This is a genomic window from Methylobacterium sp. 285MFTsu5.1, assembly GCF_000383455.1.
In the GTDB taxonomy this organism is placed as follows: Bacteria; Pseudomonadota; Alphaproteobacteria; order Rhizobiales; family Beijerinckiaceae; genus Methylobacterium.
Window position 1 is genome coordinate 167,772 of record NZ_KB911277.1, and the last position, 57,671, is coordinate 225,442.

Here is a 57,671-nt window from a genome sequence, read left to right on the forward strand (position 1 = left end):
CGGCAGCAGGGCGTCGAGGGAGGCGCGGATGTCGCCCACCGTCGACAGGCAGGTGGCGTAGGTGCGCCCGAGGTCGCGCACGTCCGCCGAGAGCTGGAACACCTGCACCCCCGGCGGCACCGCCGAGACCTCCGAGTAGAGCACAGTGATCAGCGACTTGCCGCCGAGCGCGAACACCGCGTCGTAGCGCCCGAGGATGTCGGCGATGGCGTCGGCCCGGGTCGGCAGGTTCCCGGCCCAGAGCGGGTGCGCGGTGGGGAAGGGGATGTGGGCCGGCCAGGACGAGCCGTAGACCGGCGCCGCCAGCAGGTCGGCGAGCGCCACCATCTGCGCCGAGGCGTCCGAGGCGTCGATCTCGTCGCCCGCGATCAGCGCGAGGCGGCCCGGCGCGATGGCGGCGAGCTTCTCCGCGAGGCGGTCGAGGGAGCCCGCCACGGCCCGCTGGTCGATGGTCGAGGTCTCGCCGGCCGGCACCGCCGACAGCGCCTCCATCACGTCCATGGGCAGGGACAGGAAGACCGGCCCGGAGGGGGCGGCCCCCGCGTCGTGGAAGGCCCGGCGCAGCAGGATCGGGATCTGGTCCGGGCTCGTCACCTCGCGGGCCCACTTCATCACCGGGTCGGCGATGGCGACGAGGTCGCCCATCAGCAGCGGGTCGGTCAGGGCGTGGCGGAGATCCTGCTGCCCGGCGGTGACCACCAGCGGCGTGCCGGAGACCTGGGAATTCACCAGCCCGCCCATGGCGTGGCCGAGGCCGCCCGCCGTGTGCAGGTTGAGGAAGGCGGGCCGGCGGGCGCCCTGCGCGTAGCCGTCCGCCATCGCCACGGCGGTCGCCTCCTGCAGGGCGAGGATGTAGGCGATGTCCGGCGCCTCGGTGAGCGCGTCGATGAGCGGCAACTCGGTGGTGCCGGGATTGCCGAAGATGTAGCGCACACCCTCCGAGCGCAGCACCTCCACCAGGAGGTCGGCGCCCCGGCGGCGGCCGGCGGTCTCCACGGTCTCGATCGGCATGCCCTGTCCTCTCCGACGGAATCAGCCGGAGGCTACCCCATGGGCGGACCGGGGCAATGCCGGCGCCGCCCCACGCCGCCCCGCGCCGGGCGGCGACCGATCGGCAACCGATCGGCAGGCATTTCGGCGTAGCCTCCGACCGGGACGCGCCCGCGCCCCCGGGCGCAGGCCTGCCGATCCACGCCACCGACCAGGACGAACATCATGCGGATCGCGGCGTCCCTCGCGCTCCTCGCCACCCTGGTGGCTCCCCCGACAGCCCTCCTGGGCCTCGCCGCGGACGCGCGGGCGCAGGGGCTCGAGCGCGGGGCCCAGGAGGGCGCCTCGCGCGGCGAGGAGATGGCGGGTCCCCTCGGGGCGATCGTCGGCGGCGCGATCGGTGCGGCCGTGGGCACCGCCAACGGCATCCTCGGCGTCGACCGGCGGGAGCGGTTCCGCATCTACGCCCGCGGCGAGCGCCGCCCCTCCATCGCGCTCGCGGGACCCGTGCGAGTCGGTACGGTGCTCCCGGAGGACGGCATCGTGTACTACGATGTCCCGCGGGAGTTCGCCCTGCCGGATTACAGCTACACGATCGTCAACGACCACCCGGTCCTCGTCGACCCGCGGTCGCGCCGGATCGTGGAGGTGATCGACTGACGGCCCGGGCGGCCGGCCGGGGATCCGGCGCGAGGGAGAGGGCGAGCCGATGCCGAGAAGGGTGGGGATCCGGGCGGTGCTCCCATCGGCGCTCCCGGTGACGGGCCTGGTGACGGGATGAGCGCGCGCGACGCCGCGGATGCCGGACGGCGGCACTGGTTCTACGACAGCCGGATCCTGGTCTGCACCTTCTGCCTGCTCGCGGTCATGGTCATCTTCTGGCAGGTGAGCCGGTTCGAGGGTTTCCAGCCGATCTTCACCTGCGCGCGCAATCAGGACGTCGATCGCGACCTGCTCTCCGTCGGGATGCGCGCCTGCATGGGCGACGCGCCCTCGCAGGCCGCCCAGGCGCGCTGCATGCACGTCGTCTACCTGCTGGCCTGCACGGACGAGCGGTGGCGCTGACGTCGCCGCGCGCGGGCCCGTCCGCGGCGGGGCGGGTTCCGCTCAGGCGCGCAGCTCCGCCACGAAGGCCCGGATGAACGGCGGCAACCCGTCGAGGTCGCGCAGGCACAGGGTCAGGTCGCGCCGCGCCCAGGCGTCGGCGAGGGGCACCACCGCGAGGGCGAGGCCCTGCGCGGCGCGGGCGGCGGCGCTCTCGGGCAGGATCGCCAGCCCGACCCGCGCCTCGACGAGACGGCAGACGGCGTCGAAGTCCCGGAGCTGGACCCGCAGGCGCATCGGACGCCCCTCGCGCACCGCCTGGGCGACGAGGAAGCGGCTGATGGCGCTGCGCCGGTCGAGGCCGACGAGGTCGTGGCCGAGCACCTCGGCGAACGGGATCGTCCCGCGCGCGGCCAGGGGATGGTCCCGGGCCGCCACCAGCACGAACCGGTCCTCCCGGAACGGGAAGGTCTGCAGCGAGCCGGTATCCACCGTGCCGGACAGGATGCCGAGATCGGCCGCCCCCTCGGCCACCAGCCCGACGATCTCCTCGGAGGTGCGCTCGTCGATCTCGACGCCGATCCCGGGGTGATCGGCCAGGAAGGCCGAGAGCGCCTCCGGCAGGAATTCGGTGAGCGCGTTGGTGTTGGCCAGCACCCGGATCTGCCCGAAGGCGCTCCCCGAGAAGGCCGCCATCTCCTCGCGCAGGCGCTCCACCCCGGCCAGGACCTCCCGGGCATGGACGAGGAGCGCGCGCCCGGCCGGGGTCGGGCTGACGCCCTGCCGGCCCCGGGTCAGCAGGGCGGCGCCGAGGGAGTCCTCCATCAGCCGGATCCGCGTCGAGGCGGCCGCCAGGGCGAGGTTCGCCCGCGCGGCCCCGTGGGTGATCGAGCCGGCCTCGACCACGTGCCGGAACAGGCCGAGATCGACGAGATCGAACCGCATCATCGCGAAGGCGCCTCCCGCCGCGCCGTCCGGCCGGCGCGTCCCGGGCCGCCCGGGACCCGTCCTGATCCGCGTCTCCGTCGGGGGGCTTGGCGACCGCGTCAACCCCGCCATCCCGGGGCCGCGCCGGGGCCGCGCCGGGGCCGCCGCGGCGATCCCGGTTACAGACACGCCGATCCTTCAGTCGCCCCGGAGCGGGCGAAGCCAACTCTCCGCGGGTCGATCGCCGCGGCCCCACCGGTCTCCGACAAACGAAGACCCGAATTCGCACCCGCCAAGGCTCCGAGTAAAGTAAATATCCTCAATATAGCCGAGAACGACGATTTACCGCCCGTTAATGCCGCATCCTTCAATGCTGCTCGACAGTCTTGCGAGGCGTCGCGGCGATGGTTCCTGTGTCGACATACCCGGTCCGGCGGCCGCCCCGGGATCGCCTGCGCCGGCCCGGGAGCCGCTGATGGACGCGCTCCTCGTCGACGACAGCGCCACCATGCGGATGCGGCTGCGCCTGCTGCTGGAGGCCAAGCCCGACGTGTCCGTCACCGATCACGGCGACCCGGTCGCCGCCATGGTCGAGGCGCGGACGCGGGCCTTCGACCTCGTCCTGGTCGACTGCCACATGCCCGACATCGACGGGATCGCCTTCATCCGGCAGATGCGGACCATCCCGCACTACGCCCAGGTGCCCATCGTGATGGTCACCAGCGACATCTCGGACGCGGTGCGGCTCGCCGCCCTGGAGGCCGGGGCGACCGATTTCCTCGACAAGTCCATGCAGGGCGTCGAGCTCACCGTCCGCCTGCGCAACCTGATCCGGCTCGCCCGGGCGGTGCGGCGGCTGGCCGAGCAGGCCGCTTGGCTCGACGGCGAGGTGGAGGCCGCCCTGCGCCACATGCGCGAGCGCGAGGAGGAGATCATCTTCCGGCTCGCCCTGGCGGTCGAGTACCGCGACAACGACACCGGCGATCACACGTGGCGGGTGGCCCGCTACAGCCAGATCGTGGCCGAGGGGCTCGGGCTGGCGCCGGAGATCTGCCGCAACCTCTACCTCGCGGCGCCGCTGCACGATGTCGGCAAGGTCGGCATCCCGGACGGCGTCCTGCTGAAGCCCGGCCGGCTCGACCGGGACGAGTTCGACCTCGTCAAGACGCACCCCGCGATCGGCCGGCGCATCCTGGGCGGGAGCGCCTCCGAGCTGATCCGGCTGGCCGCGGAGATCGCCGAGTTCCACCACGAGAAGTGGGACGGCGGCGGCTACCCGCACGGGCTCGCCGGCGCCGCCATTCCCCTCTCGGCCCGGATCGTCGCGGTGGCGGACGTGTTCGACGCCCTGACCACGGCGCGGCCCTACAAGGACGCGATGCCCTTCGAGGCGGCCCTGGACTGCATCCGCGCCGAGAGCGGCCGCCATTTCGACCCCGACTGCGTGGCGGCGTTCTGCGCGCGCTTCCCGGACATCCGCGTCGCCGGCGGGCGGACCCGGGCGGGCATGCGGCCGAGCGCCGGGCCGGTCACGGAACCCTGGGCCCGGGTCCCGACCCTCCTGCGCGAGGTCGCCCCCGCCGCGCCCGACCCGACGGGGTGGCGCGCCGACACCCTCGACAGGATCTTGGAGCCGTCATCGGCCCTGTCGGCGAACCCGGAGACGTTTGCGCCGTTGATCCCCGACCCGCACGGATCACGGACGGAGCCGGACCATGACCCCGACCTGGAAGACGCTGCCGGAGATCGCCCTGGCGCACGGGATCTCCCTGGAGGATGCCCAGCGCCTCGTGGACGGGGCGAACTGCCCGAAGGTCTTCCGCGCGGACGGCACCGTCTACCTCATCTGAGCCCGTCCCATCCGGGCGCGTCCCATGCGGGTGCATCCCATGCGGGCGCGCCCCGCGAGGCCGTCCCGGGCGGATGACGCGCGGCCCGGCGGGCCCTAACCTGCCGGCATGCGCATCGTCCACACGCCCGATTCGAGCCGGCACGATCCCGAGCGCTACATGCGCCGCGGCGCGCCGATCCCGCATCCCGAGCAGGCGGCCCGCTACGCGATCCTGCGGGACGCGGCCGTCCGGGGCGGACACGACCTCGCCGAGCCGGCCGATCACGGCCTCGACCCGATCCGGGCGGTGCACGATCCCGACTACGTGGCGTTCCTGGCCGAGGCCTGGGCGCGCCGGGACGCGATCCCCGGCATCGGCGACGAGATCCTGACCGGGGCCTTCGCCCGGCCGCAGATGCACCGGAAGCCCGCCGGCCTCCTCGGGCGCCTGGGCCTCTACACCGCCGACACCTCGACGCCGATCCGCGCCGGCACCTGGGCGGCGGTCTACGGATCGGCGCAGTGCGCGGTCGCGGCCGCCGACGCTGCGCTGGCGGCGGGGCACGCCTACGCCCTGTGCCGCCCGCCCGGCCACCACGCCTACGCGGATTCCGCCGGCGGCTTCTGCTTCCTCAACAACAGCGCCATCGCGGCCGAGCGGATGCGCGCCGCGACCGGCGGCCCGGTGGCGATCCTCGACATCGACGTCCATCACGGCAACGGCACGCAGGGGATCTTCTACGCCCGCGCCGACGTGCTGACCGTCTCGGTCCACGCCGACCCGTCCGACTACTTCCCGTTCTTCGCCGGCTACGCCGACGAGACCGGCGCCGGGGCGGGGGCGGGGTTCAACCGCAACCTGCCGCTGCCGCCGGGCTCGGGGGACGCGCCCTGGCTCGAGGCCGTCGAGGCGGGCCTCGCGGCGATCGCCGTGCACCGGCCCCGGGCGCTCGTGGTGGCGCTCGGCCTCGACGCCGCCGCGGACGACCCGATCGGCGCCCTCGCGGTCTCCCGGGGGGGCTTCGTCGGGGCGGCGGAGCGGATCGCCCGGGCCGGGCTGCCCACGGCGCTGGTCCAGGAGGGCGGCTACCTCTGCGCGGCCCTGCCGGACAACCTCGCGGCCTTCCTCGCCGGCTTCGACGCCGCGCGCTGAGCCGCGCGGCGCGGGCGCGATGTGAAGGCGTGATGCGATCGTGATCGCCGGGGCGCCGGACCGCCCCCCCGATATGGTCGACCCGATGCCACAACCGACCTATCAGGGCGGGGCGGGCGCCGCCGACGCGTCCCGGGCGGGAGGAGCGGGCGATGGACGCGGGCGACGTGGGCATGCGCGAGGCGGCCGGCGCCCCGTGGCACGCGGGTCTCACCCGGCGCCACTGGCGGATCCTGTGGGGCAGCTACCTCGGCTGGATCTTCGACGGCTACGAGGCGGTGGCCCTGGTCTACGCCCTGCGCCCGGCGCTGGCCTCGATCCTCACCCCCGAGCAGGCCCAGGCGCCGGCCTTCTACGTGGGCCTCGCCATCGGCATCACGCTGCTCGGCTGGGGGATCGGCGGCCTGATCGGCGGGATCGCGGCCGACTACATCGGCCGCAAGCGCATGATGATGGTGTCGATCCTGGGCTACGCGCTGTTCACGGGGCTCACCGCCTTCGCGGAGAGCTTCACGCAGCTCGCCGTCCTGCGCTTCATCACCGGGCTCGCCATCGGCTCGGAATGGTCCACCGGCATCGCCCTCGTGGCCGAGACCTGGCCGAACCGGGCCCGCCCGAAGGGCTGCGGCTTCCTGCAATCGGGCTTCGGCGGCGGCGCGGTGCTCGCCGCCATCGTGTGGGCCGTGCTCGCCGCCACCGAGCCCCTGGGCGCGGAATCCTGGCGGATCCTGTTCGCGCTGGGCGCGCTGCCGGCCTTCGTGTGCCTGTACCTGCGCCGGGCGCTGGAGGAATCCGAGCAGTGGATGCGGGCGCTCAAGGCGCAGCGCTGGGCGGCCACCGCCGAGGATGCGGAGGACGCGGACCGGGCCCCGCGGCGCGCGCGGCGCCCGTTCTCCCTGACGGAGATCTTCCGCGAGCCCGAGAGCCGGCGGCGGGTCCTCCTCGCCACGCTCCTGTCCTTCGCCACCACGGTGGGCTGGTGGGCGGTCTCGTCCTGGCTGCCGGCCTACACGGAGGGGCTCGCCAAGGCCGCGGGCGCGCCGGCCAATGTCTGGGGCCCGCGCATGGGCATCGTCTACAATATCGGGGCGATCACCGCCTATGTGATCTCGGGCTTCGTGGCCGACGCGATCGGGCGCCGCGCCTTCCTGCTCGTGACCTATGCCGGCTGCATCGCCACGTCGCTCGCCTGCTATCTCTGGACCGGCGGGCTCGCGCCATTCATGGCGCTCGCCTTCCTGAACGGGTTCTTCACCCTGGGCTTCGCCTTCTCGTGGATGGCGATCTACCTCGCGGAGCTGTTCACCCCGGCGGTCCGGGCGACGGCGTCGAGCGCGGTCTTCAACGGCGCGCGGCTGATCGCCTGGATCTTCCCGATCCTGGCCGGGCAGATCGTGACCGCCTTCGGGGGCGTCGCCGCGGCGGCGCTGACCCTGTCGAGCGTCTACGTGATCGGCCTCGTGGTGCCGTGGTTCATGCCGGAGACGCGGGGCCGGCCGCTGCCGGAATAGGTCGGTCCGGCCCCCGCTCGGTCGGAGCGGGGGGCCGGTCCTAGTCCTGGTCCTAGTCCTCGTCGTCCTCGTCCTGGTGCCGGCCCTTGAGCTTGGCGAAGACCGAATCGGCGTCGAGCCGCTCCTCGCGGCCGCCGTGATCGTCCTCGTGGTCCCGCTCGTCGGCGTCGCGGGCCGTGGAGACTTCGGTCGGCAGCAGCGAGGCGCCGGACTCGGCCGCCACCGCGGCCGGGCGGTCGGCCGCCGCGCGCTGGACCTCGAAATCGAGGTTGATCTGGGTGGTCAGGCCGAGGGTGACCGGGTCCATCGGCTGGAGCGAGCCCGAGTTCCAGTGGGTACGCTCGCGGATCTGCTGGATCGTCGACTTGGTGGTGCCCACGAGCCGGATGATCTGCGAATCCTTCAGCTCGGGGTGGTTGCGCAGCAGCCACAGGATGGCGTTCGGCCGGTCCTGGCGGCGGGAGAGGGGGGTGTAGCGCGGGCCCTTGGTGGTGCGCTTCACCTCCGGCAGCTTCACCTTCGAGACGGCGGGCTTGAGCTTGTAGTGCGGCGCCTTCTGGGCCTTCTCGATCTCGTCGCGAGTGAGCTGGCCGGTGGAGACCGGGTCGAGCCCCTTGATGCCGGCCGCAACCTCGCCGTCGGCGATGCCCTTCACCTCCAGCGGGTGCAGCTTGCAGAAATCGGCGATCTGCTCGAAGGCGAGCGAGGTGTTCTCGACCAGCCAGACGGCGGTCGCCTTCGGCATCAGCGGACCCTGGGACATGCTTCTCGTGCTCCGGCCTGGCGGGACGGGGGCCGGGCATCGGGCCGCGGGCTCCGGATGACCGATCCGGATGTCCCGTCTCACGCTGTCGAATGGGGATGACGCACTATAGGCCCGGGCGGGGAGGGGCGCAATCGCGGGCTCGAGGCGCCGACGCGGATTCTCCGGGTCCCGGGAATAATGGCTAAGCTCGTGCCGTGAGCCTGACCGACCCACCCGCGAAGGCCGCGCACGGCCGGTCGCGGCCGGGAGTGCAGAGGATGGTCATCTCTCTGGCATGGTCCAGAAAAGCGAATGGCGAGTGGAGATTGACGCTCCGCCTCGCCATTCCTCTCTGGCCTCGGCAACACCTGAAACGGTGAATGCCAGGGACCGGCGGTAGCCGCCGTCGGTCCCACTCCCGAGGATAACGCAGCCCTTGCGGCGCAACAACGTTCCGGTCCGCCCCTCAGCGCGGGCGCACCCCGTCGAGGAACAGCCGCACCGCCGCCTGCCGCCGCCGCTCCTGCGCCTCCGGGTCGGTGGCGATGCCGTAGAGGGTCGCCTGGGACGACCGGCCGAGGACGAGGCTGAGGAACAGGTCGGCCGCGATCTCCGGATCCGCCACGGCGATCCGCCCGCGCCGCGCGAAGGCGTCGAGCAGCTGCGCCACCGCGCGCACGCCGCGCAGCCAGCCCTCCTCGTGGGCGAGGCGGGCGAGCTCGGGAAACTGCAGCGCCTGGGCCACGAGGTTGCGCTTGAGCATCGCCGCGCCCGGCGACTGCCCGTGGGCCAGCAGGGTGCGGCTGAGATCCTCCAGGGCGGTCTCGACGTCGTCGCTCCCGCCCTGCGCGGCCTGGGCCTCGGCTGCGGCGGAGAGCGGCGCCAGCCACGCGGCGATCCGCTCGCGCAGGACCGCCTCGAACAGGGCCCGCTTGTCGCGGTAGCGCGCGTAGACCGTCGGCTTGCTCATCCCGGCGGCCTCGGCCACCGCGTCGATGGAGGTGGCGTCGAAGCCGCGCTCCAGGAACAGGGTCGTGGCGACGGCGATCAGGTGCGCCTCGCGCCGGGCCGCCTCCGCGCGGGTCGGCCGGCCGCCGCGCCGCGGTCCCGCCTCCACCCGCTCGATCTCCGTGACCGTCACCCCGCGATCCTCCTTGCTCACCACCGCCGTTCGTCCTATTAAAACGATACCGTACCGTATTGATTCTGGCCAGACCCGATGGACGCACGTCGCAGCGACAGCTTCAAGAGCGCCGACCCGGTCGCGGGTGCGCCGGTCACCGCCCCGACCACCGCGGCTGTCACGCCCCCGGTCTCCGCGCCGGTCCCGGCCACCGTCTCCGCACCGGCGCCGCGCCGCCGCCGCGCGCGGATCGTGCTGCCCCTCCTCGGCCTGCTCGCGCTGGGCGGGGTCGGGACCTACGGCTGGCACTGGTGGAGTGTCGGGCGCTTCCTCGAGGTGACCGACGACGCCTATCTCCAGTCCGACAAGGTCACGGTGGCGCCGCGCATCGCCGGCACCGTCGCGGCGGTGCTGGTCGGCGACAACCAGCCGGTGAAGGCCGGGGACGTCATCGCCCGCCTGGACGACCGGTCCTACCGGGTCCAGCTCAGGCAGGCCGAGGCCGAGGTCGAGAAGGACCGGGCGCAGATCCTGGGCGTCGCCTCGGCGATCGTCCAGCAGCGGGCGCAGGTCGCCTCGTCGCGGGCCGACCTCGCCAACGCTGAGGCCGCCCTCACCTTCGCGCAGCAGGAATACACCCGCTACCAGAACCTGCTGCAGACCGGGTCCGGCACGGTGCAGCGCCAGCAGCAGGCGGAGTCCGACCTGCGCCAGCGCCACGCCGCCCGCGACAAGGCCGCCGCCTCCCTGGACGCCGCGCAGAAGCAGATCGACAGCCTGCAGGCGCTCGAGGCCAGCACCCGCGCGAGCCTGGAGGGCGCGCAGGCCAAGGTCGAGGGGGTGAGGCTCGACCTGAGCTACACCACCATCGTGGCGCCGATCGACGGCGTGGCCGGCGACCGGGCGCTGCGGATCGGGCAGGTCGTCTCGGCCGGCACCGGGCTCCTGACCCTCGTGCCGATGGGCCGCGACATCTACCTCGTGGCGAACTTCAAGGAGACCCAGACCGGCCGCATGGTCGAGGGCCAGCGCGTCACCTTCACGGTCGACGCCTTCGGCGACCACGCGTTCCGGGGCCGGATCGAGAGCTTCTCCCCGGGCACCGGCTCGCAATTCGCGCTGCTGCCGCCGGAGAACGCCACCGGCAACTTCACCAAGGTGGTGCAGCGCGTGCCGGTGCGCGTCGCCCTCGACCCGTCGGATCCGCTCATCGCCCGCCTGCGCCCGGGCCTGTCGGTGGAGGCCACGGTCCACACCCAGGATCCGGTCGAGCCGGTGCGGCCCGCCCGGCCGAGGCCCGCTCCGGCCCTCGTCAGCGAGGCCCTGCCCCGATGAGTCCGGCCCCGACGAGCCCCGTGCCGGCCGTGGCCGTGCCCGAGGCGAAGGCGAGCGCCCGGGACTGGCTCGCCGTGTTCGGCGCGATCCTCGGCGCCTTCACGGCGATCCTCGACATCCAGATCACCAACGCGTCGCTCGCCGACATCCAGGGGGCGCTCGGCGCCTCCACCGAGGAGGGCAGCTGGATCTCCACCGCCTACCTGATGGCCGAGATCATCGTGATCCCGCTCACCGGCTGGCTGTCCTCGGTGATCGGCCTGCGCCGCTACCTCGCGGTGAACACCATGCTGTTCACCGCCTTCTCGCTGGCCTGCGCGCTGTCGACGACCTTGGGCCAGATGATCCTGTTCCGGGCCGGCCAGGGTTTTACCGGCGGCGTGCTGATCCCCACCGCCATCGTGATCGTGCGCACCCGGCTCTCGAAGGCGCAGCAGCCCATCGGCATCGCGCTGTTCGGGCTGACCGCGACCTTCGCGCCCGCGATCGGCCCGACGGTCGGCGGCTGGCTCACCGACAACCTGTCGTGGCACTACATCTTCTACCTGAACCTGATCTTCGGACCCGTGGCGGCGGCGATCCAGCTCGGCGCCTTCGACAGCGTGCCGGCGCGCTGGGGCGAGCTGCTCAAGGGCGACTGGATCGGCATCGGCCTGATGGCGATCGGCCTGCCGGCCCTGACCTACGTGCTGGAGGAGGGCCAGCGCAAGGACTGGTTCGGCTCGCAGGTCATCGTGAACATGTCGCTGCTGGCGGCGGCCGGCATCGCCGGCTTCATCGTCCGCGAGCTCACGACCGAGCGCCCGTTCATCAACCTGCGGGTCCTGGCCAACCGCTCGGTCGGCGGCGCCTGCGTGCTGATGACCGTGCTGGGCGCGGTCTCGTTCGGGTCGATCTACATCATCCCGGTCTACTGCGCGCAGATCCAGGGCTACAACGCCCAGCAGATCGGCTACGTGGTGATGTGGTCGGGCCTGCCGCAGCTCGTCCTCTTCCCGATGATGCCGCTGCTGATGCGGACCTTCGACGCCCGGGTGCTGGTGGTCACCGGCACGCTGTTCTTCATCGCGAGCTGCTGGATCAACGTCGGCCTGACCCACGATGTCGGCGCCGACCAGCTGATCCTGCCGCAGCTGATGCGGGCCGTCGGCCAGCCGCTCTTCACCATCCCGCTGTCACAGCTCTCCACCGTCGGCCTCGCCCCGCGCGACACCGCGGACGCCTCCGCCCTGTCGAACATGATGCGCAACCTCGGCGGCTCGATCGGCATCGCCATGCTGTCGACGATGATCGACCGGCGGGAGCACTTCCACTTCTCGATGCTGGCCGAGGCGATTACCGTCAACGCCACCCGCACCCAGGACCGGCTCGCGGCGCTCGCCGCCGGGATGCACACCCGCATCGCCGACCCGCTGGCCGCCAAGGGCGTCGCGCTGGGCCAGCTCGCCGCCCAGGTCCGCCGCGAGGCCTACGTGATGGCCTACGCGGACGGGTTCTGGCTGGTGGGCGTGAGCCTCGTGGCGAGCCTCGCCGTGGTGGCCATCCTCAAGAAGCCGCAGCACGCCGCTGGGCCCGTGGAGGCGCACTGAGCGGCCGGGGTCCTACCGCCCCGGCAGGTTGTGGACGATCGGGAAGAACGTGTCCTTCCAGTCCTTGGGCTCGGTCTTGATGGTCTTCATCGCGTAGAAGTGCCGGGCCTGGAGCATGATGCCGTAGGGCGTGGTGGAGAAGTTCGTCCCGGGCTCCTTCATGATCTCGACCAGGGTCTCGGGGGGCGTCTTCTCGTTGGTGGCCGCGACGTAGTCCTTGGCGGCCTTCAGCGGATCCCGGGCGATCTCGGCATTGGCCTCGTCGATGGCGGCCACGATGGCGGCGGCGAGCTTCGGGTTGCGGTTGTACCAGCCGGTCCGGGCGTAGAAGATCGCGTTGCTCACCGGCTCGCCGACCATCTCGTAGGAGTTGAGCACCTTGTGGATCGCCGGGTCCTGCAGCTCGCGCTGCTGGAACGGCGGCAGCGAGAAGTGGCTGTTGACCTCGTTGTGCGGGCTCGCCAGCGCCGCCACGGCGTCGGGATGGCCGAGCTGGACGGTGAGCGGGTCGAGCTTGGTGGCGTTCTCGGGCCCGAACGCCTTCTTGGCGGCGATCTGCAGCAGCACAGCCTGGGACGAGACCTTCACGGAGGGCAGGGCGATCTTGTCCTTGGACGAGAAGTCCTTGAGTTCCTTCACGTCCGGATTGCGGGTGAGCAGCATCATCGGCGTGGTGCCGACCCCGCACAGGCCCTTCACGTCGCCCTTGGTGCGGTCGTTGAGCAGCAGCATGTTGGTCGAGCCGCTGTCGACGATGTCGATGTTGCCCGAGAGCAGCGCGTCGTTGCCGGCGGCGCCGCTCGTCAGGTTGACCCACTCCACCGTGACGTCCCCGAGGCCCGCGGCCTTGGCGTGCTTCTCGATCAGCTTGTGCTGCTCGGCCAGCACCGCGGGCAGGTAGACGAAGCCCGGCTGCCGGCTGATCCGGACCTTGGCATCGTCGGCCCGGGCGGGGGTGGCGAGCGCCAGCCCGGCCAGCAGGAGGACCGATCCCGCCCGCAGGAGCCGACGCCGGCCCGGCAGCAGCGAGCCCGTCCGAGACGTACGCACCATGACGCTTCTCCCTGTGGCCCGGCGCGATCCTGAGCGGCGCCGGGCTTTCGTTGGACGGGGAGTGGACAGGCTCGGGCCGGCGCGCGCAAGGCCGTCTTCACGCTCCGCTAACGCAGAAGCTGCAAAATATCGCAGGTTGAAATCATCTTCTTGCAATCATCATCGCGGGGGCGTGGGTGAAGATCGGGCTCGGAGCGAAGCTCCACACCATCACAGCCACCGCGCTGGTCGGCATCGTCGCGGTCTCGGGCATCGGGCTCGTCAGCCTGAAATCCCAGGTCGAGCAGGACCGGATGGCCAAGACGCGGAACCTCACGGACGTCGCCTACGGGGTCGCGGCCTATTTCGAGGGCGAGGAGCGGGCCGGGCGCCTGTCCCGGGCGGACGCGCAAGGCGCCGCGATCCGGGCCCTCAAGGCCCTGCGCTACGACGACAAGGAGTACTTCTGGGTCAACGACATGCAGCCCCGCATGGTCGCCCACCCGATCAAGCCCGAACTGGAGGGCAAGGATCTCGCCGCCGTGCAGGATCCCACCGGCAAGCGCCTGTTCGTCGACTTCGTCGAGACGGTGAAGCGGCAGGGGCAGGGCTTCGTCGACTATTACTGGCCGAAGCCCGGCGCCGACGCCCCCGTGCCGAAGCTCTCCTACGTGCGCGGCTTCGCCCCCTGGGGCTGGGTGATCGGCACCGGCATCTACGCCGACGACACCGCGGCGATCCTGCGGGACGCGGCCTGGAAGGCGGCGGCCGGCATGCTCGTGGTGGTGGCGCTGATCGGCCTGCTCGCGGCGCTGATCGGCCGGCGGCTGACGCGGCCGCTGCGCGCGCTGAACGGCGCCATGCACCGCCTCGCGGCCGGCGAGACCGCCGTGCCGGTGCCGGCACGGGAGCGCCGGGACGAGATCGGCGCCATGGCGGGCGCCGTGCAGGTGTTCAAGGACGCGCTGATCGCCAAGGCCGAGACCGACGCCCGCGCCGCCGCCAGCGCCGACGGGGATGCCCGGCGGGCCGCCGCCCTCGACCGGCTGACCCGGTCCTTCGAGACCCGGGCCGGGACCCTGAGCCGCGGCCTCGCGACGGCGGCCGCCGACCTCGAGGCGACGGCGCGGACGCTGACCGTCACGGCCGCCCACACCACCGAGCGCACCGGCGCGGTGGCTGCGCAGGCGGCCGGCACCTCCGCCGACGTCCAGACCGCCGCGGCGGCCACCGAGGAGATGTCGGCCTCGGTCCAGGAGATCGCCGGGCAGGTGAACCGCGCCTCGGAGATCGCCGGGCAGGCCGCGATCAGCACCCGCCAGGGCGAGGCGACCGTGCGGGCGCTCGCCGCCGGCACCGAGAAGATCGGCGACGTGGTCGGCCTGATCGCCTCGATCGCCGGCCAGACCAACCTGCTGGCGCTCAACGCCACGATCGAGGCGGCCCGCGCGGGCGCGGCCGGGCGCGGCTTCGCGGTCGTCGCCTCCGAGGTGAAGGCGCTGGCCGAGCAGACCGCCAAGGCGACCGAGGAGATCTCCGGCCAGATCGGCCGGATCCAGGGCGAGACCCGGGACGCGGTCGCGGCGATCGGCGCGGTCGGCCGGACCATCGAGGAGATGCGCGGCATCGCGGTCGGGGTCGCGGCCGCCATGGAGGAGCAGAACGCCGCCATCCAGGAGATCGTCCGCGGCGTGGCGAGCGCCGCCACCGGGGCGCAGGGCGTGTCCGAGAACGTCGTCGACCTGCGCCGCGGCGCCGACGAGACCGGCAGCGCCTCCGAGCAGGTGCTGGCGGCCGCACGCGACCTCACCCGCGGCTCGGACGAGCTCGACCACGCCGTGAAGGCCTTCCTGGCGGAGGTCCAGGCTGCCTGAGGGCGCGGCCTGAGGGTGGCCTGAGGGGCGGGGCCCCCGCGGGCGGGCAGGGCGGCGCTCAGCCCGCGGAGAAGCCCCGGACCGCGGCCCGCACCAGCGCGTCGATCATCGGCCGCACGTCGCTGACCCCGAGGGGACCCAGGCTGCCGAGATCGGCGAGATAGGTCATGCCGTGGACGCTGGACCACAGCGCCCGCGCCATCACGGGGATCGCCGCCTCGCCGAGGCGGCCACCGTCGCGCAGCACCCCCTCCAGGATCCCGAACAGGGCCGCGATGTCGGCCTGCACCGAGTCCGGCGCCGCCACCGTGCGCCGCTCGAAGATCGCCGCCCAGGCGGCGTGGTGCTCGGCCGCGAAGGCGAGATACGCGTCGGCCAGGCACAGGAGCCGCGCCTCCGTCTCCCGCGACGGACAGGCCGCCAGCGCCCCCGCGAGGGTGTCCCGGAGCCGGCGCATGGTGACGGCGTTCGCCTCCAGGCGCAGCACTTCCAGGCTGTCGAACTGCGTGTAGACCGAGCCGACCGCCGTGCCGGCCCGCTCCGCGACGCCGCGGGCGGTCAGCGCCGCCGCGCCGCCGGCGTTCAGGATCGCCACCGCGGCCGCGATCAGGGCCTGGCGATCGGCCGCCCGATCGCCGGGCTCCTTCCGCGGCCGCCCCCTCACTTTTTTATGAACCTCGTTCATTTTATCCCTTGCGGCCCGGCACGTCCCGTGTTTACTTGTTTCATGAACGACGTTCAATCAAATCCGGACGCGGTCCGGCCCGTCGTTCCCGCGAGGTGAACCGTGATGAGGACCCTCTCCTTCCTGATGCGCGGCGTGATCGCCGACAACGCCCAGGCGATCCACGACGCCCATGCCGTGACGATCCTGCGCCAGCAGATCCGGGACGCCGCCGGCGCCCTGGCGACCGCCCGGCGGGAACTCGCCGTCGCCATGGCCTACCACGCCGCCGAGGCGCGCGCCCTCGATGCCATCGGCACCCGCATCGACACCCTGTCTGACGGGGCGCGGCGGGCGCTCAGCGACGGGCGCGAGGATCTCGGGACCGAGGCGGCGATCCACATCGCCGCCCTGGAGGACGAGCGGGCCGACCGCCGGGCCGCCGCCGAGCGCTTCGCCGCGGAGGTCGAGCGGCTGAAGGGCCTGGTCGCGCAGGGCGGCGAGCGCCTGCGGGACCTCGACCGCGGGCTCCAGACCGCCCGCACCACCGAGGCGCTGCGGCGGGCCGGACTGGAGGGCCGCCGGGTCACGACCCTGTCGGCGGGGGCGCTCGGGGAGGCCGAGCGGACGCTGGCGCGCCTGCGCGAGCGGCAGGCGGCCGAGGCGGACGTCGCCGCCGCGCTGACCGCGCTCGAGGCCGAGGCCGCGGGCGGAATCGAGGCCGACCTCGAGGCGGCGGGCTACGGCCGCCCCCGCACCGACCCGCGGGCCGTGCTCGACCGCCTCAGGGCCGGCGCCTGACCGGCGCCGCACCGCTTCCCCTTCGATCCTTCCTCAGGAGACCGCACCATGACACCGCAGATGCCCCATACCGGCGCCTGGAAGACCTTCACGCTGGTCAGCTTCGCCGTCGCCGCCGCCATGCTGACATTCGGCATCTTCTTCCTGCCCGCCGACATCTGGATCAAGGGCTACCTCGCTATGGCGTCGCTGTTCCTCACGGGCACGACCTTCACCCTGGCCAAGACCCTGCGCGACGAGCACGAGGCGAAGCGGCTGATCAACAAGATCGAGGACGCCGCCACGGAGCGCGTCCTGCGCGAGGTGGTGCCGGGCCGGCTCTGAGGCCCGGCAGGCCCGCGCCCCGACCCGGGCGGCGCGCGTCCGGGGTCGGGGAGGCGGCGCGCGGCGGAGCGCGGCACCTCCCCGGATCGCTCACGCCGCGGCGTCCAGGAACCCGGCCACGACCCGGGCGAATTCCGGGGTCCGCAGGTAGCCGTAGGATTTGTGCCGGTTCTCGGCGCCGTCCGGCCTCCGGTAGGCGTTGATCACCGGTACGTCCCGCACCCGCACCCCGGCGGCGTTCGGCGTGTAGAGGGCCGCGAGGTCGTCGCCCACCGTAGCGATGTCCTGGCGGTCCATCAGGTTGGTCCAGGCAGCGAGCGCCGCAGGCACCCGGAGATCGCCGTGCTCGTCGGCGAGCTTCAGCTTCAATTCGGCGAGCCCGAGGGGCGCGCCGAGGGTGACGAGGTCGCAGCGGGGCATCGGCGTCCCGTCCGCCTCGGCGGCGCGCAGCACGTCGTAGGCGATCAGGCCGCCCATCGAGTGCGCGGCGATCAGCACGGTGTCGGATGCGGCCGCCGCCAGGGCATCGCGCAGGCGCGCCCGCGCCGCCGCCCGGAAGTCCGCGTCCTCGTAGTAGCCCCAGAGGTCGTCGAGGCGGTATTCCAGGATCAGGTCGTCCACCGGCGTCAGCCCGGCGGCCTCCTGCAGGTGCGACAGGCCGCGGTAGATCCGGTCGGTGAGGGTCGGCTCGGCGCGCTCCGGCTCCCCCGCCGGGGAGGGGAACGGCCCGAGGCCGTGATCGGGGCGGTAGGGCTCGCGGTTGCGGTCGCCCGCGAGCGGCTGCGGGTAGCGCAGGTCGGCCCAGTAGACGAAGGTGAAGGGCAGGTCGGGCTCCGCGACCCGGAGCCCGAGATTGCGGTCGAGCCCCTCGCGGATCGCGGCGCGCCACCAGGCGGCCTTCTCGTCCCGGGGCGGCTTGTTGGCGAGCCCGTGGATGCCGATGATGTGCGCCCGACCCAGTGTCCGCTCCCAGACCGACGAGAGTGCCGGTCGGGCAAGATAGGGCCGCCCCGCGCGGACGGAACTGCGGCTTAGTTTCCGCGCGGCCCGCCGTCACGCCGCTGCCCTCCGCCGTCACCTGGCCGTCACCTGGCCGTCACCTGGCCGTCACCTCGCCGTCACCTCGCCGTCACACCCGCCGATACCCCATTGCCACGCGGCCGCTCCGCCATAGCTGCGCTGCGGGAACCGGATCGGGCCCGGGGCCTTCTCCCACGACAGATGATCCTGCCGCGCTTGCGTCCCGGTCGCGCGGCCAATGACGAGGACGGTGGCCCGATGCGGCGCGCCCACAGCATGGATTTCGGGGCCGAGATGGTCGGGGGCGGCGTCCGCTTCGCCCTCTGGGCGCCCACCGCCCGGAGCGTCGACCTCGTCGTCGACGGCGTCGACCACCCGCTGCCCGAATCCGGCGGCGGCTGGCGCCGCACGGCCCTGCCGGGGGTGAAGCCCGGCGCCCGCTACGGCTTCCGCGTCGACGGCGACCTCGTCGTGCCCGATCCCGCCTCCCGCTTCCAGCCGGACGACGTCTCGGGCCTCAGCGAGGTGATCGACCCGCGGAGCTTCGAGTGGTCCGACGCGGGCTGGACCGGGCGGCCCTTCGAGGAGGCGGTGATCTACGAGTGCCATGTCGGCACCGCGACGCCGGAGGGCACCTATGCCGGCCTGCAGGCCCGGCTGGCCGACCTCAAGGCGCTCGGCGTCACCGCCCTCGAGCTGCTGCCGCTCGCCGACTTCAAGGGCTCGCGCAACTGGGGCTACGACGGCGTCCAACCCTACGCGCCGGACGGCGCCTACGGTCGACCGGACGACCTCAAGCGCCTGATCGACGCCGCCCACGGGCTCGGCCTGATGGTCTATCTCGACGCGGTCTACAACCACTTCGGGCCGGCCGGGAACTACCTCCACGCCTATGCCGGGACGTTCTTCACCGAGCGCCACCAGACCCCCTGGGGCGCGGGCATCAACTTCGACGGCAAGGAGAGCGGCGCCACGGTGCGGCAGTTCTTCATCCAGAACGCCCTGTACTGGCTGGAGGAGTACCATTTCGACGGCCTGCGCTTCGACGCCGTCCACGCCATCCTCGACGATTCGCCCCGCCACTTCCTGGCCGAGCTCGGCGAGACGGTCCGGAGGATCTTCCCGAACCGGCAGATCCACCTGATGCTGGAGAACGAGGCCAACCAGGCCCGCTGGCTGGAGCGCGACGCCGCCGGGCGCCCGAAGATGCACGACGCCCAGTGGGCCGACGACCTGCACCATTGCTGGCACGTCCTGCTCACCGGCGAGGACGCCGGCTACTATAAAAGCTTTGCCGACAAACCGGTCGCCCACCTGGCCCGCTGCCTCGCCGAGGGCTTCGCCTACCAGGGCGAGCCCTTCCCGACGCTCGACAACCACCCGCGCGGCGAACCCTCCGGGCACCTGCCGCCCTCCGCCTTCGTGACCTTCCTGCAGAACCACGATCAGGTCGGCAACCGGGCGCTCGGCGAGCGGCTCAACCACCTCGCGGATCCCAAGAAACTCGACCTCGCCCGGGCCGGGCTCCTCCTGGCGCCGCAGATCCCGATGCTCTGGATGGGCGAGGAATGGTCGGCCTCCGCGCCGTTCCTGTTCTTCGTCGACTTCGCGCCCGACGCGGACCTGAACAAGGCGGTGCGCGACGGGCGCCGCCGGGAGTTCAAGAGCTTCGCGGCCTTCGCGGACGACACCTCCAAGATCCCGGACCCGACCGAGGCCGAGACCTTCGCGGCCTCGAAGCTCGACTGGTCCGAGCGGGAGCGCTCGCCCCACCGCGAGGTGCTGGCCGAGACGACGCGGCTCCTGGGGCTGCGCCGCGACGTGGTCGTGCCCCTGGCGAAGTCCGGCTACGACGGCGCCGCCGCCGCGATGCCGCGCCCGGACGTGGTCGACTGCACGTGGCGCTTCGGCGCCGGCACCCTGCGCTTCGTCGCCAATGTCGGGACCGAACCCTTCGCGCTGGATCCGGGCGGTGCCCGGCCGGTCTGGACCAACGCCCCGGACGGGGCCGGACGCGATCTCCCGTCCTGGACGGGCGTGTTCCTGACGGAGTCCCGCGCGTGAGCCGCCTCGAGACACTCGCCGACCTCGTCGGCGTCGCCCCCGGCTACACCGACGCCTTCGGCCAGCCCGTCGAGACGTCGCTGGAGGTGCGCCGCGGACTGCTGGCGGCCCTCGGCTTCGCGGTGGAGGACGAGGCGGCGATCGCCGCGAGCCTCGCGGAGGTCGAGCGCCTGCGCCACGGCCTGATCCCGCCGCTCCTGCCGGTGGAGGCCCGCCGGGCCGCCCGGGTGCCGGTGCGCCCGCCGGACGGCGCGCCCCACACCCTGGTCTGGCGCCTCGTCGACGAGCGCGGCACGGCCCGCGAGGGCCGGGCCAACCCGCAGGGCTCGGAGCCCGGCTTCGAGCTGCCGCCGCTGACGCCCGGCTATCACCGCCTCACCGTCCAGGCCGGGCAGACCCGCGCCGAGGCCTGGGTGATCGCCGCGCCCCAGCGCTGCTGGCGCCCGCGCCCCTACACGGAGGAGGGCGCCTCCGACTGGGGCATGGCCGCTCAGCTCTACGGCCTGCGCTCGGCCACCAATATCGGCATCGGCACCTACGCGGATGCCGGCGAGGCCGCCCGCGAGGCCGCCCTGCGTGGGGCGGCGTTCTTGGGGCTCAGCCCGGTCCACGCCCTGTTCGGCTCCGACCGCACCAAGATCTCGCCCTACTCGCCGTCCTCGCGGCTGTTCCTGGAGACCCTGTTCATCGCCCCGCGCAGCCTGCCGGGGCTCGCGGGCTCCCGGGCCGAGGCGCTGCTCGCCGAGCGCGCGGACGCGATCACGGCTTTGCGCGAGGCCGCCCTCGTCGACCACCAGGGCGTCCACGACGTGCTCGACCCGGTGCTCCGGGCGCTCTGGGCCGAGTCGCCGGCCCGGGCCGGCACCGACGCGGGCTTCGAGCAGTTCCGCCAGGAGGGCGGGGAGGATCTCGAAGCGCACGCCCTGTTCGAGGCGCTGTCCGAGCATTTCCGGGGGCAGGGGGCGCACTGGCTGGGCGACTGGCCGGAGGCGTATCGCCGCGCCGGCACGGAGGCGGTCCGAGCCTTCGCGGCGGAGAACGCGGACCTCGTCGGCTACCACGCGTGGCTGCAGTACCTCGCCGACCGGCAGCTCGCCGAGGCCTCCGCGGCGGCGCTCGGGGCCGGCATGCGGGTCGGGCTCTACCGCGACCTCGCGGTCGGCGCCGACCGGGGCGGCTCCGAGATCTGGTCGCATCCCGAGCGCTTCGCCGACAAGGTGTCGATCGGCGCGCCGCCGGACCTGCTCGCACCGAAGGGCCAGAACTGGGGCCTGCCGGCCTTCGATCCGCTGGCGATGGAGCGCGACGGGCTCGCGGCCTTCCGGGCCCTGGTCCAGGCCAACATGCGCCACGCCGGCGCGATCCGGATCGACCACGCCTTCCAGCTCGCCCGCCTGTTCCTGATCCCGCTGGGGGCGGGGGCCCAGGCCGGAGCCTACGTGGCCATGCCTTTCGAGCCGATGCTGGCGGTGCTGCGGCTGGAGAGCCACCGCAACAAGTGCCTCGTCATCGCGGAGGATCTCGGCACGGCGCCGGAAGGCTTCTCCGACGCGCTGATGCGGGCCGGGGTGCTGAGCTACCGGATCCTCGCCTTCGAGCGCGAGGCCGACGGACGCTTCAAGCCGCCCTCGGCCTACCCGCGGGACGCGCTCACCGCCATCACCACCCACGACCTGCCGACCTTCGTCGGCTGGTGGCGCGGGGTCGACACCGACACCCGCCAGTCGCTCGGCCTCTACGATCAGGAGCGGGCCGAGGTCGAGCGGGGCGAGCGCGTCGTCGAGCGCCGCCGCCTCGCCGAGGCGCTGGCGGCCGAGCAGCTGCTGCCCTCCGCCGAGCCGCCGGATTCCGCGCCCTTCGAGGCCGCCGCCCGCTACCTCGCCCGCGCGCCCGCGATGCTCACCGCCGTCCAGTACGAGGACGTGGTCTCGGAACTCGCCCAGGCCAACGTGCCCGGCTCGACCGAGGGCTACCCGAACTGGCGGCGCAAACTCGACCGGGATCTCGTGGACATCGCCGCCCCCGGCGGGCCGCTGGCGAAGCTCGCGGCGTCCCTCTCGGCCGAGGCGCGGGGCCCGCGCTCGGGCGCCGCGCGGCTCGCCGCGCCGCCGCCGCGCGCGACCTACCGGCTGCAGTTCCACAAGGACTTCACCTTCGCGGATGCGGGCCGGATCGTCCCCTACCTGCACCGGCTCGGGATCAGCCACGTCTACGCCTCGCCGCTCCAGAAGGCGCGGCCCGGCTCGACCCACGGCTACGACATCGTCGATCACGGCGCGATCAACCCGGAGCTCGGCGGCGAGGCGGGCTTCATCGCGCTCTCCGAGACGCTCCACGCCCACGGGATCAAGCTCCTGCTCGACATCGTCCCGAACCACATGGGCGTCGGCGGCTCCGACAATCCGTGGTGGCTCTCGGTGCTCGAATGGGGCTCCCTGTCGCCCTTCGCCGACGCCTTCGACATCGACTGGCAGCGGCTCGGAGCCGGGCGCAACCTCGTGATCCCATTCCTCGGCGACCGCTACGGCGAGGCCCTGGAGAAGGGCACGCTGGAGCTGAAGTTCGACCCCGAGACCGGCGCCTTCAGCGTCTGGCACTACGAGCACCAGCTGCCGATCCGCCCCTTGAGCTACCCGACCATCCTCAACCGGGTGATCGCCGCGATCGGGGCGGTGGACGACGACACCACCGCGGAACTGCTCGCCATCTCCGAGCGGCTGCGGGCGATGTCGATCGATACCGACGAGACCCGCCGCAAAGGCTTCCCCGAGGAGGCCGAGGGGCTGAAGCGCCGGCTCGCCGAGATCTACGGCGTGTCGCCGCTGATCCAAGAGGCCACCGCCAGCACGCTGGCGCTGCTCAACGGCTTCAAAGGTCGCCCGGACAGTTTCGGGCCGTTGCACCGGCTGCTGGAGGCGCAGGCCTACCGGCTGGCCCACTGGCGGGTGGCGTCGAGCGACATCAACTACCGCCGCTTCTTCGACGTGAACTCGCTCGCCGGCCTGCGGGTCGAGCTGTCCGACATCTTCCACCGCTCGCACGAGACCGTGTTCCGGCACGTCCGCGAGGGCCGGATCGACGGCCTGCGCATCGACCATATCGACGGCCTCGCCGACCCGCTGGGCTACGCAAGGGCGCTCCAGGCGGCTGTCGGACCGGGCTTCTACGTCGTCGTCGAGAAGATCCTGGAGCCGGGCGAGCGGCTGCGGCCCTGGCCGGTGGCCGGGACCACGGGCTACGACGTGCTCAACCAGCTCGACGGGATCCTGGTCGACAAGTCCCGGCGCGGAAAAATCGAGCGGCTCTACACCTGGGCCACGGGGTTCGACGAGCCCTACGGCTTCCAGCTCCGCGCCGCCAAGGCCGAGATCCTCGAGATCAGCTTCGCGAGCGAGCTGGAGGTGCTGACCACCGACCTCAAGGAGGTCGCCGACGCCGACCGGCGCACCCGCGACTTCACCGTCAACGCGCTGCGCCGGGCGCTGATCGAGATCATCGCGCGCTTCCCGACCTACCGGAGCTACCTGCCGTCGGATCTGGAGGAGGGCGAGGTCGAGCCCGAGGATGTCCGCCTGATCGAGGGCGCCGTCGCCAAGGCCAAGCGCTGGTCGAGCCTGCCGGACCGCTCGGTCCACGACTTCGCCGCCGACGTCCTGCTCGGTCGGGTCGAGACGGCGGGCCCCGGCCGGCCGGACCCGCGGGTGGTGCTGCGCTTCCGCCGCCGGTTCCAGCAGCTCACCGGCCCGGTCATGGCCAAGAGCCTGGAGGACACGCTGTTCTACCGCTACGCGTGCCTCCTGGGCCTCAACGAGGTCGGCGGCGATCCGGGCGAGTACGGGATCGACGCGGAGCACTTCCACGATCTGCAGATCGCCCGCGCCCGGGACTGGCCGAGCGCCATGATCACCACCGCGACCCACGACACCAAGCGGGGCGAGGATGCCCGCACGCGGCTGCTCGCCCTCTCGGAGATCCCCGAGGAATGGGCCAAGGCCTGGGACTTGTGGCAGCGGGTCGCCGGCCCGCACCTCGCCCGGATCGACGGCGAGCCGGCCCCGGACGCCAACGACCAGTGGATGTTCTTCCAGGCGATCCTGGGCGCCTGGCCGCTGGAGCTTCTGGAGCGGGACGAGGCCGGGGCGATCGCGGAGTTCCGCGACCGGCTGATCGCCTACGGCGAGAAGGCCATGCGGGAGGGCAAGCGCCGGTCGAGCTGGGTCAACGTCGACGAGGTCTACGAGGGCGCGGTCAAGCGGCTGTTCACGGCGCTGATCGCCCCCGGCTCGGAGTTCCTGAGCGCGCTCCGGCCATTCGCCCGGCGTCTCGCCCATCTCGGCATGCTGGCGAGCCTCGGCCGGACGGTCCTGAAATGCACCCTGCCGGGCCTGCCCGACACCTACCAGGGCACCGAGATCTGGGACTTCTCCTTCGTCGACCCCGACAACCGCCGCCCGGTGGACTACCCGGCGCTGGAACGGATGCTGGAGGAGGGCGGGGCGCCCGCCGACCTGCTGGGCCACTGGCTGGACGGGCGGGTCAAGCAGGCGACGCTCACGCGGCTCCTCGCCGAGCGGGCCGAGCGCCCGGACTTCTACGCCAGCGCCGCCTACGAGCTCGTCGCGGCCACCGGCGCCCGGGCCGACCACGTCATCGCCTACCGGCGGACCGACCCCGTCCAAGAGGGCGGCGACCTGTTCGTGGCGGTGCCGCGGCTGGTGGCGGGCTTCGTCGGGGAAGCCGTCTGGTCGGGCGAGGCCTTTGCCGGCACCCGGGTCGATCTCGGGGCGGGGACGCGCTGGCGGGACCTCGCCTCGGGGCGGGTGGTGGAGGGGGAGGGGGCCGATCTCGGCGCTCTCCTGCGCGACCTCCCCTACGCGGTGCTGCGGCGGGAACCGTGACCGCGCCGTCATCGCGAGCGGAGCGAGGCGACCCAGGGCAGCGCGACCTGGATCAGCGTGGCGCCGCTCGCAGAGACGGCGGCGGTCCGGGCGCGTCTTCCGGTGGCCCCTCCGCAGCCCTGTCACGCGACTCTGCTGAGACACGTCGGACCGGATCGCGCGGCACAGCCCGGGGGTTCGGGCGTTACGACACTGGGAACGGGAGCCGAGAGGCAGCATGAACGCACCGACCAAAGCCGCTGCGACGTCCGGGGCCGCGGCCGTCCTGCCGGCCGCGCTGGCCCCCCGGGCCGAGGGGCCACGGATCTACAACCTGTTCCCGCTCCTGGTCGGGCGCGTCTCGGACTGGACCGCCGAGCTGCCGCGGATCGCCGCCCTCGGCTTCGACTGGGTCTACCTCAACCCGTTCCACCAGACCGGCGGCTCGCGGAGCCTCTACGCGGTCGCCGATCCCGAGCGCCTGGACGAGCGGTTCCGCGACGCCGACGGCACGCCCGACGACGAGCAGATCCGCCGCTTCTGCACCGCCGCGCAGGCGCTGGGCCTGTCGGTCATGACCGACCTCGTGATCAACCACACCGCCGACAACGCCCGGCTCGCCACCGAGCGGCCCGACCTGTTCATGAAGGAGCCGGACGGCTCGATCATGCACCCGGCCGCCGTCGATCCGGACGACCCGTCGATCCGCACCGTCTGGGGCGATCTGGCCGAGCTCGACTACCACACGCCCTCCGCCCGGGACGAGCTGACCCGGATCTGGGGCGCCTACGTGGCCCATCTCCAGGGCCTCGGCGTGAAGGGCTTCCGGTGCGATGCCGCCTACAAGGTGCCGCCGGAGACCTGGCGCGCCCTGATCGGGCAGGCCAAGAGCCAAGACCCCGCCTGCCTGTTCGCCGCCGAGACCCTCGGCTGCACCTTCGAGGAGGCCCGGGCCACGGCCGGCGCCGGCTTCGACTACCTGTTCAACTCCTTCGCGTGGTGGGACCTGAAGAAGCCCTGGGCGCTCGAGCAGTACGAGCGCCTGCGGGTGCTGGCCCCCTCCATCGCCTTCCCCGAGAACCACGACATGAAGCGGCTCGCCGCCGAGATCGGCGGCGGCCCGGAGGCGGTGGCGGCGCATCTGCGCACCCGCTACGCCCTCGCGGCCTTCTTCTCGGCCGGCGTGCTCATGCCGATCGGCTACGAATGGGGCTACCGGCGGGCGCTGCACGTGGTCGAGACCACCCCGCGCGACCGCGAGAACGACACCGGCCTCGACATCTCCGCCTCGATCCGGGCGATCAACGCCCTGCGGGCGGAGCTGCCGGCCGCCAATGTCGAGGGCGCGCAGATCCGGATCTCGGCCCCCGACAGCGATCTGGTGGCGCTCGCCCGCTTCGACACCGGCCACCCGGCCTCGGCGCGGCACGGGTTGATCGTGCTCTACAACCCGACCGACCGGCCGGTGCCGGTCGAGGCCGGTGCGCTCGTCGCCCGCACCGGCGGGATGCTCGGCGCCTTCGTCGACCGGACCCCGGAGGCCGAGCCGATCGCGTTCCATCCCGGCAGCGCCATCGACCTGATGCCGGGCGAGTTGCGCATCCTCGCGGCCAGCGCCCAGGAGGTCGCCCGCCAGCCGGCGCGCGGCACCCCGGACGGGGAGGGAAGGGTGGTGATCGAGGCGGTCAGCCCCGAGATCGACGGCGGTCGCTCGGCGGTGAAGCGGATCGTCGGCGAGTCCCTGCGGGTCGAGGCCGACATCTTCTCCGACGGCCACGAGATCATCGACGCCGCGATCCTGTCGCGGGTCGCCGGCACCGAGGCGTCTGGAGGCGAGACTTGGCGCGAGGACCCGATGGTCTTCGTCGACAACGACCGCTGGGCCGGGCACTTCCCCCTGGAGCGGAACGCCCGCTACGAGTTCACCCTGATCGCGTGGCGCGACGCGTTCTCGTCCTGGGTGCGCGACACCCTGAAGAAGCGCGCCGCCGGCGTCGACGTGCGGCTCGAGACGATCGAGGGCGTGGCGCTCGTCGGGACCGCGGCCTCGCTCGCCCGGACCCGCGGCGGCCGCGACGCCGAGCGCCTCGCCGCGCTCGTGGCCGCGCTCGCCGCCGAGGAGACCGGCTCGGCCGCCCAGCTCGACCGGATCCTTCAGCCCGAGGCATCGAGCCTCGTGCGCCGCAACGCCGAGCGGGTGAACCTGACCCAATACCCCGTGACCCTGCCGGTGATCGCCGACCGCCTCGCGGCCCGGTTCTCCGCTTGGTACGAGATCTTCCCGCGCTCCCAGTCGATGGACGTGAACCGCCACGGCACCTTCGACGACGTCATCCGGCGCCTGCCCGAGATCCGCGAGCTCGGCTTCGACGTTCTCTACTTCACGCCGATCCATCCCGTGGGTCGGACCAACCGCAAGGGGAAGAACAACACCCTCAAGGCCGAGCCCGGCGATGTCGGCTCGGTCTACGCGGTCGGCGCGGAGGAGGGCGGCCACGAGGCCGTGCATCCCGACCTCGGCACGCTCGCGGATTTCGAGCGGCTGGTCGCGGCGAGCCACGCCTACGGCATGGAGATCGCCCTCGACTTCGCGATCCAGTGCTCGCCGGACCATCCCTGGATCAAGAACCACCCGGAATGGTTCGAGTGGCGCCCCGACGGCACCCTGAAATTCGCCGAGAACCCGCCGAAGAAGTACGAGGACATCTCGAACGTCCACTTCTACGGGGGCGCCCTGCCCTCGCTCTGGATCGAGCTGCGCGACATCCTGCTCGGCTGGTGCGCGCGCGGCGTGCGCATCTTCCGGGTCGACAACCCGCACACCAAGCCGATCCCGTTCTGGGAATGGGTGATCGGCGAGGTCAACGGCCGCTACCCGGACGCGATCTTCCTCGCAGAGGCCTTCACCCGGCCGAAGATGATGAAGAAGCTCGCCAAGGCCGGCTACCAGCAGAGCTACACCTACTTCACGTGGCGCAACACCAAGCAGGAGCTCACCGACTACGCCCTGGAGCTGGCCGGCGAGATGGGCGAGTACTACCGCCCCAACTTCTTCGCCAACACGCCCGACATCAATCCCTACTTCCTCCAGACCAGCGGGCGCGCGGGCTTCGTGATCCGCGGCACGCTCGCCGCGACCCTGTCGTCGGTCTACGGCATCTACAACGGCTTCGAGCTGTGCGAGGCCGCGCCGTACCCGGGCAAGGAGGAGTATCTCAACTCCGAGAAATACGAGCTCAAGGCCTGGGACTACGACCGGCCGGGCAACATCCGCGAGCACATCGTCAAGCTCAACAGGATCCGACGCGAGAACCCCGCCCTCTGGGACTTCCGCAACGTGACCTTCACGGGTGCCTGGAACGACAACATCATCGCCTACGCCAAGTCGACGCCGGAGCGCGACAACTGCGTCTTCACCATGGTCAACCTCGACCCGAAGAATCGCCAGGAATGCACCTACGAGGTGCCGCTCTGGCTGTTCGGCCTGCCCGACGACGGCGCCGTCGAGGTCGAGGACCTGCTCCAGGGCTACACGTTCGAGTTGCGCGGCAAGACCCACCGCATCGCCCTCGATCCGGCCGAGCGATCCTGCGTGATCTGGCGCCTCCGGGCGCCGCGGCGGGTTGCGGGCTGAGGCCGCGCGTGGCACTCGGCCATGGCCCTTGAATGCGGCGGCGGGAATTCCCGTCGCCGACCCTCGCACCCGCGCGGCGGCCCGCCGCCCGCGCCCCGGCCGGGTCCCCCGCCGGTCCCGTCAGACTCGACCGATGAGGCAGCGACGCGATGATCGATCGCAGCGACCCGCAATGGTACCGTGACGCCATCATCTACCAGATCCACGTCAAGTCGTTCTTCGACTCGAACAACGACGGGATCGGGGATTTCGAGGGCCTGACCCAGCGCCTCGACTACGTGCGCGATCTCGGCGTGACGGCGATCTGGCTGATGCCGTTCTATCCCTCGCCGCTGCGCGACGACGGCTACGACATCGCCGATTACCGGGACATCAACCCGTCCTACGGGACCATGGAGGACTTCAAGGCCTTCGTGGAGGCGGCGCACGAGCGCGGTCTGCGGGTCATCACCGAGCTCGTCATCAACCACACCTCGGACCAGCACCCTTGGTTCCAGGCCGCCCGCGAGGCCCCTCCCGGCTCGCCCGAGCGCGACTTCTACGTCTGGTCGGACACCGACGAGCCGTATAAGGACACGCGGATCATCTTCCTCGACACCGAGGCGTCGAACTGGACCTGGGACCCGGTCGCCAAGCAGTATTTCTGGCACCGGTTCTACAGTCACCAGCCGGATCTCAACTTCGACAACCCGAAGGTGCTGGAAGCGGTCATCGACGTGATGCGCTACTGGCTCGACATGGGCGTCGACGGCCTGCGGCTCGACGCGATCCCCTACCTGATCGAGCGCGACGGCACGAACTGCGAGAACCTCGCCGAGACCCACGACGTCATCAAGGCGATCCGCGCCGCGCTGGACGCGAGCTACCCCGACCGGATGCTGCTCGCCGAGGCCAACCAGTGGCCCGAGGAGACCGCGCAGTATTTCGGCGACGGCGACGAGTGCCACATGGCCTTCCACTTCCCGCTGATGCCGCGGATGTACATGGCGATCGCCCGGGAGGACCGGCACCCGATCACCGACATCATGCGCCAGACCCCGGAGATCCCGGAGGGCTGCCAGTGGGCGATCTTCCTGCGCAACCACGACGAGCTGACGCTCGAGATGGTCACGGCCGAGGAGCGTGACTATCTCTGGTCGTTCTACGCCGCCGAGCGGCGCGCCCGGATCAACCTCGGCATCCGCCGACGCCTCGCGCCGCTCCTCGAGAACGACCGGCGCAAGATCGAGCTGATGAAGTCCCTCGTCCTGTCGATGCCCGGCACGCCGGTGCTCTACTACGGCGACGAGGTCGGCATGGGCGACAACATCTACCTCGGCGACCGCGACGGCGTGCGCACGCCGATGCAGTGGTCGCCCGACCGGAACGGCGGCTTCTCGCGGGCGAACCCGCAGAAGCTGTTCCTGCCGGCGATCCAGGACCCGATCTACGGGTTCGACGCGATCAACGTCGAGGCGCAGACCCAGGCCCAGACGAGCCTGCTGAACTGGACGCGGCGCATGATCGCGATCCGCAACAACAGCGTCGCGTTGGGGCGCGGCACCATCCAGTTCCTGTACCCGTCGAACCGGAAGGTGCTCGCCTGGATCCGCGAGCACGAGGACGAGCGGATCCTGTGCGTGGCGAACCTGTCGCGCGCGCCGCAGGCGGTGCAGCTCGACCTGTCGGAGCTGCGCACCGCGGTGCCGATCGAGCTGACCGGCGGCACCGAGTTCCCGCCGATCGGCGACCTGCCCTACCTGCTGACCCTGCCGTCCTACGGCTTCTACTGGTTCTCCTTGAGCGCCGCCCGGTCGGGGGTGATCGGCCCGCAGCAGGAGCCGCCCGAGCTGTTCACCCTGGTGCTCACCGGCGGGATCGAGACCCTGATGAGCGGGCGCGAGCGCGTCGCCTTCGAGCGCACCGTGGTGCCGCCGTTCCTGACGAGCCGGCGCTGGTTCGGCGCCAAGGGCTCGCGGATCAAGGCCACGAAGGTCGTCGACTGCGCCGCCCTGAAGGACGTCGACGGCAGCGCGCGCTTCCTGCTGCCGCGGCTGCAGGTGCAGCTCGCCAGCGGCGAGACCCAGGAATACTTCGTGCCCGTGGGCGTCGAGGAGGGCCGCGAGGACGAGACCCTCATGCCCTTCGCGGTGGCGCGGGTGCGCCGGGGGCCGCGCACCGGCCTGCTCTACGGGGCGGCCGGCTCCAACGACTTCGCCGCCTGCCTGATCGACGACATGCGGCAGGCCCGCGAGATCCCCACGGAGACCGGGCGGCTCGTCTTCGCCGTCACCTCGGCCTTCGACCCGGACGTCACGGTCGACGTGGCCGACATCCGCCGGCTCTCGGGCGAGCAGAGCAACACCTCGATCGCCATCGGCTCGAAGATGATGCTCAAGCTGCTGCGCCGCCTGCAGCCGGGCCTGCATCCCGAGATCGAGGTCGGGCGCTTCCTCACCGAGAAGGCGGGTTTCTCGAATACACCCGCCCTGCTCGGCACCCTGGAGCATGTCGCCGAGGACGGCACCCGGACCGCCCTGGCGGTCCTGCAGAAGTTCGTGATGAACCAGGGCGACGCCTGGACCCTGATGCTGGAGGGCCTGCGCCGGGACTTCGAGACCGTGGTGCTCACGCCCGAGAGCGAGGCCGCGACCCCCGAGGAGGCGTTCCAGGCCCACCGGCCCTGGGCCGACCTGCTCGGCCGGCGCACCGCCGAGCTGCACGCGGCACTCGCCATCGAGACCGACGACCCGGCCTTCGCGGCCGAGCCGTTCACCGGGGACGACCTCGCCGTGCTGGCGCGCGACGCCCGCCACCAGGCCGAGCGCGCCTTCCGGGCGCTCAAGGGCCTCGCCGACCGCGGCCTCGACGCCGGCAAGCCGGCCTGCGCGGAGCTCGGCCAGCGCCGGGGCGAGGTCGAGGCGCTGATCGCCGCGCTCACCGAAGCGCCGGTCCGGGGCGCCCACAAGACCCGCATCCACGGCGACTACCATCTGGGCCAGGTGCTGGTCGCCGAGAACGACCTGATCATCGTCGACTTCGAGGGCGAGCCCTCGCGCCCGGCCGACGAGCGCCGGGCCAAGTCGATGCCCCTGCGGGACGTCGCCGGGCTGATGCGCTCCTTCGCGTACGGCGCCGAGACGGTGATCCGGGAGATCACCGCGCGGTTCGCCGATTCGGAGGAGCGGGCGCGGGACGCGGCGACCGCGTGGCGCGGCATGATCGAGGCGGCGTTCCTCGCCGGCTACGAGACCGCGGTCGAGGGCTCCCGGGCGGCGGTGACCGATTCGGAGAGCCGGACCCGGCTGCTGCGCCTCTGCCTGCTGACCAAGGCGCTCTACGAGGTCGACTACGAGGCCAACAACCGGCCGGACTGGATCGAAATCCCCGCCCGTGGGGTTCTCACCATTCTGGACACGGACGGACACGAGCCCGGAGCAACTGTATGACGGCGATCGACGAGACCTTCGCAACGCGGGTCGACCCGGAGGGGGCGACGGCGCGGTCCGCGGATGTCCCGGGCGCCGGCGCCACGCAGCCGCCGAGCGTCCACCCGGACGCGGTCGCCGCGCTGATGGCCGCCAACCACGGCGACCCCTTCGCGGTGCTCGGCCCCCACCGGGTCGGGCCGAAGGCCTGGGAGGTGCGCGCCGTGCTGCCCGAGGCGCGGGCCGCCACCCTGGTGATGGACGGCCGCACCGCGCCCTTCGAGAAGCGCCATCCGGACGGGTTCTGGGTCGCGAAGGCCGAGGGCGAGCACCGGCCCCTCTACGAGATCGAGGTCGAGTCCTGGGACGGGACGAAGCGCCGCCGCTACGACCCCTACGGCTTCGGCTCCTCGATCGAGCAGTACGACGTGGCGGCGCTCCGCGAGGTCGGCACCAACCTCGTCTACCGGATGCTCGGCGCCCAGTCGGGGCAGCTCGACGGCATCGACGGCTTCCGCTTCGCCGTCTGGGCGCCCAACGCCCGCAAGGTCAGCGTCGTCGGCGACTTCAACGACTGGGACGGGCGGCGCCACCCGATGCGCCTCTGGCAGGACGGCGGCATCTGGGAGCTGTTCGTGCCGGGCCTCAAGGCCGGCGTGCGCTACAAGTTCGAGATCCGCGGCCCCGACGGATCCCTGGTCCCGCTCAAGGCCGACCCAGTCGCCTTCGCGGCCCAGCACCCGCCGGAGACCGCCTCGGTCACCCACGGGTCGAGCGACTTCGACTGGCGCGATTCCGGCTGGATGAGCACCCGCGGCGCCAAGGACCCGCGCCACGCGGCGATCTCGGTCTACGAGGTCCATCTCGGCTCCTGGGCGCGGGTGCCCGAGGAGGGCAACCGCTACCTCACCTACAAGGAACTCGGCGACCGGCTGATCCCCTACGTCAAGGATCTGGGCTTCACCCATATCGAGATGCTGCCGATCACCGAGTTCCCGTTCGACGGGTCCTGGGGCTACCAGCCGGTCTCGCTGTTCGCGCCGACGAGCCGCTTCGGAAGCCCTGAGGACTTCGCCGCCTTCGTGGACGCGGCCCACGAGGCCGGCATCGGCGTGCTGCTCGACTGGGTGCCGGGCCACTTCCCGCTCGACGCCCACGGGCTCGGCCTGTTCGACGGCACCCACCTCTACGAGCACGCCGACCCGCGCCAGGGCTTCCACCAGGACTGGGGCACCTACATCTACAATTTCGGGCGGACCGAGGTCGCGACCTTCCTCGCCGCCAACGCCCGGTTCTGGCTGGAGCACTACCACCTCGACGGCCTGCGCGTGGATGCCGTCGCGTCGATGCTCTACCTCGACTACTCGCGCCGCCAGGGCGAGTGGATCCCGAACCGCTACGGCGGCAACGAGAACCTCGACGCCATCGACTTCCTGCGCAAGACCAACGAGGCGACCTACAGCCACGCCCCGGGGACGATCACGGTGGCGGAGGAATCCACCTCCTGGCCGGGCGTCTCGCACCCGACCTACACGGGCGGCCTGGGCTTCGGCTTCAAGTGGAACATGGGCTGGATGCACGACACCCTGCATTTCATGCAGGAGGATCCGATCCATCGCCGCTACCACCACCACAACCTGACCTTCGGGCTGCTCTACGCCTTCTCGGAGAATTTCATCCTGCCGCTCTCCCACGACGAGGTCGTGCACGGGAAGGGCTCGCTGCTCGGCAAGATGCCGGGCGACCGCTGGCAGAAATTCGCGAATCTCCGGGCCTATTACGGCTTCATGTGGGGGCATCCCGGCAAGAAGCTGCTGTTCATGGGCGGCGAGTTCGGCCAGGAGCGGGAGTGGAACCACGACAACAGCCTGGACTGGCACCTCCTGGACGATCCCCTGCACAAGGGCGTCCAGAGCGTGATCCGCGACCTGAACCGGCTCTACGTCTCGACCCCGGCCCTCTACGGCCGCGACGTCGAGCATACCGGCTTCCAGTGGCTGGTGGCGGACGACCAGGACAACAGCGTCATCGCCTGGGCCCGCAAGGGTGCCAAGCCCGGCGAGGTGGCGATCGTGGTGTCGAACTTCACGCCGGTGCCGCGCGAGGGCTACCGGATCGGCGTGCCGCAGGCAGGTTTCTATCGCGAGGCGTTCAACTCGGATGCCGGGGTCTACGGTGGGTCCAACCTGGGCAACCAGGGCGGCCGCCACACCGACGATCAGGCGAGCCACGGCCAGGGTCAGAGCCTGTCGCTGACCCTGCCGCCGCTCGCCACGATGATCTTCCTGCTGGAGGGGTGAGGGGCCGCGCGGCGGAACCCGGGATCCGGACCCGCCGGCGCGCCGCGTTCCGCGCCGACAGCGGGTCCGGATCCCGCCTCCGATGACCGCTCCGGGTCCGGGCTCGCCTGCGGAGCCCAGCGAGGCGGCGCGCCGGGAAGCGCCCGCCCCGCTGGCAGGGATGATCTGACCCGAACGGGCTCACCCGCCTCGCGGAGCGGAAGAGAAGAGAAGAGAGGGGCCGCGAGAAGTCCCTACGCCGCCCGCCAGCGCAGCCCGACGCTGTTGCCGATGGCCCGGCCGTAGAGCCCGGCGTAGTTGTCGGCGGCCTGGTCCCAGCCGAAGCGGGCCGCCATGGCCCGCCGCCGCATGGCGTTGAGCCGCTTCTTCTGGCCGAAGGCCTCCAGCGCCCGCCGCACCGCCGCCCCGAAGGACGCGGCCGAGGCCTCCCCGAAGGTGAAGCCCGTCACGCCGTCCTCGACCGTGTCGGCGAGGCCCCCGGTCCGCCGCACGATCGGCAGGGAGCCGAAGCGCTGCGCGTACATCTGGGCAAGGCCGCAGGGCTCGAAGCGCGAGGGCATCAGCAGGAAGTCGCTGCCGGCGAACATCCGCCGGGCCTGCGCCTCCTCGAAGCCGACATGCACGCCGACCGCGTCGGGATGGCGCTTGGCCAACCCCTGCAGCGCCTGCTCGAACCGGCCCTCGCCCTGGCCGATCACCACGAGCTGGCCGCCCCCGGCCACGATGGTCTCGGCCGCCTGCAGGCTCAGGTCGATGCCCTTCTGGTGCACGAGGCGCGACACGATGGCGAAGAGCGGCCCGCGGGAGACCGCGAGGCCGAATTGCTGGCGCACCGCCTCCGTGTTGGCGCGCTTGCCCTTCCAGTCGTCGATCTCGAACCGCGTGGCGAGGTGCGGGTCGGTTGTCGGGTCCCAGGTCTCGTCGATGCCGTTGAGGATGCCGGCGAGCCGGCCCTGGCCGGCGCGGGTGCGCAGCAGCCCGTCGAGGCCGCAGCCCAGCTCGGGCGTCTGGATCTCCCGGGCGTAGGTCTCGCTCACCGTGGTGACCTGCGAGGCGTAGAAGATGCCGGCCTTTAGGAAGGAGAGCTGTCCGTAGAACTCGGCGCCGTCGACCTGGAAGGCCGAGTCCGGCACGCCGAGCCGGGGCAGGGCGTCCCGGGGAAACAGGCCCTGGTAGGCGAGGTTGTGGATGGTCAGCACGCTCGGGACCCGCCGGCCGCGCCACGCGAGATAGGCCGGCGCCAGGGCCGCCTGCCAGTCGTTGAGGTGCAGGATGTCGGCCGCCCAGTCGGGATCGGCGCCGGTGGCGAGGTCCGCCGCCGCGAGGCTGAGGCGGGCGAAGCGCAGGTCGTTGTCGCCGAAATCGCCGTGCTGGTCGCCGTAGGGCGTGCCGTCGCGCTCGTAGAGGTCGGGGCTGAGCAGGACGTAGATCCGCAGGCCGTCGGCCGCCTCGACCAGGCCGAGGTCGCAGGCGGGAATGCCCGCGAAGCCCTCGAGGCGGGCGACGACCGGGATCTCCGGGAAGGCGGCCCGGACCTGCCGGTAGCCCGGGATCAGGACGCGGATGTCGTAGTGCGGGACCAGGGCCCGGGGCAGGGCGGCCGAGACCTCGCCGAGGCCGCCGGTCTTCACGAAATCCGCCATCTCGGGCGTCGCGTAGAGGATGCGGCGGCGCAGCGAGGCCGGCCGGGCCGGAACCGGTACGGGACCGACGCCGTTCCCCTCGCCGGACGACCACTCGGCGAAGGGACTACCACGGCGCGCATCGAGCATCAGCATTGATCCTGGCCGGGCGGAATGCCCCGGTCTGGCAGTCGACCGGGCAGGCACGGCTGTCACGATCTCAACCACGGCCAATGCTCCTTCGCCGCGACGGTTCCGTTGCGACGCACAAAATAGGCCACCGTGGTGATTAAGCGTCACTTACCTATGTGGCATCGCAGCGAGAAATCGCGCCGCCGCGGCGGATTTCGGCTTCTGGATACAGATCTTCGGCCCGGAACGACGGCGCCCGGCGTAACCGGACGGGTCCCGCACGTCCGTCTTCGCCCGATCGGCGGTGCCCGCTGAGCCCCTGATTCGGTCCCCGGTCTGACGGGTGCCGGAGCCGGGGCGGCCTCGCGTCACCCGGCGCGGCGCAGAATCACCCCCTCGGCGGGCTCCAGCGCGAGGGTGAGGCCGGCCGGCTCGCCCGCGCGCCCCGGACGGGTCGAGAGCAGCACGGTCCAGGCCCCCTCGGGGAGCGGCAGGTCCTGCGACGCCGCGCCGAAATTCAGGAGCACGCGCAGGACGTCCCCGTCGGCGAAGCGCTCGTAGGCGAACACCTCGGCGATCCCGAGCGGCACCTCGCGGTAGCCGCCCACGGCGAGCGCCGCGTGGTCGCGGCGCAGGGCGAGCAGCCGCCGGTGCAGGGTGAGCATCGAGCCCGGATCCGAGCGCTGGCTCTCGACGTTGCAGGCGGCCCAATCCGCCGCCAGCGGCAGCCAGGGTTCGGCCGTGGAGAAGCCGGCCTGGGGACTGTCGTCCCACTGCATCGGCGTGCGCTCCGGGTCGCGGCCGTGCCCGGGCTCGTTGTGCTCCCAGGGATCCCGGGCGCGGTCGGGCGGGATCGGCACGTGGCCGAGGCCGATCTCGTCGCCGTAGTAGAGGGTCGGCGTGCCCCGAAGGGTCAGCAGCAGCATCGCGGCGATGCGGGCCTGCGCCGGCCCGACCCGCGCGGCGATGCGCGGCTGGTCGTGGTTGCCCAGCACCCAGTTCGGCCAGCCGCCCTCGGGCAGGGCCGCCTCGTACTGCGCCACGAGGTCGGCCACCGCGTCGGCCCGCCACGGGGTCTGGATCAGCTGGAAATTGAACGGCAGGTCGGCCCCGGTCAGGTCCGGGCCGTAATAGGCGACCAGCCGCTCCACCGGCAGGTAGATCTCGCCGATCAGCACGCGCTCGCCGTACTGGCGCAGCACCGCCCGCATCCCGGCGATCACGTCGAAGATCTCGGGCCGGTCGGCGGAGTAGACCTGGGTGAAGCGGTTGATCTCGGGCGAGCCCGGCGCGTAGTCGGGATTGGCCGGGTTGTCGCGGAATCCCGCATCCTTCATCAGGTGCCAGATCACGTCGACCCGGAACCCGTCGACCCCGCGCTCCAGCCAGAAGCGGAGCACGTCGTGCATGGCCGCCCGCACCGCGGGGTTGCGCCAGTTCAGGTCCGGCTGCTCCGCCAGGAAGGCGTGGTAGTAGTACTGGCCGGTGGTCTCATCCAGCGTCCAGGCCGGGCCGCCGAAATTCGACAGCCAGTTGTTGGGCGGGCCGCCGCCAGGCGCCGGGTCGCGCCAGATGTACCAGTCCCGCTTCGGGCTCGCGCGCGACGACCGGCTCTCGGAGAACCAGGGATGCGCGATCGAGGAGTGGTTCGGCACGAAGTCGAGGATCACCTTCAGCCGGCGCCGATGGGCCTCGGCCACGAGGGCGTCGAAATCGGCCAGCGTGCCGAACAGCGGGTCGATCCCGCAGTAATCCGCCACGTCGTAGCCGAAATCGGCCATGGGCGAGGGGTAGACCGGCGAGATCCACACGGCGTCGACCCCTAGCCATGCGAGGTAGTCCAGCCGCGCCGTGATGCCGGGCAGGTCGCCGACTCCGTCGCCGTTCGTGTCCTGAAAGGAGCGCGGATAGACTTGGTAGACGGTCCCGCGCTTCCACCAGACGGTGTCGGTCATGCTGCGCCCCTCGCATCGGCGGCCCACGCTTAACCGCTGACCCGCGCGCTGGCGACCGGCGATGGATGCGCCGAGAGCGCGCGCCGCGCGCGAAACGCCCCGACGCGGCGTCGCCCAGGGAATGGCTGCGGCCCCCAAAACCTGTGCGCATGCCCCTTGTGCAGGGCGACGCCGCGCGGCTGTGCCTGGAATGTCACGCCGCCCTGCCATATCTCCTCCGGCGTGCCCGTGCGCTCCGCCGGAGCGGCGCTGCCACGACTTCGCCGGAAGCCGACCGCATCGTCGGACGCTTCGGGGCACGGATCGCCCGTCCGTTCATGCGGCGGCAATCCATCAAAAGAGATAATCCGCCCACGATACCCCCGGCGCTAGAATCCGGGGCGACGACTTTGGGGGACCCGCACGTGTTGAACGATGTTCTGACCCGGCCTGTGCCACAAGATGTCTCGCGCGACGAGCGCGCAACCGAGGCGCCCGCCCCGGCCGCCTGGACCGCCCCGGTGCTGTCCGGCAGCGGCGACGCGGTGGTGGACCTGCGCGAGGCGATCCGCGCCAAGCTCACCTTCACGCTCGGCCGCACGCCCGAGACCGCCCGCCCGCGCGACTGGTTCGCCGCGACGGCGCTGGCCCTGCGCGAGCGGATCGTGGCCGCCGCGCTGGCCTCCGAGCGGAGCGTGCCGAACAAGCGCGTCTACTACCTGTCGCTGGAATTCCTGATCGGCCGGCTGATGTCGGACGCGCTGAACAATCTCGGCCTCACCGAGACGACCCGCGGCGCGCTCCGGGAGCTCGGGATCGATCTCGACGCCGTGCAGGACGCTGAGCCCGACGCGGCGCTGGGCAATGGCGGCCTCGGGCGGCTCGCCGCCTGCTTCATGGAGAGCATGGCCAGCATCGGCATCCCGGCCATGGGCTACGGCATCCGCTACGACCACGGCCTGTTCCGCCAGTCCTTCGAGGACGGCTGGCAGCGCGAGGCGCCGGAGACCTGGCTGGCCGAGGGCAACCCCTGGGAATTCGCCCGGCCCGAGGCGACCTACGCGATCGGCTTCGGCGGCACCGTCACGCTGTCCTCGCCGGAGGAGGGCGTGATCCGGCGCCACTGGCAGCCGGCCGAGACCGTGCGGGCGGTGGCCCACGACGTGCCGGTGGTCGGCTGGCGCGGCCGCCACGTCAACGGCCTGCGCCTCTGGAAGGCCGAGGCCGGCGAGCCCGTCGACCTCGCCCGCTTCAACGGCGGCGACCATGTCGGCGCGGTCGCGGCGCGGATGCGCGCCGAGGCGATCTCGCGGGTGCTCTACCCGAGCGATTCCTCGGCCGAGGGCCAGGAGCTGCGCCTCCGCCAGGAATACTTCTTCACCGCGGCCTCGATCCAGGATCTCGTGGCCCGCCACGTGGCCGAGCGCGGCGACGTCCGGTCCCTGCCGGACCACGCGGCGATCCAGCTCAACGACACGCACCCGGCCATCGCGGTGCCGGAGCTGATGCGCGTCCTCCTCGACGTCTACGGCCTCTCCTGGGAGGACGCGTGGCACGTCACCACGCACACGCTGCACTACACGAACCACACCCTCCTGCCCGAGGCCCTGGAGACCTGGCCGGTGGAGCTGATGGAGCGGCTGCTGCCGCGCCACATGCAGATCATCTACCTGATCAACTGGATGCACTTGGAGGAGCAGGCCAAGCACGGCCGCCAGGGATCGGCGGATGCCGCCGCCTACCTCGCGTCGATCTCGCTGATCGACGAGTCGCACGGGCGGCGGGTCCGGATGGGGCACCTCGCCTTCCACGGCGCGCGCCGGGTCAACGGCGTCTCGGCCCTGCACACCGACCTGATGCGCTCGACGGTCTTCTCCGACCTGCACGCGCTGGATCCGGACAAAATCGTCAACAAGACCAACGGCATCACCTTCCGCCGCTGGTTCCACAACGCCAATCCCGGCCTCACCCGGCTCGCCGTGGAGACGGTGGGCGCCGGCGTGCTGGACAATCCCGAGTTGCTCCGGGGCCTCGAGGCCCATGCCGAGGACCCGGCCTTCGTGGCGCGCTACGCGGCCGTGCGCCGGGAGCGCAAGGAGGCCCTGGCGGCGATCATCGCCGAGCGCACCGGCATCGACGTCGATCCGGCCGCTTTGTTCGACATCCAGGTCAAGCGTATCCACGAGTACAAGCGCCAGCTCCTCAACGTGGTCGAGACCGTGGCGCTCTACCAGGCGATCAAGGCCGAGCCGCACCGGGACTGGACGCCCCGGGTGAAGATCTTCGCCGGCAAGGCGGCGCCGAGCTACGTCCAGGCCAAGCTGATCATCAAGCTCGCCTGCGACGTCGCCAAGGCGGTGAACGACGATCCCGAGGTCGCGGACCGGCTGAAGGTGGTGTTCCTGCCGAACTACTCGGTGAGCCTCGCAGAATCGATCATCCCGGCCGCCGACCTGTCCGAGCAGATCTCCACCGCCGGCATGGAGGCCTCGGGCACCGGCAACATGAAGTTCGCCCTCAACGGCGCGCTCACGGTGGGGACCCTCGACGGCGCCAACATCGAGATCCGCGACCATGTCGGGGCGGACAACATCTTCATCTTCGGCCTGGAGGCCGACGGCGTCCGCGCCCGGCAGGCCGAGCCGGACTACGCGGCCCGGGCGATCCAGGCCTCGCCGCGGCTGGCCGCCGCCCTCGACATGATCGCCTCGGGACGGTTCTCGCCGGAGGAGCCGGGCCGGTTCCGGCCGCTCACCGACGACCTGCGCCGGCGCGACCAGTACCTGCTCACCGCCGATTTCGACGATTACTGGCGGGTGCAGCGGTCGATCGACGCCGCGTGGCGCGATCCCCGCGGCTGGTGGGCGAAGGCGATCCGCAACACCGCCCGCATGGCGTGGTTCTCCTCCGATCGCGCCATGCGCGAGTACGCCGAGGAGATCTGGCGGGTCCGCCTGGGCTGAGTCGCCACCGGCCCGCTCCCGCGCGGGAGCGGGCCTGCCCCGCCCTCAGGCCGCGCGCACGCCGTCCAGGAACCGCTCCACCTCCGCCGCGAGCCCCTCGGACTGACGGGACAGGGCGGTGGCGGCCGTGAGCACGTGGTCGGCCGCGACCCCCGTCCGATCGGAGGCCTCGGCCACCCCGGCGATGGTGCCGGTGACCTCCGCGGCGCCCCGCGTCGCCTCGGCGACGGTGCGCACGATCTCCCGGGTCGCGGCGCCCTGCTCCTCCACGGCCGCGGCGATCGCGATCGCCACCCCGTTGATCTCGCGGATCCGGTCGATGATCGCGCCGATGGCGCCGACCGCGGATCCGGTCACGCCCTGGATCCGGCCGATCTGCGCGGCGATCCCGTCGGTCGCCCGCGCGGTCTTCTCGGCCAGGGCCTTCACCTCGCCCGCCACGACCGCGAAGCCGCGGCCGGCCTCGCCGGCCCGCGCCGCCTCGATGGTGGCGTTGAGGGCCAGCAGGTTGGTCTGCTCGGCGATGGACGCGATCAGCCGCACCACCTCGCCGATCTCGGAGGCCGCCTGCCGCAGCTCGGCCACGAGCCCGGCGGTCTGGTCGGCCTCGCCGACCGCCTGCTGGGCGAGCGCGGACGAGCCGCCCGCCTGACGGCCGATCGCCTGGATGGCGCTGCCGAGCCGCTCGGTCGCGGCCGCCACCGTGCCGATGTTGACCGCCGCCGCCTCGGCCGCCAGCGCCACCGCGCCGGACTGGCTGGCCGTCTCCTGGGCGGTCGCGGTCATCTGGTGGGCGGTGCCCTCGAGTTCGCCCGCGGCGGTCGAGACCCGGTCCACGATCCTGGCCACAGCCGCCTCGAAGGTCCGGGCGAGGCCCATCGTGGCCTCCTTGCGGGCCGCGGCCGCGGCGGCGTCCGCGCGCCGCCGGCCCTCGGCTTCCGCCTCGGCGTTGCGGATGATCAAGCTCCGGATCGCCTCGACCGCCCGGCCGACCGCTCCGATCTCGTCGCCGCGCCGCGCCTCCGGGATCGTGGCCGCGCCGTCGCCCTGCGCCACGCGCCGCAGCGCGGCGACAAGGCGGTGGAGCGGCCGCGTGACACCGACCACGACGATGGCCGCGGAGAGTCCCAGGGCGACGAGCAGGCCCGCCACCGTGGCGCCGATCAGGACCGACCGGGCCTGGTCGGCCCCCTGCTGCGTGGCGATCTTCGCCTCGCCGAGGCGGGCCGCCGCCGCCGCCTCGTACGCCTGGGCCGCCCGGTCGAACTGCGCCCGGACCTCCCGGCTGGCGACCACGCCGACCTGGATCGCCGCCGGCCGGTCATTCCGGAGCGCGAGGTAGTTGGAGCGGTCGAGCAGGTCGAAATAGTCCCGGGCGACGGTGCCGATCTGGCGCTGCAGCGCCGCGATCTCCGCGCGCCGCGAGCCCTGTTCCAGCGTCTCGATGCCGTCGGCCACGGCCTTGACGGAGGCGTCGTAGCGCTTGCGGAAGAGGGGGATGTCGCCTTTCGGCTCGCCGATGATGAGGTTGCGGTTCATGAGGGCCGCATCGACGAATTTTTCGCGGACACGTGAGAAGATCTCGAGCCTCGCGAAATAGTAATCCACCAAAAATCTATCTCTCTCCTCGATCGCCCTGAGTTCTCTGAGCGAGTACGCGGCAGAGGCGGCGCACACGATCACCATGAACAAGAGCGGCGCGGACATTTTTACATGCAGGTTCGCATCGCGCAGGATCCGCATTCCGTTCGATCTCCGCCGGCGTCACCGGCACAGCTTATCACACGCCACGAACAGGAAGCCACGATCGATCAGATCACTCTTCGCCCGCACGAGGACACGAACCGATACGGAGACTAAATTTATAAGTATAGAGATCGAGAAATTGAATGCCATAAAGGTGCGTTATTCAAACGCTCGTGCCTGCATGACTATGCCCGAACGGGGCCGGGGTCAGGCGCCTCGGACGAGCCCGAGCCGCAATCCGACGCGGCGCAGGCCGCGCCGCAGCCGGTGAAGCTGGCGCGCGGCGCGCGGGGCGAGGCCGAGTCTGCGCCGGCAGACGACGTGCGACACGCGCCCGATCCGCGGGCCCGGATCCGGCGCGCCCTTGCGCAAGGCGATGTCCGGGCGCTCCGCCGACTGCGCGATCGTCAGCGCGCGCGCCGCCGGGAGGGTCACGCTGCGGAACATCGCGCGCGTGTAGTAGGAGAACGCGTCGTAGGCGACGAGGGTCCGCGCCCGCCCGGTCGCCGGGTCCTCGACCGTCAGCGTGCCCGCCCGCGGCCCGTAGGTCACGAGGAGCCCGATCACGTCGCGGGGGCGCCCCAGGGGAACGGCGACGCGCGTGCCCTCCGGGATCTCCAGGAAGTCCAGCGGGATGCCGTTGCGGCGCAGGGCGAACCCGCAGGTCAGGCCGGGGAGGGCGCGCAGCGGCAGGGCCTCGAACCGGCCCGGCAGGGTCCGGAACCGGTCGATATAGGCCCGCCCCGGCGGCGGCGCGCGCAGGAAGCTGTAGACCAGGGTGCCGTAGAGGTCGGCGCCCGCCGGCGTGACGTGGGTCGCGTCCTTCAGCAGGTAGGTGATGTCGCCCGCGCCCGCGGCCGCCACCGGGGCGGCGATGTCGAGATAGGGGATCCCGTAGAGGGCGCGGTACTCCGCCAGCAGGCCGGCGACGGGCTCGGCCGCGTAGTCGACGCCGCCCTGGTGGAGGTTGAGGAAGGCGACAGGCAGGTCCCGCCGGGCGGTCGCCGCGAGGATGTCGTCGAGATAGGCCCGCATCGTCGCGCCGTCGAAGTAGCGGACGTTGCCGGTGAACAGCTCGAGGAGGACGCGGTCGCAGGGGAGCGCGTCGAGGATCTCGTCGATCAGGGCGGCGATGGAGGGCAGGGAATGGCCGCCCCAGCCGCTGCGGAGGAAGGTGACCGGGCGCCCCTCGGCCTCGGCCAGGGCGTTGGCCCGCTCGACGTAGCCCGGCAGCTCCGTGACGCTGTAGCCGAGGCAGAGGACGCGGATCATCGGGGCTCGGATCGGACTCAGGATCGGCCCCGTGCGGCCGCTCCGGCGCCGGTAGCAGCCGGGCGCCGCCGCGTCGAGGCGACGCCGGTCAGTCGATCACGATCGGGTAGCAGCGGGCGCCCACCGCGGCGGCGAGCACCTGCACGGCGCCGACCGTCGAGTGGTCGCCCGCCACGTGGACCACGTCGGTGGCGCGCAGGCTCGGCAGGTGGGCGCTGAGCGGGCCGGAGCGCACGTCCGGCGGCCGCTGGCGGCCGCGATCGGCGCAGAGCACGATCCGGCCGACGCCGGTGCGGCGCAGCCAGTCCAGGCTCTCGCGCATGTAGAGGTCCAGGGCGTCGCGGGCGCCGACGGCCAGGGCCATCTCGCGGGCGGGCTCGACGTAGCGGGCCGCCCGGGCGATCGCCCAGATCGCGCCGAAGCCGGCGCCGGCCGCCACCAGCACGAGCCGGCCGCCCCCGGGGCGGTACTGCCCCCGGCCGACGGGGCCCTTGAGACGCACCGGCTGGTCGAGGCGGAGCCCGTCGAGGGGATCGCCCTCGGGGTCGCGGGCGACGTGGAACACCACGTCGTTGATCTCGGTCGTGCCGTCGAGCCGCAGGGTCGGGGACAGCGTCCGCGTCGGCAGCCCCGCGAAGGTCACCAGTGCCTGGTGGCCGGGCTCGCCGGTCGGGCGCCGGGTCAGGGTCGCGACGATCTCGAGGATGCCGGGACTGAGCCGGCGGATCTCCGTGACCGTGCCCTTGCGAACGGCGACGGGCGGCGGCGGCGCCTCCTCCTGGCCCTGGATCGGGGCGCCGGGGAGGGCCGGGCGCAGGGCCTCGGCCCGGGCCCGGCGGGCCGGATGGCGGCGGCCGGACGGCGCCGCGCTGCCCTGTGCGATCCCCTGAGCGATCCCCTGGCCGGCGAGCAGGTTGCCGGACTGCGCCTGCAGCGGCGCGATCATGCCCTCGGCCAGCGCCGCCTCCAGCGGCGTGTCGCCGGTCGAGACGCGGACCGACCGACCGTTGACGACGAGCGAGCAGCGCGCCCCCATGGCTCTCCCCCGCATGCCCTGGTGACGGATCAGCGGGCGCGGATCAGGAGCGAGTCGACCAGGGCCGCCCAGCGCTCGCGGGTCGCGCGGACATCGTCGGTCGGGGCCGATTCGGTCAGGAGCTGGCGCTGCGCCCGCAGCGACTCGACCTCCTGCCGCTGGGCCCGGAGCACCGCCTTCATCACCTGCAACTCGGTCTCGAGGCGGACGATCGCGTCGGCCTCGGCCAGCGCCTCCGCGTCGTCCGCGGCCTCGTCGGCATAGGCGTCGGCGAACGCGTCGACGCGGCGCGGGTCGCGGAGGGGCATCCGGGTCCGGACCTGCTGCTCCAGCCGGACCGGCCGGGCCATCAGGCGACGCACGAGGTCCGAGCCGCCCGCCTGCTGGTAACGCCGTGCCGCCTCGGCCATCCGACCCATCCCCATCGCGGGCGCTGGAAGGCCCGCCTATCAACAGGAGCTTGATCGGACATGGTTAAGGCGGACTTAAACCGATCCGCAACTTTCGCCGGATCGGGTCCTGGGAGCAGCCCTCAGGCCGCTTCCGGGGCGGCCCCGACGATCTGGCGGGCCTGCAGCATGGTCATCGGCTCGCCGAAGGCCGGGCCGAGGGCGTACTCGCAGCCGAGACCGGCGAGCGCCTGGGCGTCGGCCTCGGACTCGCAGCCCTCCGCCACGATGGCGAGGTTCAGCTCGCTCGCCATGCGCACGATGGAGCGCAGGATCGCGGTCTGCCCGGTGCCGATCTGGCGCACGAAGGTCGCGTCGACCTTGATCGTGTCGAACGGGAAGCGCTGGAGATAGGAGAGGGCCGAGTAGCCGGTGCCGAAATCCGACAGGCACAGGCCGGCGCCGAGGTCGTGGATCCGCGCCAGCATCTGGGCGGCGTATTCCGGGTTCTCCATCACGAGGCTCTCGCTGAATTCCAGCTTGAGCGAGCCGGGCAGGGCCCCGGAGCGGGCCAGCACGGTCTTCACGTCGTGCAGGAGGTCGTGGCGCAGGAGCTGGCGTGAGGACAGGTTGCAGGCCGCGAAGATCGGCGGCTCGACCTCCAGGGAGCGCTGCCACGCCGCGAGCTCCAGGGCGGTGCGCTCCAGGGCGAAGATGCCCAGGTTGACCACGAAGCCGCTCTCCTCGGCGAGCGGCAGGAAGGTCGAGGCGGGGATGCGCCCGAGCTTCGGGTGGTCCCAGCGCAGCACGGTCTCGAACCCCGCCACGGTGCGGTCCTCGAGCCGCACCACCGGCAGGAACAGCACCCGCAGCTCGTTGCGCTCGATCGCCTTGCGCAGGTCGCTCTCCAGCATCAGCCGGTCCGAGCGGTCGGTGCGCATATGGGCGCGGAACACCTCGATCCGGTCGCCGCCGTTGCGCTTGGCCTGGATCATGGCGATCTCGGCGCTCTTGAACACCTCGTCGCGCTTCAGGTTGGCGCCGGCCTCGTAGAGGGCGAGGCCGATCGAGACGGTCAGGAAGATCTCGCGGTCGGCGTAGGTGATCGGCGTGGCGATCGCCCGGCGGATCATCTCGGCGAAGGCCAGGATCCGGTCCGGGTCGCGCTCGGAGAGGAGGATCACCGCGAACTCGTCGCCGGCCACCCGGGCCAGCGTGTCCTGCGGGCGCAGCAGGCGGCCGAGGCGGCGCGACAGGGTCAGCAGGATCGAGTCGCCCGCCGACAGGCCGATCGCGTCGTTGATGCCCTTGAACCGGTCGACGTCGAGGACGATCACGGTGGGCTTGAGGCGCTGGTCCTGGCCGGCGAAGGCCAGAGCCGCGTCGAGGCGGTCGCCGAACAATTCGCGGTTCGGCAGGCCGGTCAGGCTGTCGTGCACGGCGTCGTGGAGCAGGCGCTCCTCGGCGGTCTTGATCTCGGTGACGTCCGCGATGGTGCCGACCACCCGGATCACCTCGCCGTCGGCGCCGATCACCGGCCGCGCCTTCAACCGGTACCAGAAGAACGTGCCGGCCTCCGAGCGCAGGCGGAAATCGTGGACGATGCGGCCGCGCCGCTCCTCGATCACCGTGTCGAGGGCGGCCGAGTAGCGCTCCACGTCGAAGGGGTGGAGCGCGCCCAGCCAGTTGGTGGCCGGCCCCTCCAGGGTGCCGCGGGCGAGGCCGAGCTGGCCCTCGATCTCAGGGCCGACGAAGACCCGGTCGGCGGGCACGTCCCAATCGAACACCACGTCGCCGGCGCCGGTCAGCGCCAGCGCCCGCCGCTCCGTGTCGGAGACCAGGGTGTGGCTGAGGCCGCCGCCCGCGAAGGCGTGCTGGAGCACCGTGAAGCCGATCAGCATCACGATCAGCACGAGGCCGCCGATCAGGGCCGGCTGCACGAGGTCGCTGCCGATCTGGCCGGTGACCGCGAAGCCCGCCGCCGTCACCCAGACGACGAGCAGGAGCCAGGTCGGCACCAGCAGGATCGCCCGGTCGTAGCCGTTATGGGCGGCGAGGTAGACGATCAGCAGCAGGCCGATCCCGGCCACCGCGGCGATCGAGATTCGCGCCACGCCCGCCGCCACCGGCGGGTCGAACACCGCGAGCCCGACGAGGCCCGCCAGGAAGGCGAGCCAGAAGAACGCCACGTGGCTGTAGCGCACGTGCCAGCGGGCGAGGTTGAGATAGGCGAACAGGAAGACCAGCAGCGTCGCCCCGAGCACCGCCTCCGCGGAGGCTCGGTAGACCCGCTCGGCGAGCTCGGTGACCGGGAACACCCGCTGCAGGAAGCCGAAATCGATGCAGGCATAGGCCAGCACCGACCACGCGAGCGCGGCGGCGGCCGGGAAGATGATCGCGCCCTTGACCACGAACACGATGGTCAGGAACAGGGCCAGCAGGCCGCTGATCCCGATGATGATGCCCTTGTAAAGGGTCAGGCCGGCGGTCTTGCGGCGGTAGGCGTCCTGGTCCCAGAGGCGCAGCTGGGGGACGTTGGAGCCGCGCAGCTCGGCCACGTAAGTGACGGTGGCGCCGGGATCGAGCGTGATGGTGAACTGGTCGGCCTCCGGGTTCTCGTCCCGCTCGGGCCGGATGCCCTGGCTCGCCGTGATGGCGGCGATGCGCGAGCCGCCGAGATCGGGCCAGATCACCCCGGAATCGACCAGCCGGAAATGCGGGGCGACCAGGATGCGGTCGATCTGCTCGTCGGTGTCGTTGGTGAGCGCGAACACGATCCAGTCGGGCCGGGCGCCGGCGTCGCGCGCCTTCACGACGATGCGCCGGACGATGCCGTCCTTGCCGGGCGCCGTGGAGATCTGGATCAGGTCGCCGTCGGAGCGGTAGCGCTCGATCGCGGTGGTCAGGTCGATCACCGGCGCGTCGAGGGTGACGCGGACCGCCTCCACCGCCTGGGCGGGCGCGCTCGCGGCGAGCGTGAGCGCGAGGGCACCGACGAGACCGCCGACCAGGGTCAGGAGGAGGGCGAGGATGCGCAAGGGTGTCTTGACTTCCGGCCGTGCGAGCTTCGGCATCGGCCGCCCGGGCGGCCTCGATCGATAGGCGCGGACCTGACCTGGGGCAAGGTCGCCCCGGGGCCGGTCCACCGCCCGCGGATCGCGCCCCTTTGCGGCCAAATCAAGTTGGGCGGGGCGGGGTCCGGCCGTTGCGGGGGGTCTCCGCTCGCAAAGACGGTGGCGCGGCGACCGACCGAAGCTGCCCTACGCCCCCCGGAGCGCGCCCGCGATCCTGTCGAGGGCGGGCAGCTTGCGGATCGGGCCGATCGCCGCCAGCGTCGGCGTGCCCCGCAGCATCGCGGCCGCCGCGGCGCGGACGTCCTCGACCGTGACGGCATCGACCTTGTCGATCACCTCCCCGGCGGGAATCACCCGGCCCCAGGCCAGGATCTGGCGGGCGTTGCGCTCGATGCGCCCGCCCGGCGTCTCCAAGGCCGAGAGCAGCGAGACCTTCAGCTGCGCCTTGGCGCGGGCGATCTCGGTGGCGTCGAGGTCGCGGGCCGCCCGAGCGGTGGCCGCCAGGGTCACGTCGACGAGCTCGGGCAGGTCCGCCCCGGCGGTGCCGGCGCCGATTCCGAACAGGCCGCAATCGGAGAAGGGCCAGTGGAAGGCCTGGATCTCGTAGGCGAGGCCGCGGGTCTCGCGCACCTCCTGCCAGAGCCGCGAGGTCAGGCCGCCGCCCAGCACCTGCGCGAACATGTGGAGCGCGTAGTAGCGGTCGTCCCGGAAGGAGAGGCCCGGCAGGCCGATCACCACGTTGGCCTGCTCGAGCTTGCGCGGCATCCGCCGCTCGCCGCCGCCGTAGATTCCCGGCACCGAGGCGGGGGCGGTCTTGGCCGGCAGAGCGCCGAAATGGCGCTCGGCCGCCGCCACGATCGCCTCGTGGGTCACGGCCCCGGCGCCGGCCACGACGATGCGGTCCGGCGTGTATTCCCGGTCGAGATAGGCGCGGATCCCGGCCTCGTCGAAGCTCCGGATCGTCTCGGGCCGCCCGAGGATCGGCCGGCCGACCGGCTGGTCCGGGAAGGCCGCCTCCGTGAAGGCGTCGTAGACCACGTCGTCCGGCGTGTCCTCGACGGCGGCGTATTCCTGCAGGATGACGCCCTTCTCCCGGGCGAGCTCGCCCGCGTCGAACACCGAGTCGGTGAGGATGTCGCCGATCACGTCGAGGGCGAGGCCGGCATCCTCGCCGAGCACCCGGGCGGTGTAGCTGGTGCCCTCCGTGGAGGTGGCGGCGTTGATCTCGCCGCCGACATTCTCGATCTCTTCCGCGATCTTCTGCGCCGACCGGGTGCGGGTGCCCTTGAAGGCCATGTGCTCGATGAGGTGGGACAGGCCCGCCTCGTCGGCGCGCTCGTTGCGCGAGCCGGCGCCGACCCAGACGCCAAGGCTCGCGGTGGCGACCCCGGGCATCGGCTCGGTCACCACCGTCACGCCGTTGTCGAGCCGCGTGGTGCGCAGGGACGGCGAGGCGGCGTGGGTGGAGAAATGCTGGTTCATCGACGCCTCGTCGCGGAGGGGGCCGGATGCGGCGCGGGTCCCCGCTCCCGCACGGGAGAGGGGGCGCGTCGCGTGACGCGCGCCGGGCTCACGCACCCCTCGTGATGCGGGCGCGCTCGCGGATGAGCGCCTCCAGGGCGGCCTGGTCGTTGGCGACCCGGGTCAGGCGCTCGGGCCGGTCCATCAGATCGGCGAGGTGCGGGGGCAGGGCGGGGCGCAGGCCGCCGGTCGCCCGGGCGACCGCGTCCGGGAACTTTGCCGGATGCGCGGTGGCGAGGGCGACGACCGGGGTCGCCGGGTCCCGCTCCAGGAGCCGCCGCCCGGCCCGGACGCCGATGGCGCTGTGGGGATCGAGCACCACGCCGGTGGCGGCCTGGGTCAGGGCGATCTCCGCCATGACGTCGGGCTCCGGCACCGCCACGGCGTCGAACTCCGCCCGCACCGTCGCCAGCACCTCGGGGTTCAGCGAGAACCCGCCGGACTGCTTCAGACCGGCCATCAGCCGCGACAGGGACGCGGCGTCGCGCCCCAGCGCCTCGAACAGCAGCCGCTCGAAGTTCGACGAGATCTGGATGTCCATGGAGGGCGAGGTGGTGGGGACCACGCCGCGCAGCTCGTAGGCGCCGTGCTCCAGGGTCCGCACCAGGATGTCGTTGGCGTTGGTGCCGATCATCAGCCGCTCGACCGGCAGGCCCATCTGCTTGGCGACCCAGCCGGCGAGCACGTCGCCGAAATTGCCGGTCGGCACTGCGAAGGAGACCGGGCGGTGGGGGGAGCCCAGCGCCACAGCGCTGGTGAAGTAGTAGACCGCCTGCGCCGCGACCCGGGCCCAGTTGATCGAGTTGACGCCGGACAGCCGCACCGCGTCGGCGAAATCGGCGTGCTGGAACAGGGCTTTGACGAGGTTCTGGCAATCGTCGAACGTGCCGTCGACGGCCAGCGCGTGGACGTTCTGCGCCGGCACCGAGGTCATCTGCCGCCGCTGCACCTCCGAGACCCGCCCGTGCGGGTAGAGGATGAACACGTCGACCCGGTCGAGGCCGCCGAAGGCCTCCACGGCGGCGGAGCCCGTGTCGCCCGAGGTCGCGCCCACGATGGTGGCGCGGGCGCCGCGCTCGGCCAGGACGTGGTCCATCAGCCGCCCGAGCAGCTGCATCGCCACGTCCTTGAAGGCGAGCGTCGGCCCGTGGAAGAGCTCCAGCAGGAACAGGTTGTCGTCGAGCTGGGTCAGCGGGCAGACCGCCGGGTGGCGGAACGTCGCGTAGGCCGCGTCGATCATCCGGTCGAGGTCCGGCCCGGCGACGTCGCCGTCGATCAGCGGGCGCAGCACCCTTTTGGCGGCCTCCGCGTAGGGCCGGCCCGCCAGGGCGGCGATCTCCGAACGGCCGATCTGCGGCCAGGTCTGCGGCACGTAGAGCCCGCCGTCGCGGGCGAGGCCCGCCAGGAGCGCGTCCGAGAACGAGAGCGGCGCGGCCGCGCCGCGAGTCGAGACGTGGAGCACGGGGTCCTCCGAGGGAAGGCGCCCCCTCTACACGATGCCGGCGGACCTGTCGAAAGCCGAGCGCCGCCGCCCTGGCTGCCGGGCGCGCACGGGGCGGGGCCGGCGGTTTAACCGGGGCTGAACGGGCCGGTTCAGGGCCGGTTGCCCGGCCGCGTCCTAGAGCCGGACCGCCCCGCGGCCCCCGAGCCGCCGGGGCGGATCCCGTCTCGGAGAGAGCCGACATGACCCGAATCATCGCCCTCGCGGGCGTCGCGGCACTGCTGTCCGGCACCGTCGCCTTCGCGCAGGCCCCGCCGCCGCCGCCCGGCGGCCCGAGGCCCGGCCCCGAGGCCGGCGCGCCACCCCCGCCCCCCGGCGACCCGCGCCGCGGTCCCGGCCCGGACGGCCCCCCGCCGCCTCCGCCTCCGCCTCCGCCTCCGCCTCCGCCGTCGCGGGCTGCCCACATCGTGCTGGAGCGCGGCGACGTGCGGGTCGACGTGAAGTGCGCCGACGACGACACGACCAAGGCCTGCGCCGACGTCACCCTGCAGATGCTCGAGAAGCTCGGGACGTTCCGGCCCTGAGCTCGGCCTCCGCGCCCGCCGTGCCGGCGGCGGGCGCCCCTCGGGGGCGCGCTCTCCTGCGCGCTCTCTTGCGCGCGTCCTCAGGCGCGCGTGCCGGGCGCCTTGGTGAGGCGGCAGCCGGTGATGCGCCACTGCCCGTCCGCGTCGCGGGCGAGGCTGTACTCGGCCGTCCAGTCGACGCCGTACTCGTCCTGGATCGCCACCGACTGGACCACGCCCGCCGCGTCCGTGTCCCGCGCCTCGCCGAAGACGAAGCTGCGGTGGCGGTAGACCGGACGGTACTGGTTCCGGACCATGCCGATGAACAGGTCGGCATTCGGGAACAGCTCCCGGATCCCGGGCGCGGCCTGCTCGTAGGCGGTCTGCGCGTCGTCGCGGCCGAGCGCCTGCTCCTGCTTGGCGATGACCGCCCGGGCCGCCGCGCGCCCCGCCTCGTCGGCCGCCACCGGCCCCGCGAGGCCGAGGACGAGGAGCAGGGCGGGCCACGCGCGCATCGCTGTCACTCCGGCAAGGTCAGGCAAGGTCCGGCAGGGTCGGACCGAGATCCGTCATCGTCACGGGAAGATGGTCTTCGCCACGCCCACGACAATGTTTGTGACCCTGCCGACAGTGATCGCCGCACCGTCACCGCATCGTGACCGATCATCGCGCCGCGCGGAAGCGCGGACCGGCGGGAAGGCGCGGCCGGACGGGAAGCGCGCATGGGTTGGGCAGGCATCGCGCCCTGGTTGTGCAAGTCGCTGGAAAGATAGGCATTTTCGCGCCCGACGGGCGCCGCGGGTTTGACCCTCCGCGGCGGTTTTGCGAGCCTCCGCTTGTCGACTCGGTTCCGGCGGGGAACCGACCGGGCGGAGCGCGGGACGACGATGCAGAGCCACGCGGACGACAGCGCCGATGCCCGTCCGGCACCGGCGATGAGTGTCGGGGTGTTCATCCCCATCGGCAACAACGGCTGGCTGCTGTCGGAGAACGCCCCGCAGTACCGCCCGAGCTTCGCGCTCAACAAGGCGATCACCCTGAAGGCGGAGGGCTACGGGCTCGACTTCGCCCTGTCGATGATCAAGCTCCGCGGCTTCGGCGGCAAGACCGAGTTCTGGGACCACAACCTCGAATCCTTCACCCTGATGGCGGGGCTCGCCGCCGTCACCACCCGGATCCGGCTGTTCGCCACCGCGGCGACCCTGTGCCTGCCGCCCGCCATCGTGGCCCGCATGGCCGCGACCATCGACTCGATCTCCGACGGGCGCTTCGGCCTGAACCTCGTCACCGGCTGGCAGAAGCCGGAATACGACCAGATGGGCCTGTGGCCCGGGGATGAGTATTTTGCCAGGCGCTACGACTACCTGGCCGAGTACGCCCAGATCCTGCGCGACCTGTGGGAGACGGGCGCCAGCGACCGCAAGGGCACGTATTTCCAGATGAACGATTGCCGGCTGAGCCCCCGGCCGCAGGCGCCGGTGAAGATCATCTGCGCCGGTCAGAGCGGCGCCGGACTGGCCTTCACGGCCCAGTACGCCGACTACAATTTCTGCTTGGGCAAGGGGCTCAACACGCCGACCGCCTTCGCGCCCGTGGTGGAGACGCTCGCCGAGGCCAGCGCGCGGACCGGGCGGCGGGTGACCGCCTTCGCCCTGTTCATGATCATCGCCGACGAGACCGACGACGCCGCGATGGCGACCTGGGCGCACTACAAGGCGGGCGCGGATGCCGAGGCGATCGCGTGGCTCGGCGTCCAGGGCGCGGCCGACACCAAGTCCGGCAGCGACACCAACGTGCGCCAGCTCGCCGACCCGACCTCGGCGGTGAACCTCAACATGGGCACCCTGGTGGGCAGCTACGCCAGCGTGGCCGCGATGCTCGACGCCGTCATGACCATCGACGGCGTCGAGGGCGTGCTGCTCGTCTTCGACGATTTCCTCAAGGGCCTCGACGATTTCGGGACCCGGATCCAGCCCCTGATGCGGTCGCGCCGGCACGTGACGGCGGCGGCACTGCCCGAGGTCGCCTGATGGACCGCCCGATGGACCGCTCGATGGATTGCCAGATGGATCGCCCCGCCGGATTCCGCGACGCCCAGGGCCGGCACGGCGGCGTCGTCCTGCCGGCCCGCCCGGAGCCGATCGCCCTCGATCCCGCGACCACGGTCCTCATCGTGGTGGACGTCCAGAACGCCTACGCGAGCCCGGGCGGCTACCTCGACCGGGCCGGCTTCGACGTCTCGGGCACCGGCCCGGTGATCGCCCGGATCGCCCGGGCGGTGGCGGCGGCGCGATCCGCCGGCATCCCGGTCCTGTGGTTCCAGAACGGCTGGGACCCGGCCTATGTCGAGGCCGGCGGCCCGGGCTCGCCGAACTGGCACAAATCCAACGCCCTCAAGACGATGCGGCGGAATCCTGAAGCGAACGCGCAGCTCCTCGCCAAGGGATCCTGGGACTACGCGCTGGTGGACGCCCTGAGGCCGGAGCCCGGCGACATCGTGATGGGCAAGCCGCGCTACAGCGGCTTCTACAACACGCCCCTCGACAGCACCCTGCGGGCCCGGGGCGTGACCACGCTGGTCTTCACCGGTATCGCCACCAACGTCTGCGTCGAGTCGACGCTGCGGGACGGGTTCCACCGGGAGTATTTCGGGATCGTGCTGGCCGACGCCACGCACCAGGCGGGGCCGGAGAGCCTGCAGCGCGCGGCGCTCGCCAACATCGAGACCTTCTTCGGCTGGGTCTCGGACGTCGCCGCCTTCGAGGCCGCCCTCGGGGCGTCCTCACACGCCGGCATCGATACATCCGGCGGTACATCCGGCGGTACATCCGGCGGCGATCTGGCCGGATAAGTGCATCGCGCCCCCGGCCGGTGACCGGCAGGGTGCGCGAAGACCGCCGCGACGCGGCCTCCCGCGCGGCCTGCCCGGCCCGGCCGACAGGTCGCGCGCGGGAGGCGCAGGGGAATGCCCAAGCAGGTCGTGATACCGCCGGGGACCGGCAAGCCGCTGGCCCCCTACGTGCCGGGCACCCTGGCCGACGGGATCCTGTACGTCTCGGGCACGCTGCCGCTCGATGCGGAGGCCAACGTGGTCCATGCCGGCGACGCGGCGGCCCAGACCCGCCACGTGCTGGAGACCATCCGGGGTGTGGTCGAGGCCGCGGGCGGCACCATGGACGACGTCACCTTCAACCACGTCTTCCTGGCGGACTGGGCCGACTACGCGGCGATCAACGCCGTCTACGCCGAGTATTTCCCGGGCGAGAAGCCCGCGCGCTACTGCATCCAGTGCGGCCTCGTGAAGCCCGAGGCCCGCGTGGAGATCGCCGCGATCGCCCATATCGGCCGCTGATGGGCCCGCTCCCCCACGCGGTGGCCGGCCGGGCGGGCGGGCGGCCGGTGCTGCTCTCGCCGGGCCTCGGCGGCGCGGCGGGCTACTTCGCGCCGCAGATGGCGGCCCTGACCGCGCGGTTCCGGGTCGTCACCTACGACCATCGCGGCACCGGGCGCTCGCCCGGCCGGCTCGCGCCGGACCACGACGTTCCCGCCATGGCGCGGGACGCGCTCGGGGTGCTGGACGCGGCCGGGATCGACCGGGCCGACGTGGTCGGCCACGCGCTCGGCGGCCTGATCGCCCTCCAGATGGCGCTGGACGCCCCCGGGCGGGTCGGGCGCCTCGTCGTGATCAACGGCTGGGACGCGATGGACCCGGCCACGCGCCGCTGCTTCGCGGCCCGCCGGGCGATCCTGGCCGGGGGCGGGCCGGAGGCCTACGTGCGGGCCCAGGCGATCTTCCTGTACCCGGCCCCCTGGCTCTCCGCGGAGGCCGACCGGGTCGAAGCCGACGCGGCGCAGGCCCTGGCGCATTTCCCCGGCGCCGAGACCGTGCTGACCCGCATCGCCGCCCTGGAGCGCTTCACCATCGCGGACCATCTCGGGGCGATCGGCCACGAGACCCTGGTCATGGCCGCCCGGGACGACGTGCTGGTGCCCTACACCCGGTCCGAGCGGCTGGCGGCGGCGCTGCCCAAGGCCCGGCTCGCCCTCGCCCCGGAGGGCGGCCACGCCCACAGCGTCACCCGGCCCGAGGCCTTCAACCGGGCGCTCCTGGAGTTCCTGGACCGGGACTGAGCGCCCGCTACGCCCGCAGCGCGATCATCGGCAGCACCACCGCGTCGAGGGCGGCGGCCAGCACCGGGAGCAGGGCCGGCCAGCGCAGGGCCGCCGCGGTGCCGATCCGCCCCCGGGCGAAGGCCAGGATCAGCATCGGCGCCAGCGGCAGCAGGTCCCGGGCCTGCATCCCCCCGAGGCCGCCCGCCGGGGCGAGGGCCTGCGGCAGCACCGCCAGCCAGAGGCCGAGCAGCGCGCAGCCCGAGAGCCACAGCCGCTCCGCGCGCGGGGGCAGGGGGCCGCGCCGCAGCGCGACGGGCGGCACCAGCAGCGCGGCGGCCCAGACCCCGGTGAGGAACCCGGGCAGCGGGACGGGCAGGGACACCAATCCGCTCCCCGCCGCGCCGGGGGGCGGAAGCCCGGGGCTCGCGGCCGGCAGCAGGGCCGGCAGGAGCGCCGACAGCAGAGCCGGCAGCAGGGCGAGCGCGGCGAGCGGCAGCCGCTCCCGCCAGGCGCGGACGCGTCGCCCCGGGGGCGGGAACGGCACCAGCAGCATCCCCACGAGGGGCGCGCAGGCCGGCCGCGCCAGCACCACCAGGGCGATCGCCAGCGCCGCGCCGGCGCGGCGCGCCGATCCGTGCCGGCCCGTCATCGGCCGGGGGCTGAGCAGCGCGGCCGCGAGCGCCGCCAGCGCGAGGACGGGCGCGTCCGGTCCGGTGGCGGCCGCGAGCGAGGCCGGGAAGCACAGCAGCGCGAACAGCGCGGCCCGGCCCCGGGTCGCCAGGGCCAGGGCGGCGAGCCCCAGGCCCAGGAACGCCGCGATGCCGGCGAGCCGGCCGCAGACGGCGAGGGCGGACGGGGACTCGCCGGTGAGACCGATCCAGGCCAGCGCGAGGCAGGCCGGGAGGCCGAGGCCCAGGAAGGCAAGGGCCCAGAACCGGCCGTCGCCGGTGACAGGCAGTCTCATGGCCGCGTCCGGGTCGCGCGGGCGGCCGACCCCTGCGCGGCGGGAGCGCGGACAGGGCGCGGCATCGCCGGCCCGCTCAAGCGGCGGGCCGCGCGCGCGCGGCCCGCAGGAGGTCCGGCACGAGCCCCGGCAGCGCCGCGGCCAGGAGGCCCGCCGCCCGCAGGACCTCCGCGGCCTCCCGGGGGGAGCGGCGGGCGAGGGCCAGGGCGAGCCGCAGGGGCACCTGCGCGCCGAAGCTCGCCGCCGCCAGGCCGAGGGCTGTCGCGGCGCCGTGGTGCTTGCCGGCGTAGAGGATCTGGCTGCGCAGGAAGTAGAACAGCCGCCGCGCCCGCACCTGCCGGGTCGTGCCCTGGCCGACATGGCGGGCGACCGCCCCGGCCACGTGCCGCACCGCGAAGCCCGCCGCCCGGGCCCGTTCGCAGAGGTCCGCATCCTCCCAGTAGACGAAGAAGCGCGGGTCGAACCCGCCGAGGCTCCGGAACAGGTCGCGGCGGATCATCAGGAAGGCGCCCATCACCTGGTCGACGGCGCGGTCCTCCGCGTGGTCCCACTCCAGCAGGAAGTGCGGCCGCACGAGGCCGAGGCGGTCCAGCGCCAGGGCGCGGCCGAGGAGGCCCAGCGCCGAGGGCGCCCGGGCGCAGGAGCGCGCGGTCCGC

At 72.6% G+C, this 57,671-nt stretch carries 40 protein-coding genes (2 of these 40 cut by a window edge); 21 read left to right on the forward strand and 19 right to left on the reverse strand.

Going from position 1 to position 57,671, the window contains the following annotated elements; genetic code table 11:
- A protein-coding gene (locus H288_RS0114580) for a thiamine pyrophosphate-binding protein (protein WP_020093316.1) crosses the window boundary here: on the reverse strand, positions 1-1,011 show its 5' portion. The gene continues 678 nt to the left of window position 1, outside the view; the window shows 1,011 of its 1,689 coding nt (coding positions 1-1,011); its start codon is at positions 1,009-1,011; the stop codon falls past the left edge of the window.
- Positions 1,012-1,215: 204 nt separating this feature from the next.
- Between H288_RS0114580 and H288_RS0114585 the strand changes: the two genes are divergently transcribed.
- Together H288_RS0114585 and H288_RS0114590 are read left to right on the forward strand one after the other, a co-directional pair.
- On the forward strand, positions 1,216-1,650 hold the full coding sequence (locus H288_RS0114585; RefSeq protein ID WP_020093317.1) for a DUF1236 domain-containing protein: 435 nt from the start codon (positions 1,216-1,218) through the stop codon (positions 1,648-1,650).
- A gap of 117 nt (positions 1,651-1,767) precedes the next feature.
- Positions 1,768-2,055, forward strand: a complete 288-nt coding sequence (locus H288_RS0114590) for a hypothetical protein (protein WP_020093318.1) — start codon at positions 1,768-1,770, stop codon at positions 2,053-2,055.
- A 42-nt stretch (positions 2,056-2,097) separates the two neighbouring features.
- Here the strand turns inward: H288_RS0114590 and H288_RS0114595 are convergent, their stop codons facing one another.
- Positions 2,098-2,982: a LysR substrate-binding domain-containing protein gene (locus H288_RS0114595; RefSeq protein ID WP_020093319.1), complete on the reverse strand. Its 885-nt coding sequence runs from the start codon at positions 2,980-2,982 to the stop codon at positions 2,098-2,100.
- A 454-nt stretch (positions 2,983-3,436) separates the two neighbouring features.
- Here H288_RS0114595 and H288_RS32405 point away from each other — a divergent pair, with 454 nt between their 5' ends.
- The 3 genes from H288_RS32405 (at position 3,437) to H288_RS0114610 (ending at position 7,456) form a co-directional block, all read left to right on the forward strand.
- Complete coding sequence (locus H288_RS32405; RefSeq protein WP_020093320.1) at positions 3,437-4,888, forward strand: HD domain-containing phosphohydrolase; 1,452 nt, start codon at positions 3,437-3,439, stop codon at positions 4,886-4,888.
- Positions 4,889-4,919: 31 nt separating this feature from the next.
- Complete coding sequence (locus H288_RS0114605) at positions 4,920-5,945, forward strand: histone deacetylase family protein (RefSeq protein ID WP_020093321.1); 1,026 nt, start codon at positions 4,920-4,922, stop codon at positions 5,943-5,945.
- Positions 5,946-6,097: 152 nt separating this feature from the next.
- On the forward strand, positions 6,098-7,456 hold the full coding sequence (locus H288_RS0114610; RefSeq protein WP_020093322.1) for an MFS transporter: 1,359 nt from the start codon (positions 6,098-6,100) through the stop codon (positions 7,454-7,456).
- A gap of 52 nt (positions 7,457-7,508) precedes the next feature.
- On the opposite strand, the gene H288_RS0114615 is transcribed toward H288_RS0114610, so the two are convergent.
- Both H288_RS0114615 and H288_RS0114620 read right to left on the reverse strand, forming a co-directional pair.
- Positions 7,509-8,219: a cell cycle transcriptional regulator TrcR gene (locus H288_RS0114615; RefSeq protein WP_020093323.1), complete on the reverse strand. Its 711-nt coding sequence runs from the start codon at positions 8,217-8,219 to the stop codon at positions 7,509-7,511.
- Between the two features lie 448 nt (positions 8,220-8,667).
- Entirely contained in the window at positions 8,668-9,363 is a 696-nt protein-coding gene (locus H288_RS0114620) for a TetR/AcrR family transcriptional regulator (protein WP_234080757.1), read from the reverse strand.
- A 57-nt stretch (positions 9,364-9,420) separates the two neighbouring features.
- Here H288_RS0114620 and H288_RS0114625 point away from each other — a divergent pair, with 57 nt between their 5' ends.
- Together H288_RS0114625 and H288_RS0114630 are read left to right on the forward strand one after the other, a co-directional pair.
- Positions 9,421-10,659, forward strand: a complete 1,239-nt coding sequence (locus tag H288_RS0114625) for an HlyD family secretion protein (protein WP_020093325.1) — start codon at positions 9,421-9,423, stop codon at positions 10,657-10,659.
- Entirely contained in the window at positions 10,656-12,248 is a 1,593-nt protein-coding gene (locus H288_RS0114630; RefSeq protein WP_051123747.1) for a DHA2 family efflux MFS transporter permease subunit, read from the forward strand. Before H288_RS0114625 ends, H288_RS0114630 begins: the two co-directional genes overlap by 4 nt.
- Before the next feature lie 12 nt (positions 12,249-12,260).
- Here the strand turns inward: H288_RS0114630 and H288_RS0114635 are convergent, their stop codons facing one another.
- Positions 12,261-13,301, reverse strand: coding sequence for an ABC transporter substrate-binding protein (locus H288_RS0114635; RefSeq protein WP_020093327.1), 1,041 nt, complete (start codon positions 13,299-13,301; stop codon positions 12,261-12,263).
- A gap of 176 nt (positions 13,302-13,477) precedes the next feature.
- On the opposite strand from H288_RS0114635, the gene H288_RS0114640 reads away from it, so the two are divergent.
- Positions 13,478-15,154 carry a cache domain-containing protein gene (locus H288_RS0114640; RefSeq protein ID WP_020093328.1) on the forward strand — a complete coding sequence of 559 codons (1,677 nt, stop codon included), beginning with the start codon at positions 13,478-13,480 and terminating at the stop codon, positions 15,152-15,154.
- A 58-nt stretch (positions 15,155-15,212) separates the two neighbouring features.
- Here H288_RS0114640 and H288_RS0114645 read toward each other — a convergent pair whose 3' ends face one another.
- Complete coding sequence (locus H288_RS0114645) at positions 15,213-15,839, reverse strand: TetR/AcrR family transcriptional regulator (protein WP_026604950.1); 627 nt, start codon at positions 15,837-15,839, stop codon at positions 15,213-15,215.
- A 105-nt stretch (positions 15,840-15,944) separates the two neighbouring features.
- Here H288_RS0114645 and H288_RS0114650 point away from each other — a divergent pair, with 105 nt between their 5' ends.
- Together H288_RS0114650 and H288_RS0114655 are read left to right on the forward strand one after the other, a co-directional pair.
- Positions 15,945-16,619: a PspA/IM30 family protein gene (locus H288_RS0114650; RefSeq protein WP_020093330.1), complete on the forward strand. Its 675-nt coding sequence runs from the start codon at positions 15,945-15,947 to the stop codon at positions 16,617-16,619.
- A 48-nt stretch (positions 16,620-16,667) separates the two neighbouring features.
- Positions 16,668-16,943, forward strand: a complete 276-nt coding sequence (locus H288_RS0114655) for a YiaA/YiaB family inner membrane protein (protein ID WP_020093331.1) — start codon at positions 16,668-16,670, stop codon at positions 16,941-16,943.
- Between the two features lie 90 nt (positions 16,944-17,033).
- On the opposite strand, the gene H288_RS0114660 is transcribed toward H288_RS0114655, so the two are convergent.
- Positions 17,034-17,903 (reverse strand): hypothetical protein, encoded by an 870-nt coding sequence (locus H288_RS0114660; protein ID WP_026604952.1) that lies wholly within the window; start codon positions 17,901-17,903, stop codon positions 17,034-17,036.
- A 318-nt stretch (positions 17,904-18,221) separates the two neighbouring features.
- On the opposite strand from H288_RS0114660, the gene treZ reads away from it, so the two are divergent.
- From treZ to glgB, 5 genes are all read left to right on the forward strand, one after another.
- On the forward strand, positions 18,222-20,027 hold the full coding sequence (treZ, locus tag H288_RS0114665; protein WP_026604953.1) for a malto-oligosyltrehalose trehalohydrolase: 1,806 nt from the start codon (positions 18,222-18,224) through the stop codon (positions 20,025-20,027).
- A complete protein-coding gene (locus tag H288_RS0114670; protein ID WP_020093334.1) occupies positions 20,024-24,925 on the forward strand; it encodes a malto-oligosyltrehalose synthase in 4,902 nt (1,633 codons plus the stop codon). The genes treZ and H288_RS0114670 overlap by 4 nt, the downstream gene beginning before the upstream one ends.
- 217 nt (positions 24,926-25,142) lie before the next feature.
- Positions 25,143-28,538, forward strand: a complete 3,396-nt coding sequence (locus tag H288_RS0114675) for a maltotransferase domain-containing protein (RefSeq protein ID WP_020093335.1) — start codon at positions 25,143-25,145, stop codon at positions 28,536-28,538.
- 149 nt (positions 28,539-28,687) lie between these two features.
- Positions 28,688-31,966: a maltose alpha-D-glucosyltransferase gene (gene treS / locus H288_RS0114680; RefSeq protein WP_020093336.1), complete on the forward strand. Its 3,279-nt coding sequence runs from the start codon at positions 28,688-28,690 to the stop codon at positions 31,964-31,966.
- Positions 31,963-34,245 (forward strand): 1,4-alpha-glucan branching protein GlgB, encoded by a 2,283-nt coding sequence (gene glgB / locus H288_RS0114685; RefSeq protein ID WP_020093337.1) that lies wholly within the window; start codon positions 31,963-31,965, stop codon positions 34,243-34,245. The genes treS and glgB overlap by 4 nt, the downstream gene beginning before the upstream one ends.
- A gap of 233 nt (positions 34,246-34,478) precedes the next feature.
- Here the strand turns inward: glgB and glgA are convergent, their stop codons facing one another.
- A complete protein-coding gene (glgA, locus tag H288_RS0114690) occupies positions 34,479-36,017 on the reverse strand; it encodes a glycogen synthase GlgA (RefSeq protein WP_026604954.1) in 1,539 nt (512 codons plus the stop codon).
- A gap of 350 nt (positions 36,018-36,367) precedes the next feature.
- Positions 36,368-37,954, reverse strand: a complete 1,587-nt coding sequence (locus tag H288_RS0114695; RefSeq protein WP_020093339.1) for an alpha-amylase family glycosyl hydrolase — start codon at positions 37,952-37,954, stop codon at positions 36,368-36,370.
- A 317-nt stretch (positions 37,955-38,271) separates the two neighbouring features.
- Between H288_RS0114695 and H288_RS0114700 the strand changes: the two genes are divergently transcribed.
- Complete coding sequence (locus H288_RS0114700; protein ID WP_100252131.1) at positions 38,272-40,896, forward strand: glycogen/starch/alpha-glucan phosphorylase; 2,625 nt, start codon at positions 38,272-38,274, stop codon at positions 40,894-40,896.
- A 45-nt stretch (positions 40,897-40,941) separates the two neighbouring features.
- Here H288_RS0114700 and H288_RS0114705 read toward each other — a convergent pair whose 3' ends face one another.
- The 7 genes from H288_RS0114705 to thrC all read right to left on the reverse strand — a co-directional run bounded on the left by H288_RS0114705 (position 40,942) and on the right by thrC (position 51,396).
- A complete protein-coding gene (locus tag H288_RS0114705) occupies positions 40,942-42,582 on the reverse strand; it encodes a methyl-accepting chemotaxis protein (protein ID WP_043712647.1) in 1,641 nt (546 codons plus the stop codon).
- Positions 42,583-42,849: 267 nt separating this feature from the next.
- A complete protein-coding gene (locus tag H288_RS0114710; RefSeq protein ID WP_020093342.1) occupies positions 42,850-43,914 on the reverse strand; it encodes a hypothetical protein in 1,065 nt (354 codons plus the stop codon).
- A gap of 88 nt (positions 43,915-44,002) precedes the next feature.
- Positions 44,003-44,950: a hypothetical protein gene (locus H288_RS0114715; RefSeq protein WP_020093343.1), complete on the reverse strand. Its 948-nt coding sequence runs from the start codon at positions 44,948-44,950 to the stop codon at positions 44,003-44,005.
- Between the two features lie 29 nt (positions 44,951-44,979).
- Positions 44,980-45,360 carry a hypothetical protein gene (locus tag H288_RS0114720; protein ID WP_020093344.1) on the reverse strand — a complete coding sequence of 127 codons (381 nt, stop codon included), beginning with the start codon at positions 45,358-45,360 and terminating at the stop codon, positions 44,980-44,982.
- Between the two features lie 122 nt (positions 45,361-45,482).
- Positions 45,483-48,413 (reverse strand): EAL domain-containing protein, encoded by a 2,931-nt coding sequence (locus H288_RS0114725; protein WP_020093345.1) that lies wholly within the window; start codon positions 48,411-48,413, stop codon positions 45,483-45,485.
- A gap of 186 nt (positions 48,414-48,599) precedes the next feature.
- Positions 48,600-49,895: a pitrilysin family protein gene (locus H288_RS0114730; RefSeq protein ID WP_020093346.1), complete on the reverse strand. Its 1,296-nt coding sequence runs from the start codon at positions 49,893-49,895 to the stop codon at positions 48,600-48,602.
- An 88-nt stretch (positions 49,896-49,983) separates the two neighbouring features.
- Positions 49,984-51,396 carry a threonine synthase gene (thrC, locus tag H288_RS0114735; RefSeq protein WP_020093347.1) on the reverse strand — a complete coding sequence of 471 codons (1,413 nt, stop codon included), beginning with the start codon at positions 51,394-51,396 and terminating at the stop codon, positions 49,984-49,986.
- Positions 51,397-51,617: 221 nt separating this feature from the next.
- On the opposite strand from thrC, the gene H288_RS0114740 reads away from it, so the two are divergent.
- On the forward strand, positions 51,618-51,959 hold the full coding sequence (locus H288_RS0114740; RefSeq protein WP_020093348.1) for a hypothetical protein: 342 nt from the start codon (positions 51,618-51,620) through the stop codon (positions 51,957-51,959).
- Positions 51,960-52,039: 80 nt separating this feature from the next.
- Here H288_RS0114740 and H288_RS0114745 read toward each other — a convergent pair whose 3' ends face one another.
- Positions 52,040-52,453 (reverse strand): DUF4864 domain-containing protein, encoded by a 414-nt coding sequence (locus H288_RS0114745; protein ID WP_020093349.1) that lies wholly within the window; start codon positions 52,451-52,453, stop codon positions 52,040-52,042.
- Positions 52,454-52,873: 420 nt separating this feature from the next.
- On the opposite strand from H288_RS0114745, the gene rutA reads away from it, so the two are divergent.
- The 4 genes from rutA (at position 52,874) to rutD (ending at position 56,069) form a co-directional block, all read left to right on the forward strand.
- Positions 52,874-53,968, forward strand: coding sequence for a pyrimidine utilization protein A (gene rutA, locus H288_RS0114750; RefSeq protein WP_026604959.1), 1,095 nt, complete (start codon positions 52,874-52,876; stop codon positions 53,966-53,968).
- 23 nt (positions 53,969-53,991) lie between these two features.
- Complete coding sequence (gene rutB / locus H288_RS32410; RefSeq protein ID WP_280806656.1) at positions 53,992-54,789, forward strand: pyrimidine utilization protein B; 798 nt, start codon at positions 53,992-53,994, stop codon at positions 54,787-54,789.
- Positions 54,790-54,903: 114 nt separating this feature from the next.
- Positions 54,904-55,290 carry a pyrimidine utilization protein C gene (rutC, locus tag H288_RS0114760; RefSeq protein WP_020093352.1) on the forward strand — a complete coding sequence of 129 codons (387 nt, stop codon included), beginning with the start codon at positions 54,904-54,906 and terminating at the stop codon, positions 55,288-55,290.
- Positions 55,287-56,069 (forward strand): pyrimidine utilization protein D, encoded by a 783-nt coding sequence (rutD, locus tag H288_RS0114765; RefSeq protein WP_199778768.1) that lies wholly within the window; start codon positions 55,287-55,289, stop codon positions 56,067-56,069. Before rutC ends, rutD begins: the two co-directional genes overlap by 4 nt.
- A gap of 7 nt (positions 56,070-56,076) precedes the next feature.
- On the opposite strand, the gene H288_RS0114770 is transcribed toward rutD, so the two are convergent.
- Both H288_RS0114770 and H288_RS0114775 read right to left on the reverse strand, forming a co-directional pair.
- A complete protein-coding gene (locus H288_RS0114770) occupies positions 56,077-57,015 on the reverse strand; it encodes a hypothetical protein (protein ID WP_020093354.1) in 939 nt (312 codons plus the stop codon).
- Positions 57,016-57,091: 76 nt separating this feature from the next.
- Positions 57,092-57,671 carry the 3' portion of a glycosyltransferase family 2 protein gene (locus H288_RS0114775; RefSeq protein WP_020093355.1) on the reverse strand. 377 nt of this gene lie beyond the right edge of the window, so only the last 580 of its 957 coding nucleotides appear in the window; its start codon lies beyond the right edge, outside the window; the stop codon is at positions 57,092-57,094.

What these genes read in the sequence shown, in the direction of transcription:
- H288_RS0114585 (WP_020093317.1), top strand. Translation starts at nt 1,216, where the DNA reads ATGCGGATCGCGGCGTCCCTCGCGCTCCTCGCCACCCTGGTGGCTCCC.
- H288_RS0114590 (WP_020093318.1), top strand. Translation starts at nt 1,768, where the DNA reads ATGAGCGCGCGCGACGCCGCGGATGCCGGACGGCGGCACTGGTTCTAC.
- H288_RS0114595 (WP_020093319.1), bottom strand. Translation starts at nt 2,982, where the DNA reads ATGATGCGGTTCGATCTCGTCGATCTCGGCCTGTTCCGGCACGTGGTC.
- H288_RS32405 (WP_020093320.1), top strand. Translation starts at nt 3,437, where the DNA reads ATGGACGCGCTCCTCGTCGACGACAGCGCCACCATGCGGATGCGGCTG.
- H288_RS0114605 (WP_020093321.1), top strand. Translation starts at nt 4,920, where the DNA reads ATGCGCATCGTCCACACGCCCGATTCGAGCCGGCACGATCCCGAGCGC.
- H288_RS0114610 (WP_020093322.1), top strand. Translation starts at nt 6,098, where the DNA reads ATGGACGCGGGCGACGTGGGCATGCGCGAGGCGGCCGGCGCCCCGTGG.
- H288_RS0114615 (WP_020093323.1), bottom strand. Translation starts at nt 8,219, where the DNA reads ATGTCCCAGGGTCCGCTGATGCCGAAGGCGACCGCCGTCTGGCTGGTC.
- H288_RS0114625 (WP_020093325.1), top strand. Translation starts at nt 9,421, where the DNA reads ATGGACGCACGTCGCAGCGACAGCTTCAAGAGCGCCGACCCGGTCGCG.
- H288_RS0114630 (WP_051123747.1), top strand. Translation starts at nt 10,656, where the DNA reads ATGAGTCCGGCCCCGACGAGCCCCGTGCCGGCCGTGGCCGTGCCCGAG.
- H288_RS0114635 (WP_020093327.1), bottom strand. Translation starts at nt 13,301, where the DNA reads ATGGTGCGTACGTCTCGGACGGGCTCGCTGCTGCCGGGCCGGCGTCGG.
- H288_RS0114645 (WP_026604950.1), bottom strand. Translation starts at nt 15,839, where the DNA reads ATGAACGAGGTTCATAAAAAAGTGAGGGGGCGGCCGCGGAAGGAGCCC.
- H288_RS0114650 (WP_020093330.1), top strand. Translation starts at nt 15,945, where the DNA reads ATGAGGACCCTCTCCTTCCTGATGCGCGGCGTGATCGCCGACAACGCC.
- H288_RS0114655 (WP_020093331.1), top strand. Translation starts at nt 16,668, where the DNA reads ATGACACCGCAGATGCCCCATACCGGCGCCTGGAAGACCTTCACGCTG.
- treZ (WP_026604953.1), top strand. Translation starts at nt 18,222, where the DNA reads ATGCGGCGCGCCCACAGCATGGATTTCGGGGCCGAGATGGTCGGGGGC.
- H288_RS0114675 (WP_020093335.1), top strand. Translation starts at nt 25,143, where the DNA reads ATGAACGCACCGACCAAAGCCGCTGCGACGTCCGGGGCCGCGGCCGTC.
- treS (WP_020093336.1), top strand. Translation starts at nt 28,688, where the DNA reads ATGATCGATCGCAGCGACCCGCAATGGTACCGTGACGCCATCATCTAC.
- glgB (WP_020093337.1), top strand. Translation starts at nt 31,963, where the DNA reads ATGACGGCGATCGACGAGACCTTCGCAACGCGGGTCGACCCGGAGGGG.
- glgA (WP_026604954.1), bottom strand. Translation starts at nt 36,017, where the DNA reads ATGCTCGATGCGCGCCGTGGTAGTCCCTTCGCCGAGTGGTCGTCCGGC.
- H288_RS0114695 (WP_020093339.1), bottom strand. Translation starts at nt 37,954, where the DNA reads ATGACCGACACCGTCTGGTGGAAGCGCGGGACCGTCTACCAAGTCTAT.
- H288_RS0114700 (WP_100252131.1), top strand. Translation starts at nt 38,272, where the DNA reads ATGCGGCGGCAATCCATCAAAAGAGATAATCCGCCCACGATACCCCCG.
- H288_RS0114705 (WP_043712647.1), bottom strand. Translation starts at nt 42,582, where the DNA reads ATGGTGATCGTGTGCGCCGCCTCTGCCGCGTACTCGCTCAGAGAACTC.
- H288_RS0114710 (WP_020093342.1), bottom strand. Translation starts at nt 43,914, where the DNA reads ATGATCCGCGTCCTCTGCCTCGGCTACAGCGTCACGGAGCTGCCGGGC.
- H288_RS0114715 (WP_020093343.1), bottom strand. Translation starts at nt 44,950, where the DNA reads ATGGGGGCGCGCTGCTCGCTCGTCGTCAACGGTCGGTCGGTCCGCGTC.
- H288_RS0114720 (WP_020093344.1), bottom strand. Translation starts at nt 45,360, where the DNA reads ATGGCCGAGGCGGCACGGCGTTACCAGCAGGCGGGCGGCTCGGACCTC.
- H288_RS0114725 (WP_020093345.1), bottom strand. Translation starts at nt 48,413, where the DNA reads ATGCCGAAGCTCGCACGGCCGGAAGTCAAGACACCCTTGCGCATCCTC.
- H288_RS0114730 (WP_020093346.1), bottom strand. Translation starts at nt 49,895, where the DNA reads ATGAACCAGCATTTCTCCACCCACGCCGCCTCGCCGTCCCTGCGCACC.
- H288_RS0114740 (WP_020093348.1), top strand. Translation starts at nt 51,618, where the DNA reads ATGACCCGAATCATCGCCCTCGCGGGCGTCGCGGCACTGCTGTCCGGC.
- H288_RS0114745 (WP_020093349.1), bottom strand. Translation starts at nt 52,453, where the DNA reads ATGCGCGCGTGGCCCGCCCTGCTCCTCGTCCTCGGCCTCGCGGGGCCG.
- rutA (WP_026604959.1), top strand. Translation starts at nt 52,874, where the DNA reads ATGAGTGTCGGGGTGTTCATCCCCATCGGCAACAACGGCTGGCTGCTG.
- rutB (WP_280806656.1), top strand. Translation starts at nt 53,992, where the DNA reads ATGGATTGCCAGATGGATCGCCCCGCCGGATTCCGCGACGCCCAGGGC.
- rutC (WP_020093352.1), top strand. Translation starts at nt 54,904, where the DNA reads ATGCCCAAGCAGGTCGTGATACCGCCGGGGACCGGCAAGCCGCTGGCC.
- H288_RS0114770 (WP_020093354.1), bottom strand. Translation starts at nt 57,015, where the DNA reads ATGAGACTGCCTGTCACCGGCGACGGCCGGTTCTGGGCCCTTGCCTTC.